49 protein-coding genes are annotated in these 57,014 nt (G+C 70.7%); 28 read left to right on the top strand and 21 right to left on the bottom strand.

Annotated elements, in window-relative coordinates; translation table 11 throughout:
* Positions 1-136: 136 nt before the first annotated feature.
* A complete protein-coding gene (locus tag AB0D34_RS25050; RefSeq protein ID WP_362664936.1) occupies positions 137-1,759 on the top strand; it encodes an ABC-F family ATP-binding cassette domain-containing protein in 1,623 nt (540 codons plus the stop codon).
* Here the strand turns inward: AB0D34_RS25050 and AB0D34_RS25045 are convergent.
* Positions 1,728-2,447, bottom strand: a complete 720-nt coding sequence (locus AB0D34_RS25045) for a MerR family transcriptional regulator (RefSeq protein WP_362664934.1) — start codon at positions 2,445-2,447, stop codon at positions 1,728-1,730. The two genes, AB0D34_RS25050 and AB0D34_RS25045, sit on opposite strands and share 32 nt — an antisense overlap.
* A gap of 50 nt (positions 2,448-2,497) precedes the next feature.
* On the opposite strand from AB0D34_RS25045, the gene AB0D34_RS25040 reads away from it, so the two are divergent.
* From AB0D34_RS25040 to AB0D34_RS25020, 5 genes are all read left to right on the top strand, one after another.
* Positions 2,498-2,932: a DUF6194 family protein gene (locus AB0D34_RS25040; protein WP_362665431.1), complete on the top strand. Its 435-nt coding sequence runs from the start codon at positions 2,498-2,500 to the stop codon at positions 2,930-2,932.
* A 129-nt stretch (positions 2,933-3,061) separates the two neighbouring features.
* Entirely contained in the window at positions 3,062-3,838 is a 777-nt protein-coding gene (ddaH, locus tag AB0D34_RS25035) for a dimethylargininase (RefSeq protein WP_362664932.1), read from the top strand.
* Between the two features lie 204 nt (positions 3,839-4,042).
* Positions 4,043-5,020, top strand: coding sequence for an acyl-ACP desaturase (locus AB0D34_RS25030; RefSeq protein ID WP_362664930.1), 978 nt, complete (start codon positions 4,043-4,045; stop codon positions 5,018-5,020).
* Between the two features lie 538 nt (positions 5,021-5,558).
* On the top strand, positions 5,559-6,320 hold the full coding sequence (locus AB0D34_RS25025; RefSeq protein ID WP_362664928.1) for an IclR family transcriptional regulator: 762 nt from the start codon (positions 5,559-5,561) through the stop codon (positions 6,318-6,320).
* Between the two features lie 199 nt (positions 6,321-6,519).
* Entirely contained in the window at positions 6,520-7,767 is a 1,248-nt protein-coding gene (locus AB0D34_RS25020) for a PP2C family protein-serine/threonine phosphatase (RefSeq protein ID WP_362664926.1), read from the top strand.
* A gap of 41 nt (positions 7,768-7,808) precedes the next feature.
* Here AB0D34_RS25020 and AB0D34_RS25015 read toward each other — a convergent pair whose 3' ends face one another.
* A complete protein-coding gene (locus AB0D34_RS25015) occupies positions 7,809-8,096 on the bottom strand; it encodes a WhiB family transcriptional regulator (RefSeq protein ID WP_362665429.1) in 288 nt (95 codons plus the stop codon).
* A gap of 318 nt (positions 8,097-8,414) precedes the next feature.
* Here AB0D34_RS25015 and AB0D34_RS25010 point away from each other — a divergent pair, with 318 nt between their 5' ends.
* Entirely contained in the window at positions 8,415-9,209 is a 795-nt protein-coding gene (locus tag AB0D34_RS25010) for a VOC family protein (protein WP_362664924.1), read from the top strand.
* A gap of 6 nt (positions 9,210-9,215) precedes the next feature.
* Here the strand turns inward: AB0D34_RS25010 and AB0D34_RS25005 are convergent, their stop codons facing one another.
* From AB0D34_RS25005 to AB0D34_RS24995, 3 genes are all read right to left on the bottom strand, one after another.
* The gene (locus tag AB0D34_RS25005; protein ID WP_362664922.1) at positions 9,216-10,241 is read right to left on the bottom strand and encodes a LacI family DNA-binding transcriptional regulator; all 1,026 of its coding nucleotides are present in this window, start codon (positions 10,239-10,241) and stop codon (positions 9,216-9,218) included.
* A 112-nt stretch (positions 10,242-10,353) separates the two neighbouring features.
* Positions 10,354-11,268, bottom strand: coding sequence for an NAD(P)-binding domain-containing protein (locus tag AB0D34_RS25000; RefSeq protein ID WP_362664920.1), 915 nt, complete (start codon positions 11,266-11,268; stop codon positions 10,354-10,356).
* A 14-nt stretch (positions 11,269-11,282) separates the two neighbouring features.
* Positions 11,283-12,254: a multicopper oxidase domain-containing protein gene (locus tag AB0D34_RS24995; protein WP_362665427.1), complete on the bottom strand. Its 972-nt coding sequence runs from the start codon at positions 12,252-12,254 to the stop codon at positions 11,283-11,285.
* A gap of 198 nt (positions 12,255-12,452) precedes the next feature.
* On the opposite strand from AB0D34_RS24995, the gene AB0D34_RS24990 reads away from it, so the two are divergent.
* Both AB0D34_RS24990 and AB0D34_RS24985 read left to right on the top strand, forming a co-directional pair.
* Positions 12,453-14,942, top strand: coding sequence for a ThuA domain-containing protein (locus tag AB0D34_RS24990; protein ID WP_362664918.1), 2,490 nt, complete (start codon positions 12,453-12,455; stop codon positions 14,940-14,942).
* The gene (locus AB0D34_RS24985; protein WP_362664916.1) at positions 14,942-17,128 is read left to right on the top strand and encodes a family 16 glycoside hydrolase; all 2,187 of its coding nucleotides are present in this window, start codon (positions 14,942-14,944) and stop codon (positions 17,126-17,128) included. Before AB0D34_RS24990 ends, AB0D34_RS24985 begins: the two co-directional genes overlap by 1 nt.
* Here AB0D34_RS24985 and ligD read toward each other — a convergent pair.
* Complete coding sequence (gene ligD / locus AB0D34_RS24980) at positions 17,115-18,140, bottom strand: non-homologous end-joining DNA ligase (RefSeq protein WP_362664914.1); 1,026 nt, start codon at positions 18,138-18,140, stop codon at positions 17,115-17,117. The two genes, AB0D34_RS24985 and ligD, sit on opposite strands and share 14 nt — an antisense overlap.
* Before the next feature lie 65 nt (positions 18,141-18,205).
* On the opposite strand from ligD, the gene AB0D34_RS24975 reads away from it, so the two are divergent.
* Positions 18,206-19,267, top strand: a complete 1,062-nt coding sequence (locus AB0D34_RS24975; RefSeq protein ID WP_362664912.1) for an ATP-dependent DNA ligase — start codon at positions 18,206-18,208, stop codon at positions 19,265-19,267.
* A 10-nt stretch (positions 19,268-19,277) separates the two neighbouring features.
* Here AB0D34_RS24975 and AB0D34_RS24970 read toward each other — a convergent pair whose 3' ends face one another.
* Positions 19,278-20,468, bottom strand: a complete 1,191-nt coding sequence (locus AB0D34_RS24970) for a zinc-dependent alcohol dehydrogenase (protein WP_362664910.1) — start codon at positions 20,466-20,468, stop codon at positions 19,278-19,280.
* A 187-nt stretch (positions 20,469-20,655) separates the two neighbouring features.
* On the opposite strand from AB0D34_RS24970, the gene AB0D34_RS24965 reads away from it, so the two are divergent.
* Complete coding sequence (locus tag AB0D34_RS24965; protein WP_362664908.1) at positions 20,656-21,678, top strand: DUF3048 domain-containing protein; 1,023 nt, start codon at positions 20,656-20,658, stop codon at positions 21,676-21,678.
* Here AB0D34_RS24965 and AB0D34_RS24960 read toward each other — a convergent pair whose 3' ends face one another.
* A complete protein-coding gene (locus AB0D34_RS24960; protein ID WP_362664906.1) occupies positions 21,679-22,143 on the bottom strand; it encodes a MarR family transcriptional regulator in 465 nt (154 codons plus the stop codon).
* A gap of 304 nt (positions 22,144-22,447) precedes the next feature.
* Between AB0D34_RS24960 and pcaH the strand changes: the two genes are divergently transcribed.
* The 5 genes from pcaH to AB0D34_RS24935 are packed head-to-tail and all read left to right on the top strand — an operon-like array spanning position 22,448 to position 27,120.
* Positions 22,448-23,221, top strand: a complete 774-nt coding sequence (pcaH, locus tag AB0D34_RS24955) for a protocatechuate 3,4-dioxygenase subunit beta (RefSeq protein WP_362664904.1) — start codon at positions 22,448-22,450, stop codon at positions 23,219-23,221.
* 6 nt (positions 23,222-23,227) lie between these two features.
* Entirely contained in the window at positions 23,228-23,833 is a 606-nt protein-coding gene (gene pcaG, locus AB0D34_RS24950; RefSeq protein ID WP_362664902.1) for a protocatechuate 3,4-dioxygenase subunit alpha, read from the top strand.
* Positions 23,830-25,161, top strand: a complete 1,332-nt coding sequence (pcaB, locus tag AB0D34_RS24945; protein ID WP_362664900.1) for a 3-carboxy-cis,cis-muconate cycloisomerase — start codon at positions 23,830-23,832, stop codon at positions 25,159-25,161. The genes pcaG and pcaB overlap by 4 nt, the downstream gene beginning before the upstream one ends.
* Positions 25,158-26,279, top strand: a complete 1,122-nt coding sequence (gene pcaD / locus AB0D34_RS24940; RefSeq protein WP_362664898.1) for a 3-oxoadipate enol-lactonase — start codon at positions 25,158-25,160, stop codon at positions 26,277-26,279. The genes pcaB and pcaD overlap by 4 nt, the downstream gene beginning before the upstream one ends.
* Before the next feature lie 49 nt (positions 26,280-26,328).
* Positions 26,329-27,120 carry an SDR family NAD(P)-dependent oxidoreductase gene (locus tag AB0D34_RS24935; protein ID WP_362664896.1) on the top strand — a complete coding sequence of 264 codons (792 nt, stop codon included), beginning with the start codon at positions 26,329-26,331 and terminating at the stop codon, positions 27,118-27,120.
* 85 nt (positions 27,121-27,205) lie between these two features.
* On the opposite strand, the gene AB0D34_RS24930 is transcribed toward AB0D34_RS24935, so the two are convergent.
* Positions 27,206-29,860 carry an AAA family ATPase gene (locus AB0D34_RS24930; RefSeq protein WP_362664894.1) on the bottom strand — a complete coding sequence of 885 codons (2,655 nt, stop codon included), beginning with the start codon at positions 29,858-29,860 and terminating at the stop codon, positions 27,206-27,208.
* A gap of 199 nt (positions 29,861-30,059) precedes the next feature.
* Here AB0D34_RS24930 and AB0D34_RS24925 point away from each other — a divergent pair, with 199 nt between their 5' ends.
* Complete coding sequence (locus AB0D34_RS24925; protein ID WP_362665425.1) at positions 30,060-30,326, top strand: anhydro-N-acetylmuramic acid kinase; 267 nt, start codon at positions 30,060-30,062, stop codon at positions 30,324-30,326.
* A 113-nt stretch (positions 30,327-30,439) separates the two neighbouring features.
* Positions 30,440-31,447, top strand: a complete 1,008-nt coding sequence (locus AB0D34_RS24920; RefSeq protein ID WP_362664892.1) for a DUF2510 domain-containing protein — start codon at positions 30,440-30,442, stop codon at positions 31,445-31,447.
* 147 nt (positions 31,448-31,594) lie between these two features.
* Here AB0D34_RS24920 and AB0D34_RS24915 read toward each other — a convergent pair whose 3' ends face one another.
* Positions 31,595-32,212, bottom strand: a complete 618-nt coding sequence (locus AB0D34_RS24915; RefSeq protein ID WP_362664890.1) for a TetR/AcrR family transcriptional regulator — start codon at positions 32,210-32,212, stop codon at positions 31,595-31,597.
* 195 nt (positions 32,213-32,407) lie between these two features.
* On the opposite strand from AB0D34_RS24915, the gene AB0D34_RS24910 reads away from it, so the two are divergent.
* Both AB0D34_RS24910 and AB0D34_RS24905 read left to right on the top strand, forming a co-directional pair.
* Positions 32,408-33,229, top strand: coding sequence for a phosphatase PAP2 family protein (locus AB0D34_RS24910; protein ID WP_362664888.1), 822 nt, complete (start codon positions 32,408-32,410; stop codon positions 33,227-33,229).
* Entirely contained in the window at positions 33,226-34,143 is a 918-nt protein-coding gene (locus tag AB0D34_RS24905) for a hypothetical protein (protein WP_362664886.1), read from the top strand. Before AB0D34_RS24910 ends, AB0D34_RS24905 begins: the two co-directional genes overlap by 4 nt.
* 15 nt (positions 34,144-34,158) lie before the next feature.
* Here the strand turns inward: AB0D34_RS24905 and AB0D34_RS24900 are convergent, their stop codons facing one another.
* Positions 34,159-34,992, bottom strand: a complete 834-nt coding sequence (locus AB0D34_RS24900) for a phospholipid scramblase-related protein (RefSeq protein ID WP_362664884.1) — start codon at positions 34,990-34,992, stop codon at positions 34,159-34,161.
* Positions 34,993-35,055: 63 nt separating this feature from the next.
* The gene (locus AB0D34_RS24895; protein WP_362664883.1) at positions 35,056-37,110 is read right to left on the bottom strand and encodes a phosphocholine-specific phospholipase C; all 2,055 of its coding nucleotides are present in this window, start codon (positions 37,108-37,110) and stop codon (positions 35,056-35,058) included.
* A gap of 167 nt (positions 37,111-37,277) precedes the next feature.
* On the opposite strand from AB0D34_RS24895, the gene AB0D34_RS24890 reads away from it, so the two are divergent.
* On the top strand, positions 37,278-38,564 hold the full coding sequence (locus tag AB0D34_RS24890) for an MFS transporter (protein WP_362664881.1): 1,287 nt from the start codon (positions 37,278-37,280) through the stop codon (positions 38,562-38,564).
* Here the strand turns inward: AB0D34_RS24890 and AB0D34_RS24885 are convergent.
* Genes AB0D34_RS24885 through AB0D34_RS24850 form a run of 8 tightly spaced genes read right to left on the bottom strand, consistent with a single transcriptional unit; the run spans position 38,553 to position 47,155 of the window.
* The gene (locus AB0D34_RS24885; RefSeq protein ID WP_362664879.1) at positions 38,553-39,482 is read right to left on the bottom strand and encodes a sugar phosphate isomerase/epimerase; all 930 of its coding nucleotides are present in this window, start codon (positions 39,480-39,482) and stop codon (positions 38,553-38,555) included. The two genes, AB0D34_RS24890 and AB0D34_RS24885, sit on opposite strands and share 12 nt — an antisense overlap.
* The gene (locus tag AB0D34_RS24880) at positions 39,479-40,090 is read right to left on the bottom strand and encodes a nucleoside deaminase (RefSeq protein WP_362664877.1); all 612 of its coding nucleotides are present in this window, start codon (positions 40,088-40,090) and stop codon (positions 39,479-39,481) included. Before AB0D34_RS24880 ends, AB0D34_RS24885 begins: the two co-directional genes overlap by 4 nt.
* Before the next feature lie 22 nt (positions 40,091-40,112).
* Positions 40,113-41,621 carry a GMC oxidoreductase gene (locus tag AB0D34_RS24875; protein ID WP_362664875.1) on the bottom strand — a complete coding sequence of 503 codons (1,509 nt, stop codon included), beginning with the start codon at positions 41,619-41,621 and terminating at the stop codon, positions 40,113-40,115.
* 30 nt (positions 41,622-41,651) lie between these two features.
* Positions 41,652-42,797 (bottom strand): ROK family protein, encoded by a 1,146-nt coding sequence (locus tag AB0D34_RS24870; RefSeq protein WP_362664873.1) that lies wholly within the window; start codon positions 42,795-42,797, stop codon positions 41,652-41,654.
* Entirely contained in the window at positions 42,791-44,101 is a 1,311-nt protein-coding gene (locus AB0D34_RS24865; RefSeq protein ID WP_362664871.1) for a carboxylesterase family protein, read from the bottom strand. Before AB0D34_RS24865 ends, AB0D34_RS24870 begins: the two co-directional genes overlap by 7 nt.
* Positions 44,098-44,919: a carbohydrate ABC transporter permease gene (locus tag AB0D34_RS24860; RefSeq protein ID WP_362664869.1), complete on the bottom strand. Its 822-nt coding sequence runs from the start codon at positions 44,917-44,919 to the stop codon at positions 44,098-44,100. Before AB0D34_RS24860 ends, AB0D34_RS24865 begins: the two co-directional genes overlap by 4 nt.
* A complete protein-coding gene (locus tag AB0D34_RS24855; protein ID WP_362664867.1) occupies positions 44,916-45,857 on the bottom strand; it encodes a sugar ABC transporter permease in 942 nt (313 codons plus the stop codon). The genes AB0D34_RS24860 and AB0D34_RS24855 overlap by 4 nt, the downstream gene beginning before the upstream one ends.
* Positions 45,857-47,155 carry an extracellular solute-binding protein gene (locus AB0D34_RS24850; protein WP_362664865.1) on the bottom strand — a complete coding sequence of 433 codons (1,299 nt, stop codon included), beginning with the start codon at positions 47,153-47,155 and terminating at the stop codon, positions 45,857-45,859. Before AB0D34_RS24850 ends, AB0D34_RS24855 begins: the two co-directional genes overlap by 1 nt.
* Before the next feature lie 591 nt (positions 47,156-47,746).
* On the opposite strand from AB0D34_RS24850, the gene AB0D34_RS24845 reads away from it, so the two are divergent.
* The 5 genes from AB0D34_RS24845 (at position 47,747) to AB0D34_RS24825 (ending at position 53,275) form a co-directional block, all read left to right on the top strand.
* Entirely contained in the window at positions 47,747-48,628 is an 882-nt protein-coding gene (locus AB0D34_RS24845) for a ThiF family adenylyltransferase (RefSeq protein WP_362664863.1), read from the top strand.
* On the top strand, positions 48,622-49,569 hold the full coding sequence (locus AB0D34_RS24840) for a hypothetical protein (RefSeq protein ID WP_362664861.1): 948 nt from the start codon (positions 48,622-48,624) through the stop codon (positions 49,567-49,569). The genes AB0D34_RS24845 and AB0D34_RS24840 overlap by 7 nt, the downstream gene beginning before the upstream one ends.
* A gap of 122 nt (positions 49,570-49,691) precedes the next feature.
* A complete protein-coding gene (locus AB0D34_RS24835) occupies positions 49,692-51,113 on the top strand; it encodes an MFS transporter (RefSeq protein ID WP_362664859.1) in 1,422 nt (473 codons plus the stop codon).
* A gap of 204 nt (positions 51,114-51,317) precedes the next feature.
* Positions 51,318-52,028, top strand: a complete 711-nt coding sequence (locus AB0D34_RS24830) for a winged helix-turn-helix domain-containing protein (RefSeq protein ID WP_362664857.1) — start codon at positions 51,318-51,320, stop codon at positions 52,026-52,028.
* A 653-nt stretch (positions 52,029-52,681) separates the two neighbouring features.
* Positions 52,682-53,275 (top strand): CGNR zinc finger domain-containing protein, encoded by a 594-nt coding sequence (locus tag AB0D34_RS24825; RefSeq protein WP_362664855.1) that lies wholly within the window; start codon positions 52,682-52,684, stop codon positions 53,273-53,275.
* Between the two features lie 36 nt (positions 53,276-53,311).
* On the opposite strand, the gene AB0D34_RS24820 is transcribed toward AB0D34_RS24825, so the two are convergent.
* Positions 53,312-54,160 (bottom strand): MBL fold metallo-hydrolase, encoded by an 849-nt coding sequence (locus tag AB0D34_RS24820; protein WP_362664853.1) that lies wholly within the window; start codon positions 54,158-54,160, stop codon positions 53,312-53,314.
* Between the two features lie 220 nt (positions 54,161-54,380).
* Between AB0D34_RS24820 and AB0D34_RS24815 the strand changes: the two genes are divergently transcribed.
* Together AB0D34_RS24815 and AB0D34_RS24810 are read left to right on the top strand one after the other, a co-directional pair.
* Positions 54,381-55,556, top strand: coding sequence for an alpha/beta hydrolase (locus tag AB0D34_RS24815; RefSeq protein WP_362664851.1), 1,176 nt, complete (start codon positions 54,381-54,383; stop codon positions 55,554-55,556).
* A 2-nt stretch (positions 55,557-55,558) separates the two neighbouring features.
* Complete coding sequence (locus tag AB0D34_RS24810) at positions 55,559-56,476, top strand: alpha/beta hydrolase (protein WP_362664849.1); 918 nt, start codon at positions 55,559-55,561, stop codon at positions 56,474-56,476.
* The last annotated feature ends 538 nt before the right edge of the window (positions 56,477-57,014 follow it).

Here is a 57,014-nt window from a genome sequence, read left to right as displayed (position 1 = left end):
GTGCGACCTCGGCATACGAGCCGTTCCCGACGAGCAGGGCCTTTTTCGCGCCCCCGGATCCTCTCGTCTCCCGTCGGTCGCAGGTGTCTCGATACGCGTTTGCCCCTTCTCGCTTCGAGCAACCGCGGAGACTCGTATGTCTACATCCGTCACCTGCACCACCCTCGCCTTCTCCTGGCCCGACGGCACCCCCGTCTTCGAGGGCCTCGACATCGCCTTCGGCCCCGGCCGGACCGGTCTCGTCGGCGTCAACGGGTCAGGAAAGTCAACCCTGTTGAAGCTGATCGCCGGTGAACTCGCCCCGGCCGACGGCACCGTGCGCGTCGCGGGCGAGGTCGGCTACCTCCCGCAGAACGTCACGCTCGACACCGGCCTGAAGGTCGACGAGGCACTCGGCATCTCGGCGCAGCGCGCCGCCCTGCACGCCATCGAGGCGGGCGACGTGGCCGAGGAGCACTTCGAGACGGTCGGCGACGACTGGGACGTGGAGGAGCGGGCCCTGGCCACCCTCGGCGAACTCGGGCTCGGCCACATCGGGTTGGACCGCGGGATCGGCGAGGTCTCGGGCGGCGAGTCGGTGCTGCTGCGCCTCGCCGCGCTGCTGCTGCGCCGACCCGACGTCCTGCTCCTCGACGAGCCGACCAACAACCTGGACCTGTACGCCCGCAGGCGGCTGTACTCGGCCGTCGCGTCCTGGCCGGGGGTCATGGTCGTGGTCAGCCACGACCGCGAACTCCTCGACCTGGTCGACCAGATCGCCGATCTGCGCTCCGGGGAGGTCACCTGGTACGGCGGTAACTTCTCCGCCTACGAGGAGTCCCTCGCCGTGGAACAGGAGGCGGCGGAGCGGATGGTGCGGGTCGCCGAGTCCGACTTCCGCAGGCAGAAGCGCGAACTGGTGGACGCTCAGGTCAAGTTGGCCCATCGCAGGCGTTATGCCCAGAAGATGTACGACTCCAAGCGCGAGCCTCGGGCCGTGATGAAGCTGAAGAGCCGCTCGGCGCAGGTGTCCGCGGGCAAGCACCGGATCATGCACGAGGAGAGGCTCTCCGAGGCGAAGGAACGGCTCGACGAGGCGGTGGAGGCCGTACGGGACGACGACGAGATCCGCGTCGACCTGCCGTACACGGCCGTACCGGCGGGCCGTACGGTCCTGACCCTCATGGACCTCCAACTCGCCTACGGAGCACGGGTGAAGGGCGGCTTCGACCTGCGGGGCCCCGAGCGGGTCGCGCTGATCGGGCGCAACGGCGCGGGCAAGACGACGCTGCTGCGCACGATCGCCGGGGAGCTGGAGCCGGTGTCGGGCGAGGCGACGGCCCATGTGCCGCTCCGCTTCCTGCCCCAGCGCCTCGACGTCCTCGACGACGGGCTGTCGGTCGCCGAGAACGTGGCCCGGTTCGCACCGGGCGCCACCAACAACCGGGTGCGGGCCCGTCTCGCCCGCTTCCTGTTCCGGGGCGCCCGCGCCGACCAGCAGGCCTCGACCCTGTCCGGCGGCGAACGCTTCCGGGCGGCGCTGGCCGCGCTGATGCTGGCGGAGCCCGCACCTCAGTTGCTCATGCTCGACGAACCGACGAACAACCTCGACGTGGCGAGCGTTCGGCAGCTGACGTCAGCCCTGGAGTCGTACGAGGGCGCCCTGGTCGTGGCAAGTCACGACCTGCCGTTCCTTGAGTCGATCGGGATCACACGCTGGCTGATGCTGGACGGGGAGCTGCGCGAGGTCACTCCGGAGACCCTGGAGCTGCCCGCGTAGCGTCCGCGGCGGTGACGACGGCCGCCAGATCGGCGCCCGCCCGGAGCAGCGCCACGCTCCGGGCGGCGATCCGGTCGAGCCGTCCCCGCAGGATCCGCCGGGCGTCCTTCAGGCCGTCGAGGCCGTCCAGGGCGCCCATGACCTCCCGCACGGCCGGGATGCCGTACCCACCGGCGCGCAGGGCCACGACGACGCGCGCCGCCCTGATCGCCGCGGGGCCGTAGCGGCGCGCGCGCAGGGTGGTCACCCGCTCCGGGCGGAGCAGCCCTTCCTCCTCCCAGAACCGCAGGGTCGAGGACCGTACGCCGAGCGCCTCCGCGAGCTGCGTGATGGTCATGAAGTCGTCGTCCCGGCCGTCCTCCTCCTCGGCCCGGATGCCCTGGAGCGCCCGCTGGGCGCGCAGCACCTCCGCGCGCTCCCGCGCGAGCCGGGCGTGGACCTCGTCGACCGCCGAGGCCGCCTCCGTGACCGTCGCCGTCCGCAGCTCGGCGAGCAGCCGCCGGGCCTCGACGGGGCCGACGGCGCCGGCGAGCCCCCGGTAGGCGCGCAGGGCACACACGTGGAGCGGCGTGTAGGAGCGGTAGCCGTTGTCCGACCGTACGGCCGGCGGAATCACGCCCAGCCGTTCCAGGTCGCGCACCTGCTGCGCCGAGTACCCGGACTCCCTGGCGACGTCGGTCGTGCGCATCGTCCGGCCAACCTCACATAGCACTTGAAGGTCACGCTTGAACCATGAGTATGGAGCAGATCATCGCGACCGTGCGCGGCTTCGACGGGGCACTCGTGGTCGTCCCGGAGCCGGGTGGGGACTTTCCCGAGATCGCGTGGGGCGACGCGTTCTTCTACTACGCCCCCGACGGGCAGGCGCCCCGGAACACCCAGCCCTACGGGACGGTCGTCACCAAGGACTACCCCGGCGACACCGCCTCCGAGCTTGACCCGCCGGGCCGCTGGCGGGTCAACGTCCACGTCGGCCGTACGGCACTTCCCGAACTCCTCGGGGAGTGGCACGACCCCGCGGCGGCCGACGTGCTGCTGCCGCATCCGGTCTACGGCACCCTCGGCTGGATCTGCGTCGTGAATCCCGGCGCGAGGACCACCGGGACCGTCGTACGACTGCTGCGCGCGGCCCATGAGGCGGCACGCGCGCGTGCGGCGCGGCGGCGCTCGTGAGCCCTGGAGCGTCTCAGGAGGGCCACAGCCTGACTACGGGGGTTTTGTCGACACCGACCGGCGCTGCATGATGGCTGACCGGCGGCCGTCACGGGCGCCGCCCCCGTCCCGCCGATACGGAGTTCCCTCGTGCCCAGCAAGAAGGCCCTCGTCCGCCGCCCCAGCCCGCGCCTCGCCGAAGGTCTGGTGACGCACGTCGAGCGGGAGAAGGTCGACGTCGATCTCGCGCTCGAACAGTGGGAGGCGTACGTCGAGGCCCTGCGCACGCACGGCTGGGAGACCGTCGAGGTGGACCCGGAGGACGACTGCCCGGACTCGGTGTTCGTCGAGGACACCGTCGTCATGTACAAGAACGTGGCCCTGATCGCCCGCTCCGGCGCCGAGTCCCGGCGCGAGGAGACCATCGGCGTCGAGGAGGCCGTCGCGCGCCTGGGCTGCTCGGTGAACTGGATCTGGGAGCCCGGGACCCTGGACGGCGGTGATGTGCTGAAGGTCGGTGACACGATCTACGTGGGCCGCGGCGGCCGCACCAACGCGGCCGGCGTCCAGCAGCTGCGGGCCGCCTTCGAACCGCTCGGGGCCCAGGTCGTCGCCGTACCGGTGAGCAAGGTGCTGCATCTGAAGTCGGCGGTCACCGCGCTGCCCGACGGGACGGTCATCGGGCACATCCCCAAGGTGGACCGGCCTTCGCTCTTCCCGCGCTTCCTGTCCGTACCGGAGGAGGCGGGCTCCCATGTCGTCCTGCTCGGCGGACCCAAACTGCTCATGGCGGCCAGCGCGCCGAAGACGGCGGAGCTCCTCACCGACCTCGGGTTCGAACCGGTCGTGGTGGACATCAGCGAGTTCGAGAAGCTCGAAGGCTGTGTGACTTGTCTCTCAGTACGGTTGCGTGAGCTGTACGCCTGACCGGGTGATCGAACACTCCAGCGGCCTCGGACCTGCGATTCCGGGGCCGCTTGTCATGACCGCGGAACACCGCTGATCAGGGATCTTTACGGCACGCTTAACCTACGGTCTCGTAACCTACGGTTTCGTAGCCTACGATTCCGTAGGTTCCCGGCGCCGCTCGCCGACCCCCTCCCATCATCTCCGCGTCCCCCTGGAGCACCTATGACGATCACCTCCCCTCACCTCGGCAGCCCGTCCTCCTCCTGGACCGACGCGCGACTGCTGTACGCGTTGGAGGAAGTGGTCGAGACCGAACTCAACCGGCATCTGAAGGTCACCAAGGACTGGATGCCGCACGAGTACGTGCCGTGGAGCGACGGCCGCAACTTCCCCGGCTTCTTCGAGGACGGCGAGGCCTGGGAGAAGGGGCAGTCCAAGGTCACCGAGATCGGCCGGATCGCACTGGTCGTGAACCTGCTCACCGAGGACAACCTCCCCAGCTACCACCACGAGATCGCCTCGCTCTTCGGCCGCGACGGCGCCTGGGGCACCTGGGTACACCGCTGGACGGCCGAGGAGGGCCGCCACGGCATCGTGATGCGGGACTACCTGCTCGCCTCGCGCGCGGTGGACCCGGACAAGCTGGAGCAGTTCCGGATGGCCCACATGAGCGAGGGCTTCGAGTCGGACAACCGCCACTCGATGCTGCACTCGGTGGCCTACGTCTCCTTCCAGGAGCTCGCGACCCGCGTCTCGCACCGCAACACCGGTCACCAGTCCGGGGACCCGGTCTGCGACCGCATGCTGGCGCGCATCGCGACCGACGAGAACCTGCACATGGTCTTCTACCGGAACCTCCTGAAGGCGGCCTTCGAGCTGGCGCCCGACCTGACGATGCAGGCGGTGCGCGACGTGATCGTGAACTTCCGGATGCCCGGCCACGGCATGCCCGGCTTCGAGCGGGCCGCCGCGCAGATGGCGATCGGCGAGATCTACAACATGCGCATCCACCACGACGACGTGCTCCAGCCCGTCCTGCGCTTCCTGAAGGTCATGGAGATCGACGGCCTCGGCCCCGAGGGCCAGAAGGCGCAGGACGAACTCGGCCTGTACATGGGCGGACTGGACGCGGAGGCCCTGAAGTTCGACGAGAAGCTCGCGGCCCGCAAGGCGCGGATGGCGGCTCGCGCGGGGGCCTGACCCCGACCTGGCCGGGCCCGCCGAATATCCGGTGCGGGCCACCGGCCTCCTGCCTGGCCTGATTGATCGACGCCGACGCCGCCGCGCGGGTACGGCGGCGGATCGGCGCGCCGCCCACGCCGCCCTGAAGCTGACCCCGGCCCCCGCCTCCGTGCCGGGGTGGATCCCGGAGGAGTCGGCGCGCCGCCCACGCCGCCCTGAAGCTGACCCCGACCCCCGCCTCCGTGCCAGCGTAAATCCCGGAGGAGTCGGCGCGCCGCCCACGCCGCCCTGAAGCTGACCCCGACCCCCGCCTCCGTGCCAGCGTGGATCCCGGAGGAGGACGACCCGAACTCAACGCGGTCGTGTAGGACACGGTTCGGCCGGCCCGGCGATGCGGCGGGCGGTGCTGCGGGGCGGGCACTCGGGCGTTCTGGTGACCGGTGCGCCTGCCTCTGGGTGCGTTGCTTGGACATGGCGTGCAGCACGTCGGTGCGGCGGCAGGACGAGAAGGGGCGCGCGCCTTGCCTGCGTCGTGTGCTCGGCGCACGCTGGTCGTATGGGTGCTCACGACGGTGGCCCTACGCTCATCACTTCCGTGCAGCGTGCCCTCCGCCTGCTGGAGGCGGTGAGCGCCCACGAGAACGGTGCGCCGGCGAAGAAACTGGCACGTGAGACGGGACTGCCCCTGGCCACCGCCTATCACCTGCTGCGGACGCTGGTCCACGACGGATACGTGCGGAAACTGGACGACGGAGGGTTCGTCCTGGGCGACAAGCTGCAGACGCTGCACACCACGGGCCGCGGGCAGGTGTTGCTCAGCCGTGTCCGCCCCGCGCTCGCCGCTCTGCGGGACGAGCTCGCGACCGCCGCCTACCTGACCTTCTACGAGGAGGGTGAGATTCGGGTGGCCGAGATCGTCGACGGCCCCCAGGCACCCCGTGTCGACCTCTGGGTGGGATTCGAGGACGCGGGTCACGCCACCGCGTTGGGCAAGTCCGTGCTGCGAGAACTGGATGACGCCTCACGCGAGGACTACCTCTCCCGGCATCCCCTCGCCGACCTCACACCACGGACCATCACCAGCCGACCGGAACTGCTCCGGCGACTCGACTCCTCACCCGTGGCCCCCGCCGTCACGGACATGGAGGAGTATGCCCTCGGTACGGTCTGTGTCGCCGTGCCGGTCTACAGCGGGGACACACTCGGCTCGCTCGGCGTCTCACTGCGGGCGGACCGGCTCTCACGACTCGAGGAGATCCTGGCGCGGCTGATCCCGACCGCGAGCCGCGTGACCAGGGGTCTCTCGCTCACTATGTGAAAACCCCCTCCTTGTGACGCCCGGGCCCTACCTCTTTCCTGGATGAAAGAGACATTTCAGCAGCCCCGCACAAGGTGAGGACTACGGACGAAGGATGAGTCAGGTTCGAGACCACGGCGACGACCCATGGCTGATTCGGCCGTTCAGGAACCGAGTGGCCGGTCCCGGGCCGGCGGCCCGGAAACGTGCCGTCGCGCAGTTGGCCGCCAGTACACCCGCACTGCCCGTGCTGATCGTCTCCGTCGTCGTGCTCGTCGACGTCGTGTGCGGCGCAGGGACGATCTGGCTGCCGCTGCTCGCGGCCGGGCCGGCGCTGGCCGCCACCACCGGCGGCCCGCGCGGAGTCCTCTGGATCGGCCTTCTCGCCGCGGTACTGGGCGCGACGCTCGGAACCCGGGACGGCGTTCCGGGACATGAGCTGACCGCGGTACTGTCCGGTCTGGCGGCCGTCACGCTGGCAAGCGGCCTCGCAAGCGCGTTGCGCGGGCGTCGTGAACGGGTTCTCGCTGCCGTCCGCTCGGTCGCGGAGGCCGCCCAGCATGCGCTCCTCAAGCCCGTGCCGGCGACTGTCGGCCCCTTCCAGGTGGCCGTCCGCTACAGCGCCGCGGCGGCGGAGGCCCGTATCGGCGGGGATCTCTACGCGCTGGTGCCCACCCCTTACGGGGTCAGGCTGATCGTCGGCGATGTGCGCGGCAAGGGGCTGCCGGCCGTGGGGACCGCCGCACTCGTACTCGGTGTCTTCCGTGAGGCCGCCTACGACGAGCCCGATCTCCTCGCCGTCGTCGACAGGATCGAGCGGAGCCTGGCGCGCAACCTCGGCGCTGACGACTTCGTCACCGCCGTGGTCGCCGGGTACCCGCAGGCAGGCCATCTGGAGGTGGTCAACTGTGGCCACGCGCCCCCGCTGCTGGTGCGCGAATCCGGCGCCGTCGTGGCGGTGGAGCCCGCCCACCCGGCCCCGCCCCTCGGGCTGCGCGCCCTCACGGACGAGACCCCCAGCCTCCAGGTGCTGGCTTTCGCCGACGGGGATCAACTGCTGCTCTACACCGATGGGGTCACCGAGGCCCGCAACCACAGCCGTGAGTTCTATCCGCTCCCCGAAGGGCTGGCCCGCCACTTGTCCGACGAGCCGGCCGACACCCTCACCGCGCTCCATGACGAGCTGCTGGCGCATGTGGGCGGCCGACTGCACGACGACGCGGCGCTGCTCCTGCTCCGTAAACCGGCCGCTTCCGCAAGCGAAGCCGCCGTTCCCGAAGCGGTGTCGGACGCGGGTCGTCGCGGCAGCGGCTCACGCTCCGTCCCGTCCCGGTCCCGGGCCTCCGCCGCGGGCGCGGGCGCGGTCGACGGAAGCCGGGCTGCCGAGAAGAGCGAAGGAGCGGCGGCGCCGGACATCCCCGTCGTCACTCTCCTTACTGAGAAGAGAAACCCCTGGTCAACGGCGTAGCGCGGTGCGCCCCCGGCAGGATTCGCTCCCGGCCCGTCGGCTCACCGGTTCTCCAGTCGTCGCATTTCCAGCCGCTCCTTCTCGGAGAGGCCGCCCCAGACCCCGAAGCGTTCGTCGTGGGCCAGGGCGTAGTCGAGGCAGGCCGAGCGCATCTCGCACATCCCGCAGATGCGCTTCGCCTCGCGTACCGAGCTGCCCGGCTCAGGGAAGAAGAAGTCCGCCCCGGTCTGCGCGCACAGCGCCTGCGCCTGCCAGGCGAGGTCGGCCGGGGTGATGGTGTCGGTGTGCATGGCCGAAATCGTGCCGGGCAGCGAAAAACGTTCGATCAACGCGGGATCAACGCCGCCGTTCACGGCCTCCGGCCACCTTGATGGTCTACCTCCCGGTGCGGGCGCGCACGGCGGCGCGCGGCGGCCCGCGGAAACGGTTCCTCCGGCTCGTGCCGACGTCCCGGCGGCGGTGATCGCCGCCGTCTCGGCTCGCCCCTCCCCGGTCGTGGGCCCGCATGTCCGCCGCGAGACCGCACCCGCTCACCCACCGCCAGAACGGCCACGGCAGGCCCGCGGCGGCAGTTCTGGCAGCGATTGTCAGTGGTCGGTGCAAGACTCGGCAGAGCAGGCAACGGGACCCTTCAGAGGAGGGCAGAGATGCTCACCACCCGTTATGTCACCGGCGCTCCGAACTGGCTCGACCTCGGCACCCCGGACATCGACGGCGCCACTTCCTTCTACGGCGGTCTGTTCGGCTGGGATTTCCAGCCGGGCCCGCCAGAGGCCGGCGGTTACGGCTTCTTCCAGCTCGCCGGGCGGACCACCGCGGGCGGCATGCAGACCACCGCGGATCAGGGCCCGCCGTCCTGGACCGTGTACTTTCAGACCCCGGACGCGGACGCCACCGCGAAGGCGGCCGAGCAGGCGCACGGCGCGGTGCTGATGCAGCCCATGGACGTGATGGACCAGGGCCGCATGGCGATCCTCGCCGACAAGGCGGGCGTGTCCTTCGGCATCTGGCAGCCGGGGCGGAACAAGGGACTCGACGTCACCCAGGAGCCTGGCTCGCTCTGCTGGGTCGAGCTCTACACCGCCGACCTGCCGATGGCCGCCTATTTCTACCGCGCGGCACTCGGTCTGGAGACCTACGGCGTCGACTTCCCCGGCGGCACCTATACGACCGTGCTGCCGGACGGGCAGAGCGGGGACGCCATGTTCGGCGGCATCGTGCCGCTCGCCGACGACCCGCTGGAGGCGGAGGCGGGGGCGTACTGGATGCCGTACTTCGAGGTCACAGACACGGACGAGACCGTCGCGAAGGCACAGGAGCTGAGCGGCCTCGTCCGGCTGCCCGCAGTCGACGTGCCGGGTGTCGGCCGGATCGCCAAGCTGGCCGACCCCTACGGCGCCCGCTTCGCGGTGATCAAGAGCGTGCCGCAGCAGTCGTCCTAGCGGGGCTCACGCCGAGGCGCGCCGCACCAGCGTGGTGGGCAGTACGACACCGGCCGGTGCGGCTGCTCCGCCCGTGGGGTCGAGGTTCCGCAGCAGCAGGCGGGCCATCAACCGCCCCATCTCCTCGATGTCCTGACGGACTGTCGTGAGCGCCGGATCGGTCTGTTCGGCGACCGGCAGCATGTCGTCGAAGCCGATCACCGCCACGTCCTCGGGCACCCGGCGCCCGCACTCGCGCAGCACCCGCAGGGCGCCGGACGCGGTGAGGTCGTTGGCGGCGAACACCGCGTCCACGTCGGGGGGGTGGTCGAGGAGTTCCCGCATCGCCCGCTCCCCGCCGGCCGGGGTGAAGTCGCCCCGTACGACGAGCTTCGGGTCGGCGGCGCCCATGACGTCCCGGTAGCCCTCGAGACGGTCCGCCGCGGAGGTCTGGTCGAGGGGGCCGGTGATGTGGGCGACGCGGGTGCGTCCGAGGCCGACGAGGTACCGCACGGCCTCGCGGGCGCCGCCCCGGTTGTCGCTGTCGACGTACACGACGTCCGTACCGCCGTCGCTCCATCCCGGCCGGCCGCCGAACACCGTGGGGACACCGGCCCGTTGGATCAGTCCGGGCAGTGGGTCGTCCAGGTGCAGCGAGAACACGAGCGCGCCGTCGACGTGCCCTCCGGCGAGGTAGCGTCCGACGCGGGCATGGTCGTCACGGCCCTCGGTGAGCAGCAGCACGAGTTGGTTGTCGTGGGCCGTCAACTCCTTGCTGATCCCCCGGAGTTGCAGTGCGAAGAAGGGGTCGGCGAAAACCCGGGTCTCCGGCTCGGCGACCACCACGGCGATGGCGTCGTGGCGCCGGGTGACAAGACTGCGGGCCGCCTGGTTGGGCACATAGCCGAGCTCCTCGACGGCCCTGCGCACGCGTTCCACGAGCGGCTCCCTGACCCCGTCCCCGCCGTTCACCACCCGGGACACGGTGGCCCGGGACACACCGGCCCGCGCGGCCACGGCCTCCAGAGTGGGGCGCGGCGCTGTGTCGGTCACTTCGGGGCTCCTCGTCGGCGGGGTGCGGCTCAGGATAGCTCCGCCGGACGAGGTGGTGAGAGCGCTCTCGCCGTCGGCGAAAGAGGCTCGGGGTCGACACGCACGACCGGGCTCACCCCAGCAGATCCACCCGCCGCCCCACCCCCTCCCGCACGGCCCGCCCGTACGCCGTCCACGCCAGCGCGAGGTCCTGCCAGGGCAGCCCGACGGGAGCGTAGACAGTGCGGTCCGTGTCGCTCGTGCGCCCGGGATGCTCGGACCGCACCACCTCACCCAAGATGGCGTCCGCCGACCTCAGCACGCCCACGGCCGCCGCGAGTTCACGGTCGTCGACCACGAGGAGCGCCGCGTCCAGCAGGTCGGACGCCAGCTCCGCCTTCCCCGGCTCGTCCACGCCGAGGCTGGTGAAGTGCTGCCCCGCCCTCGTGTCCGCCAGGCTCAGCAGCGGCTTGCGGGACCAGGTCGCCGACACCACGACGTCGGCGGCCGCGGCGACCTCCGCCGCGGAGGAGAGCACCTGCCCGCCGTGCCGCGCGGCGAACTCCGCGGCGCGGTCGGCGGAGGTGTCGTGAACGAAGAGGGCGCTGCACGGCCGTAGCGTCGCCAATCCCCGTACCGTCAACTCCGCCTGGGCGCCCGCCCCGATCACGCCTACCGCCTCGCCCGGTCCGGCGAGCAGATGTGTCCCCAGTGCCGCCGCCAGCCCCGTCCGCCATGCCGTGACGGTCGCCGAGTCCAGCAGGGCGAGGAGCTCGCCGTCGGTGCCGCTGTGCAGGCAGATCACTCCGCGCAGGGCGGGCCGGGCGGCGGGGAACTTGGCGTTGACCTTCACCGTGTAGGCCGGGATGCCGGGCAGCAGGCCCGGGATCAGGGCGGTCGCCGTGCCGGGGAACGGGAGTTCCGTACGCACCCGCTGTCCCGCGATCGCAACGGACTCCGCGTCCCGGAAGCCGTCCCGCAGCGCGCCGACGCAGGCCTCAGGCTCCAGCAGCGCTTCCAGGTCACCGCGCGAGAGGAGAAGAGTCACGCGTCCATGATCGGTCAGTGCTGGTGCCCGGCCAACCCGTTTCCGTGCTCGTGCGGCTCGTACCCGGGGATCGTCCCGTCCGGCCGCTTCACCAGGAACAGGCCCACCATCCCCATGTCGGAGTGGCTCTGCACATGGCAGTGGTACATCCAGGCGCCCGCCCCCACCCCCTCCCCCGCGACCACCTGGAAGCCGAAGGAGTCCGCGGGGCCCACGATCTTGTTGTCGATGACCTGGCTGGGGTCGTCGGGGCCGGTGAGCATGCCCGTGCGGTTGTCCGCCCAGCGATGACCGTGCATGTGGAAGGTGTGGTAGTACTCGCCGTGCGTGATCATCACGAACTCGACCCGATCGCCCACCGTGGCCTCGAAGTTGGGCCCCGAGTGCGCGGGCTTGTTGTTGATGAGCATGTCGTTGAAGACGATCGTGTGCGTGGCGTCGGGGAGGATGTCGCCCTTGCGGCGGACGATCACCGGGCCGTAGAGGCCCTTGCGGATGCCGGTCGTTCCGTGTTCCGTGCCGACCACGTGGTCGTGGTAGTGCCAGTAGCCCGCGCTGCCCGCCCGCCAGGTGCCGTCGCTGCGGCGGCCCGGCAGATGGGTGCGCCAGGTGTAGGTGCGGGTGCCGCCCGGCTCGACGTCGCTGTGGTTCAACTTCGTGCCGTCGCTGGAGATCTCGTAGTCCAGGCCGTGGACATGCAGGCTCGCCCTGACGTCCATGGTGTTCTCGAACTCGATGTGCAGGGTGTCGCCCTCGTTGAGCTCGATGAGCGGCCCGGGGATGGTCGCCCTGCCCTTCTCGAAGCCGTAGCCCATCTGACCGTCGGCGAGTCTCTCGGCGTACAGCTTGATGTGTCTGACCTCGCCGCCCGGTGGGGCCACCGTCGCCAGTGTGTCGACGCTCATGGCCTCCGGAGCCACCGACAACGATGTCGCGACGGCCGCGCCACCGAGCAGGAGCCGTCGGTTGAACCCGCGTCTGTCCATTGCGCCCATGCGGAACTCCCCACCCTGATACGGATATTGCGGAGACGTACCTGTGATGAACCTGTGAGACGGTACCGGCCCTGAGGCTGTTTATCCACACTCAGGACAAAGTTCGTGCGATCCCGGTCATAGGTATTGGCGTGTGACGCAAAGCCGTCTAGCTTCCTTGGCGCTGTGGCCGTGACCGAGGAGGTGCCCATGCACTTACGAGGGTTGAGCGCGAGAAGCACACGAGCGAGGAGAAGACAGGCCTGGGCAGCCTGCGTTGCCGCCGGGGTCGTCGGCGCCGGGCTGATGTCCGGGCCCGCCGCCAGGGCCGTGTCCGAGCCGGTGCCGACAACGATGTCCGTCAAGTCGCCACCGGGCGGCGGGGATGTGAGAGTGCTGGTCTTCTACGGATCGGCCGCCGCCGGGGACGAGTCGCCGGTCGTCAACGCCGGTATCGCGGCGATCGAGAGCATCGGGCTGTCCGGTCCGGGGAACCAGCGGTTCGAGACCGAGGCCACGGACGACGCCAGGGTCTTCACCGACGAGGAGGCGCTGGGGAGTTACAACGCGGTCGTCTTCCTGACCGGTGGCGGAGACGTCCTCGATCCCGACCAGGAGGCGGGTCTGGAGGCCTACATGGAAGCGGGCGGCGGTTTCGTCGGCATCCATGACGCGGCCCGCGCCGAGCCGTACTCCGACTGGTTCACGGGTCTGGTCGGCGCCCGCCCGGCCACCTCCAGCCCAACGGCCGTACAGCGGGCCACCGTTGAGGTCGGGGACCGGCAGCATCCGGCGACCAAGGATCTGCCGGTGCAGTGGAAGCGCCCCGACCAGTGGCTCAACTGGACGAAGAACCCGTCCGGTGACGTGCACACCGTGGCCCGGGTGCGCGAGTCGACGTACCAGCCCGGCGCGAGCGCCAACGGCTGGGACCACCCGGTGAGTTGGTGCCGGGACTACGACGGCGGCCGGTCCTTCTACACCGGTATGGGCGGCACGGTCTCCTCGTACGACGAGACCGACTTCCGGGCCCATCTGCGCGGCGCGCTGCTGTGGACCTCGCGGCTCGTGCAGGCCGACTGCAAGGCCACCATCAACGGCAACTACAAGGCGGAGCGCCTGACCCAGCCCAACCAGCCGGGGCAGAACGACCAGATCGGCGAGCCGCACGGACTGGTGACCGCGCCCGACGGGCGGGTCCTGTACATCGGCCGGGGCGGCGCCGACTCCTCCCAGCCCGTGATCACCGACTGGAACAACCCCGACATCGGCAAGGGCAAGGGCGAGATCCACGTCTACGACCCGAAGACCAGGAAGGTCACCCTCGCGGGTGCGTTGACTGTGTTCGGCAACAAGGGCGGCGGCGACGAGCTGGTCAAGGTCGAGGAGGGGCTGCTCGGGATCGAGCTCGATCCGCGCTTCGAGGAGAACGGCTGGGTGTATCTGCACTACACCCCGCACTCGCGGCTCAACCGGGACACCCGGATGGCCGAGCGGCGGGTCTCCCGCTTCACGCTGGACCTCGCGACGAACAAGCTGGACCTGAACAGTGAGAAGGTTCTTCTCAAGTGGCCGGTCCAGGTGCACAGTTGCTGCCACGCGGGTGGTGGGATGTCCTGGGACTCGAAGGGCAACCTGTACATCGCCACCGGGGACAACAACTCCAGCGGCTTCAGCGGGGGTTACTCGGGCAACAACCCGCAGCCGAACTTCAAGGGTGTCTCCTTCGCGGACGCGCGCCGCACCGCCGGCAACACCAACAACCTCAACGGCAAGATCCTGCGCATCCACCCGGAGGCCGACGGGACGTACACGCTCCCCGCGGGCAACCTCTTCACCGGCCAGGAGACCGACGAGGGCGGCGGCAAGACGCGCGGCGAGATCTATGTGATGGGGGTCAGGAACCCGGCCCGCATCTTCGTCGACAAGAAGACCGACATCCTCTACGCCGGATGGGTCGGCCCGGACGCGAGCGCGCCCTCGACGACCTGGGGCCCGGCCAAGTACGACACTTTCGCCGTCATCACCAAGGCGAGCAACCGCGGTTGGCCGTACTGCATGGGCAACAAGCAGCCCTACCGGGACCGCAACCTGCCCAACCCCGATCAGCCACTCGGCTGGTACGACTGCGACCACCCCAAGAACGAGTCGCCCAACAACGACGGCCTGGTCAACCTTCCGCCCGTCACCGGCAACAACATCTGGTACTCGCCGCAGGGCGGTGCCCCGGACTACCCGCGGGACGCGAACGGCATCCCGTCCTACAAGCAGGAGGACGCCAAGTACCTGCTGCCGTGGCTCAAGGGCGGCGGCCAGGCCGCGATGAACGGGCCGGTCTACCGCTATGACACGGCCAACGCGAGCGTGACCAAGTGGCCCTCCTACTGGGACGGCAAGTGGTTCGTCGGCGACTTCTACGACGCCGACCAGCCGCGCAACGCGGTCATCACCGATCCGAAGAACCACGGCGAGGGCGGGCTACCGGTCCACTCCGAGTCGCTCAAGAAGATCGTGCCGATCGGCAACGACGGCATCAAGAACCTCATGGACTGGAAGTTCGGCCCGGACGGTGCGCTGTACGTCCTCGACTACGGGCGCGGCTTCTTCACCTCGGACGCCAAGTCGGCGCTGTGGCGGGTCACTTACCGGGGCGGCGGACCCACTCCGGCCGCCGGCCAGCTGGTGCGGGGAGGACAGTGATGCGCAGACTGGCCGTCATGCTGGCAGTCCTGCTGATGGCACTGGGCCTCCAGTCCACAGCCGAGGCCCAGCCCGAACAGACACCGGCAGCCGCCGCCCAGACCCTCACGTGGACCGCCGGCGACGACATCACCAAGTACAACTCCGCGCCGGCGACCGCTGTCGCCGGTACGGCCACGATCGTCTTCGAGAACAGCACGGCCACCGGCAACACCACCGGGATGCCCCACACGCTGACCTTCGTGACCAGCGACCCCGAGTTCAACAACGACGTCGAACTCAATATCCTCGCCAACCCGAACGACGACATGGGCGGCCGTCACACCGCCGAGGTCACCCTCACCCCGGGCCGCTACTTCTACCACTGCACGATCCCGGGCCACGGCCAGATGCAGGGCATCCTCGTGGTGACCGAGGGCAGCGGCGAGGACACCACCGCGCCCTCGACGGCGGCCCAGGTGACCGGCACACAGAACGCGCAGGGCCAGTACGTCGGTTCGGCGAGCGTGGCGGTCACGGCGACCGACGAGGCCGGCGGCTCCGGCGTCGACCGGATCGAGTACGCGCTCGGGGACACGGGCGCCTGGCAGCCGTACACCGCCCCGGTCGTCGTCGACCAGGTCGGCGACCACAAGGTCCGCTACCGGGCCGTCGACAAGGCGGGCAACGTCTCCGCCGAGAAGAGCGCCGACTTCACGGTCGTCCCGCCGCCCTCCGACGACACCGCCCCGCCGGACACCTCGGCGACGGTGAGCGGCGAGCAGAATCCCGACGGGACGTACATCGACATGGCGACGGTGACCGTGTCGGCCTCCGACACCGGATCCGGGGTCAACACCATCGAGTACGCGGTGAACGACGGGAGTTGGCAGCCGTACACCATGCCCGTGATGGTGCATCAGCTCGGCTCCCACACCGTGCGCTACCGGGCGACCGACAAGGCGGGCAATGTGGCCGCCGAGAAGAGCGTCCGGTTCACGGTCGTCGCGGCGACCCCGGAGGACACCACCGCGCCGGTGACCGGGGTGACCGTGGACGGCACGCGGAACTCCGACGGGGCGTACGTGGGCAACGCCAAGGTGACCGTGAGCGCCACGGACGAGGGTGGTTCGGGGGTCGCGGCCGTCGAGTACTCGATCGACGCCGGACCCTATCTGGCGTACACCACCCCGGTGGTCGTCGACCGGGCGGGCACGCACACCCTGGCGTACCGCGCGACAGACAAGGCGGGCAACACCTCGGCCGCGCGCACGGTGACCTTCACGGTGGTCTCCAGTCAGGTCCCCGCGCCCAACTGCCCGGAGCTGGATGAGCGGTTGACGGTGATCGTCGGCTCGGTCGACTCGGGTGTGCCGAACCGGATCACCAACAGCCGGTGCCGGATCAACGAGTTGATCGAGGACGAGAAGCAGTGGACGTCCCACGCCCTCTTCCTCAAGCATGTGAAGACCGTCCTGGACAGGCTCTACCGGGCCGGAGTCGTCGACGAGCGCGAGTACGACGCCATCGACGCGGCGGCCCGTGAGTCCGGGATCGGCAAGCCGGGACAGACCGAGGGCTATCGCACGATCCTCGACGGCAGCGCCGATTCCTTCGCCAAGTGGCAGCAGGTGGGCGGCGGTTCGTTCGCGCCGAACGGCGACGGGTCCATCACGTCCGGCACCACCAAGGCGGGGCTCGGCATGCTCTGGTTCCCCGAGCGCAAGTACGGCGACTTCTCGCTCAAGCTCCAGTGGCGGGACGACGCCCCGGGCACCGGGAACGCCAACTCCGGTGTGTTCGTGCGGTTCCCCTGGGTCCACGACCATCCGGAGGAGTCCCGGCCGGAGTGGGTCGCCATCAAGTACGGCCACGAGGTGCAGGTGCTCGACCGGCCGGACGGCGACATGTACAAGACCGGTTCGGTCTACGGCTTCGACCGGGTGGGGCTCGCCGGTGCCGGCGTCACCCAGAAGGGCACCTGGAACGACTACGAGATCCGTGTGGTCGACCAGCACTACTCGGTCTACCGCAACGGCGTGCTGATCAACGAGTTCGACAACATCGGCGGCCAGGACTTCTACCCGGCCCGCTCGGACGACCCGGGCACGGACGGCCGGCGGTTCGCCTCCGGTTACGTCGGACTCCAGGTGCACGGCACGACGGACGTGGTCTCGTACCGCGACATCAGGATCAAGGAGCTGTAGAACCAGGCTTCCTGGCGCGGCTCGGCTGTACCCGCTTGGGCTCCCCCGGCATCTTCGGATACTCGGGCGGGTACGGCAGATCACCGAGCCCGTGGTCGTGTTCGTCCCTGCGGGCCAGCTCCAGCAGGGCGTCCAGCGAGAACGCGTGATCGTCCATGTCCGCGTGCACATCGCCGAGTTCGGCGAAGCGCGCGGGCATGGTCGCGATGTCGAAGTCCTGCGGGTGCGCCTCGCCGACCTCCTCCCAGCGCAGGGGTGCGGAGACGGGGGCGTGCTGGCGGGGCCGTACCGAATAGGCGGAGGCGATCGTGCGGTCGCGGGCCGTCTGGTTGTAGTCGATGAAGATGCGCTCGCCGCGCTCCTCCTTCCACCACTTGATGGTCACGTGCTCCGGCATCCGGCGTTCCATCTCACGCCCGACGGCGATCGCGGCCCGGCGCACCTGGGTGAAGGTCCAGCGCGGCTCGATGGGCACGAAGACATGCAGGCCGCGTCCGCCCGAGGTCTTGGGCCAGCCCCGCAGTCCGCCGAACTCCTCAAGCACCGACCGCAGTTCATGCGCCGCGCGCACGGCGCCGTCGTAGTCCGTGCCGGGCTGCGGGTCCAGGTCGATGCGGAGTTCGTCGGGGTGGTCGACGTCGTCGCGGCGGACCGGCCAGGGGTGGAAGGTGAGCGTGCCGAACTGGGCGGCCCACAGGACGGCGGCCTCCTCGGTCGGGCACATCTCGTCGGCGCTGCGGCCGCTCGGGAAGGTGATGTGGGCGGTCGGGATCCAGTCGGGCATGTTCTTGGGCGCCCGTTTCTGGAAGAAGTTCTCGCCGGTCACGCCGTCCGGGTAGCGCTCCAGGGTGGTGGGGCGGTTGCGCAGGGCGCGCAGGATGCCGGGAGCGACGGCCCGGTAGTACTGCGCGAGGTCCAGCTTGGTGAAGCCGCGCTCCGGGAAGAAGATCTTGTCCGGGCTGGACAGCCGTACGGTCCGGCCGCCCGCCTCCAGTTCCACCGCGTCACCCATGCGAGCCACGGTAGGCGAGCCTCGCATATCAGGCATTTCGGGGCACATAAGCGCAGAATCGGACCATGGATCTGCCGGTTATGCCTCCCGTGAAGCCCATGCTCGCCAAGTCCGTGGCGAATATCCCGCCGGCCATGCACTACGAGGCGAAGTGGGACGGGTTCCGGGCGATCGCCTTTCGGGACAAGACCGAGGTCGAGCTGGGCAGCCGTACCGGAAAGACGCTGACCAGGTACTTTCCCGAGCTGGTCGAGGCGCTGCGCGAGCGGTTGCCCGAGCGGTGTGTGATGGACGGGGAGATCGTGATCGCGCGGGACGGGCGGCTGGACTTCGACGCGCTGACCGAGCGGATCCATCCGGCGGCCTCCCGGGTACGGACGCTGGCCGAGCGGACCCCCTCCTCCTTCGTCGCCTTCGACCTGCTGGCGCTCCAGGACGAGTCACTGCTGGACGCCCCGCTGACCGACCGCAGGAAACTGCTGGTGGCGGCCCTGTCCGGGGTCACGGCCCCCGTCCACCTCGCGCCGGCGACGACCGACATCGACGTGGCCCGCCAGTGGTTCGAGCAGTACGAGGGCGCCGGTCTCGACGGCGTCATCGCCAAGCCGCTCACCGGGCGCTATCTCCAGGACGAGCGCGCCATGTTCAAGATCAAGCACGAGCGCACGGCAGATGTGGTGGTCGCGGGCTACCGCCTGCACAAGAGCGGCCCCGTCGTCGGCTCCCTGCTCCTCGGGCTCTATGACGATCAGGGCGCCCTTCAGCACGTGGGCGTGTCGGCCGCCTTCCCCATGAAGCGGCGCGCCGAGCTGATCGAGGAGCTGGAGCCACTTCGCCTCAAGGGCACCGAGGGGCACCCGTGGGCCGCCTGGGCCGACGAGGCCGCGCACGAGAGCGCCCGGCTGCCCGGGGCGCCGAGCCGCTGGTCGGGCAAGAAGGACCTGTCCTGGGTTCCGCTGAGGCCGGAGCGGGTGGCGGAGGTGGCGTACGACCACATGGAGAACGGCGTACGGTTCCGCCACACCGCCCGCTTCCGCCGCTGGCGGCCCGACCGGACCGCCGAGAGCTGCACGTACGCGCAGTTGGAGGAGCCGGTGCGCTATGACCTCGACGAGATCCTGGGCTGAGTTCGGCGCCTTACGGCCGCATCAGCACCTTCACCGTGCCGTCCTGCTTCTTCTGGAACGTCTCGTACGCGTGCGGTGCGTCCGACAGCGGGACGTGATGGGTCGCGAAGTCGTCGACGCCGAGCGGGTCCTCGTCCGTCAGGTACGGCATGATCTCGTCGGTCCACCGGCGCACGTTGGCCTGACCCATCCGGACCTGGATCTGCTTGTCGAACATGGTGAGCATGGGCAGCGGGTCGGCCATACCGCCGTAGACACCGGTGAGGGAGAGCGTGCCGCCGCGGCGCACCAGTTCGATGGCGGTGTGCAGGGCGGCGAGGCGGTCGATGCTGAAGCGTTCGGCGAACGGACCGCTGAGCTTCCTGGGCAGCACGGCGGTGGCGTTCTGGGCGAGCCGGGCCGTCGCGCTCCCGTGCGCCTCGGTGCCGACCGCGTCGATCACGGCGTCCGGACCCCGGCCGTCGGTCTCGTCGCGGATCGCCTGGACCAGCTCCTTCTCGCTGTCGAAGTTCCTGAGGTCGTACGTCTCCACGCCACGCGCGCGTGCCCGGCGCAGCCGGTCGCTCACCAGGTCCACGCCGAAGACGCGCCCGGCGCCGCGCACCTGTGCGACCCGGCAGGCCATGTCGCCGATGGGCCCGAGACCGAGCACGGCGACACTGCCGCCCTCGGGCACGTCCGCGTAGGAGACCGCCTGCCAGGCGGTGGGCAGCACGTCGGAGAGGTAGACGAAACGGTCGTCCGGCGGGCCCTCCGGGACCTTGATGGGCCCGAACTGCGCCTGCGGGACCCGCAGGTACTCGGCCTGCGCGCCCGGTACGGCGCCGTAGAGACGGGTGTAGCCGAACAGCGCCGCGCCCATGCCCTCGCTGGTGACCTGGGTGGTCTCGCACTGGGTCGGCAGCCCGGTCATGCACATCCAGCAGTTGCCGCAGGCGATCTGGAAGGGCACCACGACCCGGTCGCCCACCGCGAGGTCCGGCACCCCGGCGCCGACCTCCTCGACGATGCCCATGGGTTCATGGCCGAGGATGTCGCCCGGCGTCATGAACGGTGTGAGCACCTCGTAGAGATGCAGGTCGGAGCCGCACAGCCCGCTCGAGGTGATCCGGATGACGGCGTCCGTGGGTTCCTCGATCCGCGGATCGGGCACCTCCTCCACCCGTACGTCCCGCTTGCCCTGCCAGGTCACAGCCTTCATCTCCCGGCACTCCCTCCGTCACGTCGCGTGTCGGTCCTGGGGTCAGGGGCCCCGGGTACCCGGGGCGACCTCCACGGAACCGCGATCCAGGGCCGATCGGCCTACCGGACGCGACCGATCAGAACCGGACGGGTATGGCCATCAATGAACTTATAAGCGCACAATCAAGGACACGAGACGGGTGGTCATGGCGGACATGATGGGTACGGGACGCGGGGCGCGCACACGACGCGCCCGTACGGTGGCGGCAGTGCTCGCCGCCACGGGCCTCTTCGGCCTCTTCACCGCGGGCTGCACCGGACAGGGCACGCCCCGTGTCCCGGCCGACGACGGCCGCGGTGAGCTGCACACCTCGCCGCCGAGCGCGTCGGAGCCGGGCCGGAAGCCGGACCGCCCCTCCGTGCTCGCCGTGAAGATCGACAACGTGCGGGCGGCGCGGCCGCAGACCGGCATCGACTCCGCGGACATCGTCTACGCCGAGCAGGTCGAGGGCGGGCTCAGCCGCCTCATGGCGGTCTTCGCGACGAAGCTGCCGAAGGCCGTCGGCCCGGTGCGCAGCGCCCGCGAGTCCGATCTGGAGCTGTTGCGGCAGTTCGACAAGCCGACGCTCGCCTTCTCCGGCGCGCAGGGCAAGCTGATGCCCCTGATCAACGGGGCCCCGCTGGACGCCCAGACCCCGAAGAAGACCTCGGACGCCTACTTCCGCGGTACCGACAAGGTCTCCCCGCACAACCTCTATCTGCGCCCGAAGCGCCTGATGCCCACCACACCGGGCGCGGCCGCGCTGACCACCGGCTTCCGCTACGGCCCCGCGCCCGCCGGCGGTACGAAGGACACCTCGGAGACGGTCCGCTACCCGGCCGCCCGCTTCACCTTCACCTGGTCCGCGACCCGGGAGCGCTGGCTGGTCTCGATGGACGGCAAACCGGACACGACGACCGACGGGAAGCGGCTGGCCCCGGCGACGGTGGTCGTGCAGTACGTGCAGGTGCGCAAGTCCGCCTTCCACGACTTCCTCGGCAACAACACGCCGTACACGGTGACGATCGGCTCGGGCAGCGCGAAGGTGCTGCGCGACGGCCGGGCCTACGACGTGAACTGGAAGCGGGCGAAGGCCACGGAGGGCACGGAGTTCACCACGAAGGACGGCGAGCCGGTGAACTTCGCGAAGGGCCAGGTGTGGGTCGTCTTCGCGAAGGCCTCCTCCTGATCAGCCCTGGCTGACAAGGGGTTCCGCCGGGTTGCGGAGCCCCTCCGCCGCGTCGGAGACCCGGCGGATCAGCTCGAAGAACAGGTTCTGCTCATCGGCGGAGAGCGGGGCCAGGAAGACCTGGTTCATCCGGGCCGTGCGCACGGTCAGCTTGCGGTGGGTGCGCGTCCCGTCGTCGGTCAGGCGCAGCAGGAAGCGCCGGCCGTCCTGGGGGTCGCGGACCTTGTCGAGCAGTCCGCGCCGGCCGAGCCTGCTGATGACCTCGGCGATGGTGGACCGGTCGAGCCCGACCCGCTCCCCCACCGTGCGCTGGTCGAGTCCCGGCTCGGCGACGAGCGCGTTCAGGACCGCGAACTGCGGCGAGGTGATCTCCTCGGAGACCATCGTGTTCCACAGCAGGTAGTGCGCCTGCTGGAGCCGCCGGGCGAGGTGCCCGGGGTGGGTGGTGAGGTCCACCGCGGCCATGTGCGCTCCCGAGTCAGATGGGCTGGTGCATTTTGGTTGGTGCACTGAAGAGTAGTGAGCCTTGACGCCAGGCTGCCACAGTGGCAGCTTAAGAGAAACCTCGCTTAAATACTCAGTGCACTGAGTAAATGGAGATGGGGTTTCGAGGATGGACAAGGTGGTCGCCACAGTGGCCCGAGTGCGATCCGGCGATCCTTTTGGCCACCGCAACCCCAACCGTCGCTGGTCGCGCCCGCGCGGCGGAGCCGCATATCGATACAGCCCCGCTTTCGACGAGAACTTCAGGAACCTCCAGGAAGTCCCCATGACCCTCACCCAGCACGACATCGACCAGGAAATCGCCGCCGAGCACGCCGCCTACGAGAAGCGGCTCGCCGACGGCGGCCCTGTCGAGCATCAGCCGCGCCGCGACTACGCGCCCTACCGCTCCTCGGTGCTCCGGCACCCGAAGCAGCCACCGATCGGCATCGACGTGTCCAAGGACCCGGAGCTGGTGGAGCTGCACTCCCCCGCGTTCGGGGAGCGGGACATCACCGAGATCGACAACGACCTGACCCGGCAGCACAACGGGGAGCCGATCGGCGAGCGGATCACCGTCGAGGGCAGGCTTCTCGACCGGAACGGCCGTCCGCTGCGCGGGCAGCTGGTCGAGATCTGGCAGGCCAACTCGGCCGGGCGGTACGCCCACCAGCGCGAGCAGCACGACGCCCCGCTGGACCCGAACTTCACCGGCGTCGGCCGCACCCTGACCGACGACAGCGGCTTCTACCGCTTCACGACCGTCCAGCCGGGTCCCTACCCCTGGCGCCAGCACGTCAACGCCTGGCGGCCGGCCCACATCCACTTCTCGATCTTCGGCACGGCGTTCACCCAGCGCCTCGTGACGCAGATGTACTTCCCGAGCGACCCGCTGTTCCCCTACGACCCGATCATCCAGTCGGTGACGGACGACTCGGCCCGTCAGCGGCTGGTCGCCACCTACGACCACGGTCTGTCCGTGCCGGAGTTCTCGATGGGCTACCACTGGGACATCGTGCTCGACGGACCGCAGGCCACCTGGCTCGAAGAAGGGCGCTGACCAGCCATGACGAAGATCGACACCAGCCGTCCGGAGACCGTGCTGCCGACCCCGTCGCACACGGTCGGCCCCTTCTACGGCCACGCCCTGCCCTTCCCCGGCGGCGGTGACATCGCACCCGTCGGCCACCCGGACACGATCGTCCTCCAGGGCTACATCACCGACGGCGAGGGCAACCCGCTGCCCGACGCGTTCGTGGAGCTGTGGAGCGCCGATCCCGAGGGCAACATCCCGCGGGCCGACGGCTCGATCCGGCGCGACCCGGCCAGCGGTGGCTATCTGGGGCGCAACGGCGTGGAGTTCACCGGCTGGGGCCGCATCCAGACCGACGCCAACGGCCACTGGACCGCCCGCACCCTGCGGCCCGGCGCACGCGGGCAGAGCGCGCCGTACATCAGCGTGTGCGTCTTCGCGCGCGGTCTGCTGGTGCACCTGTACACCCGGATCTACCTGCCGGGCGACGAGGGCGCCCTCGCCGCCGACCCGCTGCTGGCCCGGGTGCCGGCCGAGCGACGCGACACGCTGATCGCGCGGGAGCAGGGCGACGGCACATACCGTTTCGACATCCGCCTTCAGGGCGAAGGCGAAACGGTCTTCCTGGAGTTCCAGTGACTTCTCCCGATCCGGACACCGGCCTGCTCGCCCCCGGGTGGGCAGGCTCCCCCGCCGCCTCCGCGACCGCCGACGGCGCCTACCTCCAGGCGCTGCTGGACGCGGAGGCGGCACTGGCCCGGGCACAGGCCCGCCTGGGTCTCGCCCCGGACGCGGCGGCCGACGCGGCGACCGAGGCGGCCCGGGCGGACCGCTTCGACGTACGGTCCCTCGCCGAGCGTGCGCGCGCCGGCGGCAACCCCGTCATCCCGCTGGTCGCCGACCTCACGAAGGCGGTCGGCGAGGAGTACGGCCCGTACGTCCACCGGGGCGCCACCAGCCAGGACATCCTGGACACGGCGACGATGCTGGTGGCCACCCGGACCCTCGATCTCGTACTGGCGGACCTGAACCGCGTCCAGTCGGCACTGGCCCGGCTGGCCTCCGAACACCGGGACACCGCGATGCCGGGACGGACCCTGACCCAGCACGCCGTGCCGACGACGTTCGGGCTGAAGGCGGCGGGGTGGCGTTCGCTGGTACTGGACGCGCGGGACCGGGTCGCGGTCGTACGGGACTCGCTGCCCGCCCAACTGGGCGGTGCCGCGGGGACTTTGGCGGCCTTCACGGTGTACGGCGCCGAGGACACCAGGGCCCTCACCGAAGCCTTCGCAGGCGAACTCGGCCTCCAGAAGCCGCCCCTCCCCTGGCACACGCTGCGGACCCCGATCGCCGACCTCGCCGGCTGCCTGGCCTTCACCGCCGGAGCCCTGGGCAGGATCGCCGCGGACGTGCTGGTGCTCGGCCGTACCGAGATCGCCGAGGTGGCCGAGGGCAGCGGGGGCGGCTCGTCGGCCATGCCGCACAAGGCGAATCCCGTACGGTCCACGCTGATCGCGTCCGCCGCCAGGCGCGCGCCACAGCTCGCGGCCACCCTGTACGGGTCGATGGCCGCCGAGGACGAGCGGCCGGCCGGGGCCTGGCATGCCGAGTGGGAGCCGCTCAGGGACCTGCTGCGAGTGGTCGGCGGAGCGGCCCGGGACGCCGTCGAACTGACCGAGGGACTGAGGGTGCACGCCGACGTGATGCGGGAACACCTCGACCTCACCCACGGGTTGATCGTCTCCGAGCGGCTCTCCGCCGAGCTGGCGTCCGTGCTGGGCCGGGCCCGCGCCAAGGCGCTGCTCACGGACCTCGCCAAGCGGACGTACACCGAGGGGCTCTCGCTGATCGAACTCCTCTCCCAGGAACCCGAGTTGAAGGACGTCGACCTCGGCGAACTCACCGACCCGGCCCGCTACACCGGCTCCGCCGGAGCCCTCACCGACCGTTCTCTGGAGCGACGTTGACCGAGAAACTCCTCAACCACCGTGCCGAGGGCCCCGCTTCCGCTCCCCCGCTGCTGCTCGGGCCCTCGCTCGGGACGTCGTACGCCCTGTGGGACAAGGTGGCGCCCGAGCTGTCCATCACCCACCGGGTGATCCGCTGGGACCTGCCAGGACACGGCGGTTCGGCGGCCGGCCTGATCGCCCCCGGGGCCACCGTCGCCGACCTCGCAGACCTGGTGCTGGCGCTGGCCGACTCCCTCGGCATCGAGCGGTTCTCGTACGCCGGGGTGTCGCTGGGCGGTGCCGTCGGTCTGCACCTGGCCGTGCACCACCCCGAGCGCGTCGAGTCGCTGGCCGTGATCTGCTCCTCGGCCCACTTCAACGGCCGGGGGCCGTGGGAGGAGCGGGCCGAACGGGTCCGGCGAGAGGGGCTTGAGTGGCTGCTGGAGAGCGCGAACTCCCGTTGGTTCGCGGGTGACTTCACTGTGCCGGAGCTGATCCGGGACCACGCCGAGGCCGACCCGTCGGCGTACGCCGCCTGCTGTGACGCGCTGGCCGCCTTCGACCTGCGCGACCGCCTGTCCGAGATCTCCGCGCGCACCCTGCTGGTCGCCGGCCGCCAGGACCCGGCGACCCCGCCTCCGCACCTGAGGGAGATCGCCGACGCGGTGCCCGGCGCCACGCTCGTCGAGCTGCCCGGGGCCTCGCACCTGGCACCCGCGCAGTGCCCGGAGGCCGTCCTCACGACCCTCCGAGCACACCTCGACGGAGGCGCCAGGCGGGGCATGGAGGTGCGGCGCGAAGTGCTCGGCGACGCGCACGTGGACCGGGCGCAGGCCCGCCAGACGCCCTTCACCGCCCGCTTCCAGGACTTCATCTCGCGCTACGCGTGGGGCGAGATCTGGACCGACCCGACGCTCAGCCGCCGCGAACGCAGCATGATCACACTGACCGCGCTGGTGGCCCACGGCCACTACGACGAGCTGGCCATGCATGTGCGGGCGGCCCGGCGCAACGGGCTCACGCCGGAGGAGATCGGGGCCGTACTGCTGCAGACGGCCGTGTACTGCGGGGTTCCGGCGGCGAACTCGGCCTTCGCGACGGCCCAGCGGGTGCTGGCGGAGGAGACGGAAGGGTAACCCCGGCAGTGGCAGGCACGGGGTACCACGATGTGCCTACGGTGGAGGCATGTCGACCATCCTGATCACCGGTGCCACCTCGGGTCTCGGCCGCTACGTCGCCTTCGAGCTGGTCCGTTCCGGCCACCACGTCCTCGCCCACGGCCGCGACCCGGGCCGTACCGAGAGCCTTGTGGCGGAGCTGCGGTCGGAGGGCGAGGCGGAGGCGCTCGTCGCCGACCTCTCCTCTCTGGCCCAGGTGCGCGACCTGGGCGCGAGGGTGGCCGAGGCCCACCCCGAAGTGGACGTCCTGATCAACAACGCCGGTGTGGGCGCGGGTTCACCGGGTTCGGGCCGCGAACTGAGCGCCGACGGCCACGAACTCCGCCTGGCAGTGAACTACTTGGCGCCGGTGGTGCTGAGCCGGGCCCTGCTGCCTGTATTGCGCGCGAACACACCCGCGCGGATCGTCAACGTCGGCTCAGTGGGGCAGGAACCCCTCGACTTCGACGACCCGGAGTTCACCCACGGCTACACCGGCTTCGCCGCGTACTGCCGAGCCAAGTTCGCCCTGGCGGCCCACACCTTCACGCTGGCCGAGGAGTTGGCGGACACGGGGGTGTCGGTGAACGTCCTGCACCCGGCGACCTTCATGGACACGGCGATGGTCCGGGAGGGCGGGGTGGCTCCCTGGTCGACGGTGGCGGACGGCGCCCCGGGCGTGCTGGCGCTGGCCACCCAGGACCTGGGCACGGGTGGCTATTTCGACGGCACGAGTCCGGCGCGAGCACACGAGGACACGTACGACAGCCACGTACAGAAGCGCTTGGCAACGCTCACAGACCAACTGCTGGCGCTGTAGATGCTTTTAGGGGGGCGGGGCTGTGTCACTATGCGGCTCCGCCGCGCGGGCGCGACCAGCCCCCACCGGCCCGCAGCCGAACACCTCACCCCGCCTCCAGCATCCCCTTGGCCCGCGCCACCAGCCCATCCGCCCCACACGACTCCGCAAGCGCCAGCCCACGACTGAGCTCAGCCACCGACCGAGTGAGAATCCCGTACTCCACCCGAGCCGCCGCATGCTCGTACTGACACGGTGACGCCTCCAGATACGTGACGGCATGCCCGGCAAGCCGGACCGCCCGCTGCCCCGTCTCCAACGCGGCAGCACACCGCAACGCCTCGCCGATCGCCGTGTCCGTCCCGAGCCGCTCCGCATGCCGACGCACATCGGTCGCCAACTGCGCCGCACGCACCGGGTCCTCGACGGCCAGCGCGCGGGCGAGATCAACGGCCCACGGCACCAGCACCGGATTGTGGTGGCCCCGGACCTCGGCCGCCTTCTCCGCGGCGTCCAGTTCGTTGATGCCTTCCTTCGTCCGCCCCACGGCCAGCAGCAGCCGCCCCCGCACGGACCGCGGATCCGGCAGCACGATCGTGGACGGGTACGGCGGCGCGAACCCGTACTGCTCGGCGATGGACCACGCCTCCTCGACCTGCCCGCGCGCGAGCAGCGTGTCGACGAGGTTGCAGGTCGCCGACCAGTGCAGCGGCAGCCCCCGCCCCACCCGCTCGGCGATCCGCAGCGACTCGCGCAGGGAGGTCTCGGCCTCCTTGAGGCGTCCGCGGCGACGGTGGCCGATGCCGACGTAGGCGTGGGCCAGGGCGAGATGCCCGCCGCTCCAGCCGGCCGACTCGTACGTGCGCAGGGCCTCGTTGAACAGCGCCTCCGCGCGGTCGAGGCGGTCGGTGTAGGCGTACGCGCTGGCCAGCATCAGGGGCAGTTCGAGGCCCCACTCGGTGTCGGTCCAGCCGAGCCCGGGCGCCAGTCGGCCGTTGACCAGTGAGCGGTCGCACAGCTCGGCGACCTCCTCGGCGCTCTCACCGCGCGCCATGGCGTCGAAGCCGCGCAGCATGAGCAGGGCCCGCTCGGAGTTGTCCCGGCCGGTACAGGTGGCGGCGAGTGCGGCCAGGCGCCGGGAGCGGCCCGCCGCGCCGGCCTCGCTCGCGTAGAGGCCCTCCCACATGTACTGCACGGCCTGCAGACGGAGCCTGGCGGGGCCCTCCTCGTGCCGGGCGGCCTCCGCCTCGACGGTGCGGACGGCCTCCTCCAGCTGGTTGTTGTGCAGGAGGGCCTGGGACAGCCGGAAGACGGCGTCGACCCGCTCGGTGCCTTCGAGGCCGGGCATGGCGAGCGCGGTCTGGAGGTGGGCGATGGTCTTGGCGGGGGCGGTCAGGAGGGTGGCGCAGCCGAGTTCGAAGAGCACGCGCGCGTGGACCTCGGGTGCCGGGGGTTCCAGCAGGGCGCGCTCCAGGCAGCGGCGGGCCGCGTCGGGGGCGCCGACGGCGACGTGCTCACGGGCGGCCTCGCGCAGCTGCTCGACGAGTTCCTCGTCGTCGTCCGGGTGGACCTGGAGAAGGTGCCGGGAGGCGGCCGCGGCGCCGAGCCCCGAGTCGGTGACGACCTGGGCGGCGACGCCGTGCCAGGCGCGGCGCAGGGCGTCGGGGATGGAGTTGTAGACGGCGGAGGCGATCAGCGGGTGGACGAACTCCAACTCGCCGTCCTCGGTCCGTTCGGTGAGGATACGGGCGTCCTGGAGGAGGACCGCGCAGGCGGCCGCTTCCTCCGGCTTCAGGGTGGAGAGCTTGGCCACCAGGGAGACGGTGATGCCGCTGCCGAGGATGGCGGCGGCCCAGGCGAACTTGGTGGCGTCGACGCCGAGTTCCTCCAGGCGGGCGACCAGGCCGCCGCCGCGGGCCGAGCGGTTCAGTTCGCGCAGTTCGCTCGCCGAGCCCTCGCTCGGTTCCATCTCGCTCTCCTGCACCTTCGCGAGGAGTTCGACGGTCTCGTAGGGGTTGCCGCCGGTGACGGCCCACACCTCGCGGCAGAAGGGGGCGTCGGCGTGCTCGCCGAGGGTGGCGCGGGTGAGGCCGGACGTGGCCTCCGGGCTGAGGGCGCTCAGGTTGGTGAGGGGGCCGCCGGCGGTCGAGGCCACCGCCTCCAGGAGGCGGGCCCGTTCGCCGGAGGCCTCTCCGGGGCGGCGGGCCACCACGACCAGGACGGACAGGTCGTCGAGGCGCTCGGCGAAGGCGGCGAGCCAGCGCAGGGTCTCCTGGTCGGCCCAGTGGGCGTCGTCGACCAGCAGCACGAGTGGCCAGTCCCGGCGGGCCAGCCGGCGTACCGCCGCGACCAGGCCGTCGCACACGCCCTGCGGGTCGGCCTGCCGTTCCCCGGGGTCCGCGATGCCGAGGGCGGGGCCCGCGATGTCGTACCAGTCGCCGAGGTACTCGCGGGCCTCCTCGGGCATCAGTGACAGAAGGGCGGGCTGCAGGAGTTGTCGTACGACGTTGAAGGGGACGGACCTGAGGGTCTCGCCGCCCCGCGCCGACCAGACCGTGCAGCCGCGGGCCTCGGCGATACGGCGGGTCTCGGCCAGCAGGGCGGTCTTGCCGAAGCCCGCCTCGCCCCGGATGACCAGTACGCTGCCGGAGGACGCGCGGCCCGCGCACAGGGAGTCCACCGCCCGCTCGACGGCGGTGACTTCCTCTTCGCGCTCCCACAGCGAGGCCGGGGCGGCCGCAGTGGGCCGTACCTCCGTCATCCCGCTACCTCCCCAAGTCGCCTGAACGACGTACAGATCTCGAGCGTAGCCGTCCTGGTGCGGAAGCGGAGGCCGCTCGGGGTAGCTGTTGCCTCGACGGGTGACCTCGGGTACGCGCAGGCGACGCGCCCTGCCCCCGACCAGGCGTCGGCAAACCTGACCATCAGTCAGTTGTCGGGCGTACGACGCCAAGGGCGCCCTGTCCGCCGAGGACGTCGTGGCCGCCCTGACCTTCCTGACGGCCCGTACGGTCGCTGACGCGGTGCGGGCGGCCGATACCACGGAGGAGATCGCCTCCGGCGGCGGGACCCGCGACCCGGTGCTGATGGGGACGCTGGGCGAGCTGCTGCCGGGGATCGCGCCGCGCGCCTCCGACGCGCTCGGGTCGCCGTCCTGCCCGGGCGGGGGCGGGACATGGCTGCCGCCGCCGGCGCGGGAACGGCGCGTGCGGCTCGTACTGGTGTGATCTCCACAAGTCCTGCCGGATCGCCGTCGCGGACGGGCGTGTGTGTCGAAGTCGTCGTGATCGGCCGACGCCCCTCTCATCCCTCTTTCACCGAGGACTCATACGGTGGGGGCATGACGCAGGAGACTCCCCCCGGGTGGTACCCCGATCCCGGGCAGACAAGTGACGGTCCCGCCACCGAGCGCTGGTGGGACGGCAAGGTGTGGACGGAGCAGACCAGGCCCGTCGGATCGGCCGCCGCCTGGGGTCCCCCGGAACAGGTCGCGAGCCCCGGGCAGTTCCCGGCCTATCCGGCGTATCCCGCGCACCCGCCGACCGGATCACGACGCGGTCGTACGGGCATAGCCGTGGCCGTCGCGGTCGTGGTCCTCGCGAGCATAGGCGTGGGCGTGTACGCCCTGGCCGACAGCGGCAACGGAAACGGCGACACCAGCTCGCAGGGTCCCGGCGGCCAGAACGGTCAGGGCGGCACCGGCGGGCAGAACGGCCAGGGCGGCCCCTTCGGCGGCAACGGCGGTTCCGGAGGCTCGGGCGGTTCCGGTGGTTCCGGCGGCGCCTCGCCCTCCCCCGAGGGTTCCGAGGCGCCGAAGATCGAGAGCGGTTCGGTGACCGACTCCATCTCCGGGATCAGCCTGCCCATCCCGGACGGCTGGTACGGCCAGGAGATCTCCGCCGGCGCGTCCGTGACCTCGAACGACTCCTACGCCTGCCCCGGCGACACCTCCGCGAAGTGCACGAAGGGCGGCGCCTACTCGGCGCCCGCGCTGGCCCTCCGCACCTCCGGCAGCACGGCCGAGCAGGTCGCCAAGGCCGACATCTCGGCGAACGCGGAGCAGTCCTACGGCGGCAAGACCTACGGCTCGATCACCTCGCACGACGTGCTCGCCTCCAAGGCAGTGACCGTGGCCGGGCAGAAGGGCTACCTGGTCCGCTGGAAGGCGGTGACCAGCAAGGGCTCCGACGGCTATGTCGAGTCGCTCGCCTTCCCCTCCCCGGCGAACGCGCAGCAGATCGTCGTGGTGCGCTTCGGGGTGGATGTCGACGAGGGCCAGTCCGTGATCGACGACATCACGAAGGGGATCAAGGTGTCGACGGGCGGCGGCAGCGGCACGGACGTCTGACCCCGGCCCCGGACACCGGTCGGCCGGGTGGGGCGCCTCTCCGCTCTGGAGGAACCCCACCCGGCCGGGGGGTGCGCGCCGCCCCCGTCCCCACGGTGCGGCGCGATCAGGTCGCCGTCCAGTCATCCCATGGACGACGGCCCGGTCTCAGGTCAGGCCGAGGGCCGGCAGTACGGCGGCCTCCACGAAGCGGACCAGGTAGTCCGGGTCGGCGTACTCCCCGTCCACCACGCGGCGGGCGCGGACGACGCCGAACAACTGGACCGGGACGTACTCGAGGGCCGGGTGTCCGCTGGCGATCTCGCCCCGGTCGGCGCCACGCTGGAGAATGTGCCTCAGTGCGGCGATCTCCGGGTCGACCAGCGCCTCACGCAGGGCCTGCGCGAGTTCCGCGTCCTGGGTGACGGCATGGCCGAGCGCCTGGATCATCTTGGTTTCCTGCATCGACCACCGGCCCGCGGCACGAGCGACCTCGCGCAGGTCCTCGGCGAGCGATCCGGTGTCGATGCCGTCGAACTTCGACGAGCTGCACGAGCGCAGGGCGGCCACCACGAACTGGGGCTTGGTCTTCCACTGCCGGTAGAGGGTGGACTTGCTGCAGCGGGTGCTGGCGGCGACACCCTCCATGGTCACGGCTTCGTATCCGCATTCGCGGAGCTGCTCGAGCACGGCGTCGAAGAACTCCTGCTCACGCTCGGGCGTGATCTTGGAGCGGCGCGAGGCGGTGACCGTCTCCGGTCCGTCCGCGGCCTGCAGCGACGTCATCTGCCGTGCCTCCCATTCATTCCCGGATTCCAGTGTGTCCTATGTCTATCGATACGCCAGTGTACCGGTACCCGAACGTATCGGTACACTGCCGTATCGGTACGATCCCGTATCGATGAGTTTCGGGGACCGGGCGAGTCATAAGCCCGTCCAGTTCTCAGCACCTGCACCACCGTCAGCGAAAGGGCCGGGGGAATGAATGCCCGCACCGAGCCTTCAGAAGCGGAGCCGGGCGCGACAGCGCGGCCGCCGCTCGTCCGTGAGCTCCTGCTCGTCGTAGGACTCTTCCTCGTCTACAAGTTCGGCAGGCAGCTGGTCACCGGCCACACGGCCGAGGCCTACCGGAACGCCGACCGCCTCTGGGACTGGGAACGGGCCCTGCACCTGCCGGGCGAGGGCTCGGTGCAGTCGCTGCTGCTCCACGGCGACACCCTCGCGCACATCGCCAACACCTACTACGCGACCGTCCACTTCCCGGCCACGATCGCCTTCCTGGTGTGGCTCTACCTGAAGCGCCCCGCGCACTACGTCTGGGCCCGACGCGTCCTCGCGTCCCTGACCGGTGCCGCTCTGGTGGTGCACCTCGTCTTCCCGCTGGCCCCGCCGCGGATGCTCGCGGTGGCCGGTCTGGTCGACACCGCGAAGGTCTACGGCCCCTCCGTGTACGGACCGCCGCAGACCGACACCCTCTCCAACCAGTTCGCCGCGATGCCCTCGCTGCACTTCGGCTGGGCCCTGATGGTGGCGATCGGCCTGATCGTGGCGACCCGCTCCCGGTGGCGCTGGTTGTGGCTGCTGCACCCGCTCCTGACCCTGCTGGTGATCGTCGGGACCGCGAACCACTACTGGATGGACGCCGTCGTGGCGACGGCCCTGCTCGGCATCACGCTCGGGGTCGTCCACCTGCCGCACCGCACGGCGACCACCGCGGGCCGGGCACCGGAGAAGCTCGCACCGGCCGAGCCCTCCGAGCCCGCCGAGTCCAAGAAGAACGTCCTGGTCGGAGCGGGCCGATGAACGCCACCCTGCTCGCCCTCGCCCTGTCCCTGCTCTCCTCCGTCGCCTACGCGGCCGCCGCGGTCGCCCAGGAGCGCCTCGCCTCCCGCAACCCCGGCTCCGGTGTGCTGCGGATGCTGGGCTCGGGCGCCTGGTGGGGATCCGTCGGCCTCAACGCGGCGGCCGCACTGCTGCACGTCGTGGCCCTCAAGTACGGCCCCCTGACCGTGGTCCAGCCGCTCGGCGCGCTCACCCTCGTCGCCGCCGTGCCGCTGGGCGCGCGGATCGCGGGGCGCCGGGTCAGCGCGACGGAGTGGCGGGGCACGGTCTACACGCTGGCGGGCCTCGCGGCGATCCTCGTCGTGGCGTCGGGTTCGGCGCCCGGGCAGGTCCTGAGCACGTCGGAGGCGCTGACGGTGGCGGCGGTGACGGCGGCCCTCATCGGGCTGCTGGCGCGCCCCGGTGCCCGGCCCGGCCTGCGGCACGCGTCGGGGTCCGGCATCGCCTCCGGGGTGGCCTCCGCCCTCACCCAGACCGTCACGGTGGCCGCGACGGACCGTTCCGAGTCGCTCCTCAGCGTCCAGGTGATCGGCGTGGCACTGCTCGTCGCGGCCTTCGCGGCGGGCGGCCTGCTCCTGTCACAGACGGCGTACCGGCACGGCCTCGGCGCCCCGCTCGCGGTGGTGACCCTGGCCAACCCGGTGGCCGCCGCGGTGATCGGCCTCTCCCTGCTGGGCGAGGGCCTGCGGGGCGGCGCGGCGGGCGTACTGCTGGCACTGGCGGGAGCGGGCCTGGCGTCCTGGGGGGTGGTCCTGCTCAGCAGAGTTCCTTCCAAGGACCACCCGGTGGCAGCGGTCCTGGCACTGGAACCGTCACTGGCAGACGTGAAGGTGCCCCGGCCTGCTGAGCCAGGGCACCTGACAGCGCCCCTCTAGGGGCGCGGGGCGGTATCAGCCGAACCCGCGAGCGTCCTGCTTCAAAGCCGTGTCCACAGTCAACGCGGTAGCGACGACCAGGCTCAACAGTGGCTCGGGCAGCTGGTAGTGGATCTGCAGCACATAGTTGTCCGCGGTCGTGAACATCGTCTTGGCGAGCCCCTCCCACGTCTTCGTGATCCGGGCGACCTCGTTGTCCGTGTGGTCGACGATCGCGAAGTTCCAGGCCCGCCAGTTCTCCGCCTTGATCGCCCCGACCTGCTGGCCGTTCACGTTCATCGCGAAGTTGATCTTCCCGATCATGTTCTGCTGGACGATCTCACCGACCTGGGACCCGTCCGGCCGCTCCACGATCACCCGTGACTTGAAGACCTTGGCCGGCCGCGTCAGCAGCAGCACCGGCTGACCGTAGGCGTCCCGGATCTCCAGCTTGTGGGTCATGTACTGGTCGAGGCTGGAGACGACGCGCAGGACCTTCTTCAGCGCGCTCTGCCCGACCTGGGTGACGGAGCCGAGCTGGTTGCCGTTCTGATCCATGACCTTGTACTCGTTGGTCACCTCGATCAGCTTGGCCTTCTGGTTCACCACCAGCACCGGCTCGGTGAACAGGGTGCCGCCACCCGCACCGCCCGCGTTGACCCCGGCCTGCTGCTGCACCTGACGCTGCACGCGCGGGTCGGGCCCGGCCGCCTGCTGCGGCATCTGGGGAACCTGGGGTGCCTGAGCGGCCGCCTGCTGCTGGCTGTTGGTGTGCTGGGTCCACTGCGCCCCGTCCCAGTAACGGAGTGTCTGGGGCGCTCCGTGCGGATCGGGGTACCAGCCTGCAGGTGTGTTCGAATGCGTGGTCACCGGGGCACAGTACCCCGGGACCAGCGCGATCCGGCCACCTACCGGGTGGCTCCCCCAGCGGCTTTACCTGGTGATTACGGCCGGGTCGCTCACCCCGGGACGCCCGTTCTCGACATGTCCGGCGAACCGCCGCAGAAACGCCGCGTCGGTCTCGCAGGTGACCGTCAGGTCGTACCAGCGCCTGCCGGCCGCCAGGTCGAAGGTGTGCCGGACGGTGGTCCCGGCCCGCACCGTGAAGGTCCTCGGCCGGTCGCCGTAGCCGCTGACGACCTTCAGACGGACCGTGCCGGAGCCCTTGTTGGTGAAGGTCAGCTCGACGTCGTCGCCGCGGTGACGGGCGGTGACCTCGGGTCCCGCGGTCGTGTTCGCCCCCTTGAAGGCGCGCAGGAAGCCGCCCGGGCCGTGCACGGTCAGGTCGTACGACCCCTTCGAGTACGCCGAGTTCCAGGCGTCCGAGACGGTCTTGCCGGCCTCGGTGGTGTAACTCCAGGGCCCGTCGGTGCGGTTGCCGGAGGTCACCAGGAACGCGCCGCCCGCCTTGGCACCGGAGGCGAAGGTGAGCGTGAACTTCCCGTTCGCCGCGTCCACCGAACCGTCCACGTGCGGGGCGTACTTGAGCGGGCGGGTCAGGCGCAGCCCGCGCTCCTGCTTCGGCAGGGCGCCGACGGCGGGCGGGACCGGCACGTAGTCGGGGTGGCGCTCGCGGTCCGGCGGCTCGTAGCCGTCGGTGTCCGGGAGGGCGACCGGCTCGGTGTCCTTGCGGGAGAAGTCGAAGGCCGAGGTCAGGTCGCCGCACACGGCCCGCCGCCAGGGCGAGATGTTGGGCTCGTGGACGCCGAAGCGCCTCTCCAGGAAGCGGATGATGGAGGTGTGGTCGAGGGTCTCGGAGCAGACGTAACCGCCCTTGCTCCAGGGCGAGACGACGAGCATGGGGACGCGCTGGCCGAGGCCGTAGGGGCCTGCCGGGTGACTGCTGTCGCCCTTGAACAGGTCGAGGCCGGGGTCGACCGTGGACTTGCCCTGGGCGGCGGAACCCGCGGGGTAGGCCGGGACCATGTGGTCGAAGAAGCCGTCGTTCTCGTCGTACGTGATGAACACGGCCGTCTTCGCCCAGACCTCGGGGTCGGAGGTGAGCGCGTCGAGGACCTGGGCGATGTACCAGGCGCCGTAGTTCGCGGGCCAGTTGGGGTGCTCGGTGAAGGCCTCGGGGGCGACGATCCAGGAGACCTGCGGGAGCTTTCCGGCCTTGACGTCGGCCTTGAGCTGGTCGAAGTAGCCCTCGCCCTTGGTGTAGTCGGTGCCGGTGCGGGCCTTGTCGTACAGCGGGTCGCCGGGCCCCGCGTTCCTGTACTGGTTGAAGTAGAGCAGCGAGTTGTCGCCGTAGTTGCCCCGGTAGGCGTCCTGGATCCAGCCCCAGGAGCCGTTCGCGTCGAGGCCGTCGCCGATGTCCTGGTAGATCTTCCAGGAGACGCCGGCCTTCTCCAGGCGCTCGGGGTAGGTCGTCCAGCCGTAGCCGACCTCGTCGTTGCCGAGGACCGGGCCGCCGCCCTGGCCGTCGTTGCCCGTGTAGCCCGTCCACATGTAGTAGCGGTTCGGGTCGGTCGAGCCGATGAACGAGCAGTGGTAGGCGTCGCAGATGGTGAAGGAGTCGGCGAGGGCGTAGTGGAAGGGGATGTCCTCGCGGGTCAGGTACGCCATGGTCGTGGAGCCCTTGTTCGGGACCCATTTGTCGTACTTGCCCCCGTTGAAGGCGGCATGTCCGTCGTTCCAGCCGTGCGGCAGGTCCTGGATGAACTGCATGCCCAGGTCGTTCGCCTCGGGACGGAAGGGCAGGATGTCCTTGCCGTTCTTGTCCGCCTGGTGCCACACGGACTTGCCGTTCTCCAGCGTGACCGGACGCGGGTCGCCGAAGCCCCGGACGCCCCTGAGCGAGCCGAAGTAGTGGTCGAAGGACCGGTTCTCCTGCATCAGGACGACGACGTGCTCGACGTCCTCGATCGTCCCCGTGCGGTGGTGGGCCGGGAGTGCGGCGGCGCGCTGAATGCTGTTCGACAGGGCGGTGAAGGCCGTGGTGGCGCCCGCGACCTGGAGGAATCTGCGCCGGTTGACGTCGGTCATGCGTGAGGGACCTCTCATCCTGCGCATCGATGGCCGGAACGTGACGGAAGGTGCGCGCAGCGAGTTTTCCAAGGGCAACGAACGTCAGGGAAGGGTCCGGTGGCGCTGATGTGAAAGTCGCGGGTACGTGAGGTGTGGCGGAACTCGATCGGGGGATGGTCGCGGTCATGACAGAGACGACACCCACGGACGCACCGCCCACGAAACGGCCCGTACGCCAGCTGCTCGCCGCCTCCGTGGGCAATGCCGTGGAGTGGTACGACTGGTACGCCTACACGTTCCTGGCCACGTACATCGCCGCCGCCGTCTTTCCCAAGGGTGCGGACAACTCGCTGGTGCCGCTCCTTTCGACGTTCGCGGTGTTCGCGGTGGGGTTCTTCATGCGGCCCGTCGGCGGGCTGCTGATGGGCGCGATCGCGGACCGGCACGGGCGGCGGGCCGCGCTGACGGTCACGATTCTGCTGATGGGCGGCAGCAGTCTGCTGGTCGGGCTGACGCCCACGTACGCCGCTGTCGGCATCCTGTCTCCCGTCGTGCTGGTGCTCGCACGGCTGCTCCAAGGGCTGTCCGTGGGTGGCGAGTTCGCGGCCTCCACGACCTTCCTCGTGGAGTCGGCGGGGCCCGGCCGACGCGGGCTGTTCTCCAGCTTCCAGTACGTCTCGACGACCGCGGGGCAGCTCGTCGCGTCCGGGATCGCCACGGTCCTGGTGGACACCTTGAGCGAGGGGCGGATGGACGGCTGGGGATGGCGGGTGCCGTTCGTGCTCGGGGCCGTGCTGTCGCTGGTCGGGTTCTGGATCCGGCAGGGCGCGCAGGAGACGCGCAGCGAGGAGCAGCGGCGGGCGCCGCGTCCCGGGCTCCTTGAGGGGTTGCGGCGCCATCCGCGCGAGTCCCTGCTGATCTGCGGGATCACGATGGGCGGCACCATCGCGTACTACACGTGGACGTCGTATCTGCCCACCTACGCCGAGCTCAACGCCGGTGTCGACAAGTCGGACGCGCTGCTCGCGGGGACGATCTCGCTGGCCTTCTTCGGCCTGCTCCAGCCGCTCGGCGGGTTGTTGTCGGACCGGCTCGGGCGCCGGCCGTTGCTGCTCTTCTTCGGCGTGGGTTTCGCCCTGCTGAGCGTGCCGTTGCTGCACGCTCTGCGGGACTCGTTCGTGGTGCTCCTGCTGGTGCAGTGCGCGGGCATGGTGTTGCTGACCGGGTTCACGTCGATCAGTGCGGCGGTGAACGCGGAGCTGTTTCCGCCGAGGGTGCGGGCGGCCGGGATCGGGTTCCCCTACTCCCTGACGGTCGCGCTGTTCGGCGGGACGGCGCCGTATGTGGGCACGCTGTTCAAGGAGTTGGGGCACGCCGGGATCTTTCCCTGGTATGTGGCGGTGCTGTGTCTCGGGTCCTCGCTGGTGTATCTGCGGTTGCCGGAGACCGCTCATGGGGAACTACGCCGCTAGGGCTCGCCTCGCCACCGCCGTTCCCGCTCTCAACGCCGAGACCGGGTCCGCGGCCTCGTCCAGTTCGATCAGGACCGTGTCCGCGCCGGGTGTGCGGGACATCGCGTCGGCCCAGCCCTGCCAGTCGACCATGCCGGTGCCCAACTCGGCCATGTAGGGCTGCTGTTGGGCGTACACCGTGTCGTCGACGGTGAGATGGACGTCGATCGGGGCGACCGCGTCCTTCCAGTGCGCCAGGGCTATCCGGGGGGCGTGGCGGCGGGCCACCGAGACCGGGTCGCCGCCGCCCAGGGCGATGTGGCAGGAGTCCGGGCACAGCCAGACGTAGCGGGGGTCGGTGAGGGTCATGAAGAGGTCGATGTCCCGCTCGTACCAGAGCGTGCTGTTCGACTCCGTGTGGAAGGCCAGCTTCACGCCGTACCGGGACACCGCCTCGCCGACCGCGTGGGCGATGTCCGCCATGCGGGTCATATAGGCGGCGTCGACGAAGAAAGGCGGCCTCGTGCCGTACGTCGTGCGCATCGGCAGTCCCGTGACGAGGAGTTCGCCGCCCGCTTCCGCGAGGAAGGCCGCGCGGCGCTCCGCGTCGGCGACGATCTCGGGGAGGTTGTCGCCGCGGCGCCAGTCGGGGGCGTCGCTGTCGGCGATGAAGGCGCTGACCACCTCCAGGCCCCGGGCGGCCAGTTCGTGACGGAACGCCCCCGCGCCGCCGAAGGCCCGAAGAGCCGAGTCGACGTCTCCTGGTGCGAACGTCAGCTCTATGCCGGTGACTTCGGTCGCTGCCAGGGTGTCCATCACCCGCTCCCAGAAGCCCCGCGCGTCGAGCAGGGCTCGCTCGCGGACCTCCTCCGCGGACTCCACGGCCCAGAATCCCGGGTGGTAGAAGGTGATCACGTCCGTCGCGAAGCGGGGGTTCACTCCGCTCCTCCGCGCGCGTTGTAGACGACGACTCCGTCGGACTCGTCGACCGCCTTGCGGTAGCCCCGGAACACCGCCAGCGCCTCGTCCCTCAGGACGTCTCCGACGACCTCGATGCCACGCGCCTCGAACTGCTCGGCCCAGTCGGAGCGGACCGGGCCCTCGTCGAACGTGGTGATCTCCTCCAGTTCGGGGCCCTCCCCCGCGACCACCAGACCGCGTACCCCGGACCACAGGGTGGCACCGTAACACTGCACGCAAGGACGCCAGTTGACGACCAGTTCGTGTGCAGGGAGGCCGTCGCCGCCGAGGTCCCAGCTGCCGGTCGCGGTCTGGGCCAGGCCGAGTGCGACGACCTCGGCGTGGGCGCTGGAAATGCCGGTCGACAGGACGACGTTCACGCCGACGGACACGATCCGGCCTGACTCGCGCTCGGCGACGAGCGCCGCGAACGGACCGCCGTTGCCCTCACGCCAGTTGCGGTCGGCGAGACGGTGCACGAGACGCATCCGGTCCTCGCGGGTGGGGAGCACCGCGGCCACGTCGGCGAGTTCGTCGTCGATCCACGCGGGCAGGGCCACACGGTATTCCTTGGCGATCTCGATCACTGTTCGGTTCCTCTCGGGTGGTTCAGATGCGCGCGGTGACGGCACGGGCGGTCCGTACCGCGGTGACCGCGCCGGTCAGGGTGACGTTGGCGGCCATCGCCGTGGGAACGACTCCGTTGCCCGCCAGGTACAGGTTGTCGAAGCCCCACACCCTCCCGTCCGGGTCGCACACGCTGGTGCCGTCGTCGGTGACGCCTGCCCTGACCGTGCCGGTGAGATGCAGCGACGAGCCGGGCGGCAGCACGGTCGACTCGGTCACGGGGTCGAAGGGGCCGAACTCCTCGGCGACGGACCGGACTTCGTCCAGCGCTCGGCGGATCAGTGCGCGGTCGGCGTCCGAGTAGTCGAACTCGACGCGGATACGGGGCATCCCGGCGAGGTCTGTCTCGGTCGCCGAGAACACCAGCCGGTTCTCCGGGCGGGACTCGACGGGGACGTAGAGCGACAGCCCCACGGAGTGCGCGAGCGGGCGGCCGTCCTCGTCGACGTAGGTGCGGTCCATGATCTGGCCGTGGAAGGGCTGCGCGGGTCCGTTGCACGGCAGCCAGAGCGAGTCCGTGCTGAACTCGCCGGGGCGCGGAAGGGGCAGGGCGTCGAGGTCGAGGCCGAACCGGTCGAGGTCGAGCAGGACCCGGGCGGTGACGAAGGCGTGCTCGTTGAGCCGGCGGCCGAGCGCCTCGGGGCGGATGCCCGAGGCGAACAGGAGTTGCGGGGTTCGCAGGGCGTCGGCGCACACCACCACGGTGTCGGCGCGGAGTTCGGACTCGGTGCCGTCGGCGACGCGGCGCAGCCGGGCGCCGGTGACCCGGCCGGCGTCCCGGACGAGGGCGGTCACGAGCGTGCCGGTGAGCAGGGTGAAGGACGGATCGCCGCCCGCCGCGAGCGCGGGAAAAATCGAACCGGGTGCCGTGCGGGGCATGGGGCCCGACGGTGTGGGGGTGACGGCCATGGGCATGGGCTGCGGCAGCCGGTCGGCGGGGCCGATACCGCCGTAGCGTCGGCGCAGGACGTCGAGGACGAGTTCGCCGACCTTGGTCGGGCCGATCGGGGCCGGGGTGACGGCGAGCAGTCTGCGCGCGGTGTCGAGATCGACCGCCCAGGCGTCGGGGTCGCCGAAGTCGAAGACCTCCTCCCGGGCGGGCCAGGGGGTGGCGGCGGTCCAGTGGACGCCCATGCCGCCCGCGTTCCAGGCCAGCGCGGCCTGGGGCATGGCCTCGGCGTCCTGGCCGAAGGCGAGCGCGTGGAACATGCCGGGGGTGAGACCGGTGAGGCTGTCCGCGACCTCGCGGACCACCTCGGCGCCGGTGTACATGCCCTGGATGCCGGTGGCGACCTTCTCGTTGTAGCGGGACCACAGGTCGGGGTCGTCGAGGTCGTGCAGGTGCAGGCCGGGCGTGCCGCCGATCGGGGCGCCGCCGTCGGCCATGGTGATGTGCAGCGCGGGGTCGCTCTCGCGCAGGAGGCGGGCCACGAGGGCTCCCATGATGCCGCTGCCCACGACGAGGACGTCGGTGCGGGGGATGTGGGTCAAGTGGAGCTCCGTGTACCTGGGTTGTGGGGGTCAGTCGACCGGGACGAGCGGGCCGAACAGCTCGATGTCCATGCGGTCCAGGGCGAGTTTCACCGCGCCGACGAGGGGGGCGTCGTGGCCGAGCGCGGTCGCGCGCAGTTCGACCGCGGGGGTACGGGCGTCCCGGAGCGCGGTCCGTACCCGGGGCAACAGCATGTCGGCCGCGTCCTCCAGGCCGCCGCCGAGGACGATCAGCGAGGGGGCGACCGTCCAGGACAGGGTGGTGAGGATCGACGCGATGTTCTCCACCAACTCGTCGACCTCGGCCAGAGCGGCCGCGTCCCCGGCCCGGGCCGCCTCGAACCGGGCGAGCGCCAGGGCGCGTTGGGCGGGCAGCGGTGAGGTGAGTCCGGCGACCGGGCGGTCCTCGACCGAGTCGACCGACAGCGACGGCGCCTCGACGATCTCGCCCGCGGCCCCGTCGAGGCCGCGGTGCACGGCTCCTCGGATGAGGATGCCGAGGCCGGCCCGGTTCCCCAGCACCGCCCATACGACGTTGTCGTGGTCACCGGCCACGCCTCGCCAACTCTCCGCCAGCGCACCGAGGTTGGTGTCGTTGTCCGCGAACCACGGCACCGGTATCCGCCGGCCGAGTTCGTCGGGCAGGTGCACGCCCTCCCAGCGCGTGGTGTGCACCAGGCGCCGTACGACCCCTTCGTCGTCGATGGCACCGCCGGCCGCGATCGCGCCGGCCCGGAGCCGGTCCACCGAGCCGCCGGCGTCGTCGAGGGCCTCAAGGACCAGGTCGGCTGCGTCGTCGAGCGTGGTGGGCGGGTCCTTGTAGGCCCGCAGCGGTCGGTGGGCCCGGCCCAGGACGCGGCCGCGTACGTCGGCGACGACCGCGGAGGCGTCCACGGTGGTGATGCGTACGGCGGCCAACAGGGCGCGTTCGGCGCGCAGTTCGTAGCGCCGGGCCGGGCGTCCGGCCGAGCCGCTGATCGGCACCCGGTCCAGTTCCGCGACCCAGCCCGCCTCGACGAGCGATTCCAGGATCAGCTCGATGGTGCGACGGGACAGGCCGGTCTGCCCGGCGAGTTCGGTGAGTTTGCGCGGTCCGGCCGACACCGCCAACACCCGCAGGATCACCGAGGTGTTGACCCGGCGTACGGCGCTCTGGTTCATCCCCGCCGTCAGCATGCCGTCGCTCCCGTCACCGGGTCGTAGACGCCCCGGGTGTCGGCGGCGAGCGGTCGGCCGTACTCACGGGCCGGATCGCCGAGCCGCCCGATCGCCCGCTCCCAGGCCGGTGCCTCCCCGTGGACGAAGGCGACCAGGTCCGCGTGCATCCGGGTGGCCAGGTCCGCGGGCGGGTTCGGGCCGAGCGCCTCGGGGACGCCCGGTGCGTCGAGAAGGTCGAAGAAGAAGGGGAGGTCGACGCAGTGGACGGCGCCGCCGAGGGTCGGGGAGGGCCATTCGAAGGAGTACAGCCAGGTACCGGCGGGGGCGTTGCGCCGGGCGGCCGCGACACGGGGGCAGGCGGAGCGGAACAGGGTGTCCGTGATCCGGGTGCCGCCGGCTCGCTTCTCCGGCTCGCCTTCGCCGTCGAACTCGTCGCCCGTCGTGCCGAGTAGCAGTGGCACGTCCTGCGCGTGCGCGGCCAGCCCCTCGGCGAGCGGCACCGGCAGGATGTCGTCGCCGATCACCGGGCCGAGTACGAGTGCGTCGTCGTCGCTCCTCAGGTCGAGCACACCTTGCTGGACCGACTCCGGGTCGCAGACGGCGAATCCGACCCGTGTGGGCGGCACGCCCAGTCGCTCGCCGAGCCGTGCGAGGAAGCCGCGCACCGCGGACGTGTCCACCTCGAAGAGACCGCCGGACAGACTGACCGCCCGCTGGAACCGCCCCCGCCCCACCGGCGACGACAGCAGCGCGAGCACCGCAGCTCCCCCGGCCGACTGTCCGGCGACGGTGACGCGGTCCGGGTCGCCTCCGAACGCGGCGATGTTCTCCCGCACCCAGTCGAGGGCCAGCAACACATCCCGCAGCCCGAGATTCGTGGGGACGTCGTCCAGTACGGCGAATCCGTCGACGCCGAGCCGGTGGCCGACGGTGACGGTGACCACGCCGTCGCGCGCGAAGGCTCGGCCGTCGTACCAGGGGCTGGCCGGGCTCCCGGCGAGGAACCCGCCGCCGTGGATCCACACGAGCACCGGGCAGCCGTCCGCCTCGGGGGCCGTGACGGAGAGGTTCAGCACGTCGTCGCCGGGTACCGACGGCTCCGGGATCGTGGTCGTGGCGAACAGCGGGACGCGCTGCGCGGTGGCGCCGGGGCGGGTGGCGTCGTACGGCTGTGTGAAGCGCCCGCGTGGGACCGGCGCCGCGAACCTCCGTGGGCCGGTGGGTGCTTCGGCGTACGGGATGCCCAAGAACCGTTGTACGCCCTGGTGTTGACGCCCGACGACTGTGCCCGCCGGGGTCCGGACCGTGACCGTCGTACTCATCGCAGCCCCGTCCCCGCGATGCCCTGCACGAAGTACCGCTGCAGGAAGAGGAAGAGCACGAGCACCGGCAGCATCACGACGATCGCTCCGGCGAGCAGCAGGCCGTAGTCGGTGACGTGGGCGGCGGCCTGGCTGGTGGCGGCGAGGCCGACCGGGAGGGTGTAGGTGGACATGCTCTGGGCGACGACCAGCGGCCAGATGAAGTTGTTCCAGGAGTTGAGGAACGACATGATCGTGATGGTGGCGACGGCGGGTCCGGCCAGCGGCAGGAAGACCCTGAAGAAGATCCGGAACTCGCCCGCGCCGTCGATGCGGGCCGCTTCGAGGAGTTCGTCGGGGACCGACAGGGCGTACTGGCGCATGATGAACACCGACAGCGGAAGTGCCGCACTGGGCAGGGCGATTCCGGCGAGGGTGTCCGCGAGGCCGAGGTCGACGGTGATCACGAACTGGGTGACGAACACCGCGGTGAACGGCACCATCATCGCCGCCATGACCGCACCGAAGGCGAACTTCCGGCCCGCGAAGTCGAGTTTGGCGAGGGCGTATCCGGCCGCCGAGGCCGCCACGATGTTCCCGGCCACCACGATCAGCGCGACGACGACGCTGTTGACCATGAACCGCCCGAAGCCCTGGGTCTCGAACAGCCGCGTGAAATTGCCGAAGGTGAGGTGGTGCGGGAGCAGGGCGCCGGGGTCGGAGCGGATCTCGTCGAGGCTGCGCAGCGAGCCACTCACGCCCCAGGCGAAGGGCAGCGTCGTGAGCAGGGCGCACAGCAGCAGGGCGGCGTACAGCAGGGGGCGGGAGACTCGGCTCATGTGCGGGACCTCAGCAGCCGGAACTGGACGACGCTCACCAGGGTCACCAGCGCGAGCGTCACGAAGGAAGCCGCCGAGGACATCCCGAACTCGCCCGCCCCGAACTGCCGGTAGGTGTACAGGGCGACCGACTCGGTGGAGCCGAGCGGGCCGCCGCCGGTGAGGAGGTAGGGCTCGTCGAAGACCTGGAGGTAGAAGACGGTCAGAAGGACGGAGACCATCAGCGTGGTGGGCAGCAGCAACGGCAGTGTGATGTGCCGGAGTTGGCGCCAGCGGCCGGCCCCGTCGAGGGCGGCGGCCTCGTACACGTCCTGCGGGACAGCCTGGAGTCCGGCGAGGAACAGCACCATCGCGATGCCGAAGTTGCGCCAGACGCCGAGCAGGATGACGACCGGCATGGCCAGGTTCGGGTCGTCCAGCCAGTTCGGTCCGGCGAAACCGACCGCGCCGAGCAGCTTGTTGACGGTGCCGTCGATGTGGAAGGCGTACTGCCAGATCAGTGCGACGGCCACGACGTTGGTGACGACGGGTGCGAAGAAGACGGTCCGCAGGACCCCGCGCAGCCGACGGACGCCGGAGTTCAGCGCGAGGGCGAGCGTGAAGCCGACGCCCGTGGTCAGCGGTACGCCGACGGCCACGAAGAGGGCGGTGTTCAGGATGTCCCGTACGAAGGTGTCGTCCTGGAACAGCCGGAGGTAGTTGTCGACGCCGGTGAAGTCGACGGCGAACGGGGTGCGCAGGTCGGCGCCGCGGATGTCGGTGAGGCTCAGGGCGAGCGCGGAGACGGTGGGGATGGCCGTGTAGACCAGGAAGACGAGGGCGAAGGGGGTGAGGAAGAGCCAGGCGACGGCCGTACGCCGGGCCCGGGACCTCCTGGGCGAGGCCGCTTTCGGGGCCGCCGCGGTCTCCCGCGGCGGCCTGACGAGAGTCGTGGCCATCACTTCGTACCGGTGCCGACGCTCTCGGCGTACGCCTGGATGTTCGCGGCCGCCTTCGCCGCGGTCTGCTTGCCCTTGGCGACGGCCTCCATCTCCTTGCCCAGCCGGGTCGCGACCTGCTGCCAGGTGCTGACCTGCGGGAACGCACGGGTGTTCGTCAGCTGGGTGAAGAAGGCGTCCAGGAGCGGCTGGCCCTTGATGGCCGGGTCGTCCCAGGCGGAGATGACGGCGGGCAGCGAGCTGTACGCCTTGTACTGCGCGACCTGGGTGCTCGGTTTGGCCAGATACCGCACGAGCTTCCAGGCGGCGTCCGTGTTGCCGCTGCCGGCGAGGACGCCCCAGGTGCCGCCCGCGGAGAAGGAGACGCTGCTAGATGCTCCGGCGGGCAGCGGGGCGGTGGCGACATGGGAGGCCGTCCAGCCGGTCTTCTTGGCGGCGGTGTCGAGCTGGCCGATCACCCAGGGTCCGGTGATCATGCTCGCCGTCTTGCCGGAGACGAAGTAAGGCTGTGCGTCGAGGAAGGTCGGCCCGGCGGTGTCGGCGGTCCCGGCGGTGAAGAAGGCCGCGTTGTACTTGAGGGCGTCGACCATCTGGGGCGTGTTCAGGTTCCACTTGCCGTCGTCGCCGACGAGCGAGCCGCCGGCCTGCCAGGCGTACATGGCGACGTCCTGGCCGTTGAAGATGTCCCACCCGATGTCGGCGCCGAGTCCGCGGGCCGCGCCGGCGCCCTGGAGCGCCTTGAGGAAGGGCTCCATGTCGGACCAGGCGGCCGGTGCCTCGACGCCCGCCTTCTTGGCCAGATCCGATCGGTAGACGAGCGCGTATGTGTACGCGTACCAGGGGACGGTGTACGCCACGTCGTCCACCACCCCGGCGGCCCACAGGCTCTTGAAGAAGCTGTCCGGATCGACCAGTCCGTCCGGCACCGGCTGCAGGGTCGACGAGTCGAGGAACTGTGCCTGCGACTCGGGGAAGAACTGGGCGACGTCCGGTCCCTTGCCCGCAGCGATGGCCGCCTGGAGCTTGGTGTAGTACTCGGCGTTCGGGATCAGCGTGGTCTTGACGACCAGGTCGGGGTTGGCGGCCTTGAACGGCTTGACGACCGTGCCGAGCACGTCGGCGTCGCCCTGGGCGGCCCAGACGTTCACGGTGCCGGTGGCGGGGGACGCGTCGACCTTCTTGACACCGGAAGCGGCGGCCGCGTCGTCCTGGCGCCCGCAGCCGGCCAGGGGCAGGGCGGCGCCGAGTGCCAGCGCGGCGGTCAGCCGCAGGGCGGTGCGGCGGGAGGGATCGGGCACGGGGGACTCCTGTCACACGAGGTGCCTCACGGGGGGTGGGCGGGGGCGGTGGCTTGGTGTGGGGGCCGTGCCGCTGACGCTATGAACCGCGTGTTTCGGCCAGGTGGCGGTCCTCGCCCTGAATAATTTCGGAACTTGTAGCGAAATCGGGCCGGGCCCGTTTCGTCACGGTGAGCCGAGCGCGGAGATCCTTGACCGGTCCGGTGCTCCGAGGCAGCGGCCGTCGGGCGCGGGCAGGTGTCACAGGGGCCGGGGCGGTGGCGATGAGGTGGCCGGCGAGCGGCGGCCGGCCGGCGGCGAGTGGCCCGAACGTGCGCAGGTCGGAGGCCGGGCGAGAACCCCTTCTTCGTCTCCGTACGCGGCGACGACGCAAGATCGGCGCCCTGGAGCAGAAGGTGCCGGAAGGCTCGACGGTGGTGCGCCCCTGGAGGCCGCGCCGTGGGCCCCGCTGTACGGCTGGCTCACCACCACACACCCATGACACTTCGGGCCGTGCCGAAGCCGCTGACTCCTAGCGTGGAAAACGTGCACGGGGCACGCACCTTGCCGTGAGGTGCCGCCCCGACGTCCACAACGAACCAGGAGGATGTCATGGCGGACCGTCAGCGTCTGGTCGCCGAACGGACCGACGAGAACTACTACTGGGAACGGGTCAAACGGAACCTCGGCTGGCTCGGCGACACCGAGGAGGAGCAGCGTGAGCGTCAACTCAGGCTGCGCGACGCGACGATCGGGGTGGCCGGCGTGGGCGGTATCGGAGGTGCCACCGCCGAACGGCTCGTCCGCATGGGCGTACGGAACCTGAAGGTGGCGGACCCGGACACCTTCGAAGTGTCCAACATCAACCGGCAGTTCGGCGCGACCATCGGCAACGTCGGCCGCAACAAGGCCGAGGCGGTCGCCGAACTCGTCTACGACACCACGCGCGACGTGAACATCGACGTCTTCCCCGAGGGCATTCACGAGAAGACCGTCGACGAGTTCTTCGAGGGCTGCGACTACGTGCTCGACAAGATCGAGCTGTACGAGATCGACGCCCGCTACACCCTCCACCAGGCGTTCCGGCGCTCCGAACAGTGCCGGTTCATGATGCTGACGCCGGTCTTCGGCCACCGTACGTTCTTCTTCAAGTGGACGAAGGACTCGATGACGGCCGAGGAGTACTTCGGCGTACCGCAGAACGAGCCGATGAACGAGAAGAACGCGCGTCAACTCATCAGCCGTTTCATACCGGAGATGCCCGACTACCCGAGTCGGGAGATGCTCGACGAGTGGTTCGTCCACAAGCAGGAATGCCCGATCTTCGCCGGCACCCCGCCGCTCGCCCAGGGCATGCTCGCCTCCCGGCTCGGCCAGGCGATCACCGGCCTCGACCAACTGCCGGGGACCGTCCCGCTGCCGGTCACCCCGGGGTACTCCATGATCGACACCCAGAAGTGGACCATGAAGACGGTGGAGGGCGAGTGGTGGTGAAGACGCTGACCTCGCCCCCGCGGCACGCGGCCAGTCTGGCCGAGTGGACGGAGGCCGACTACGAGACCCTCTTCGACCGTGCGACCTGGCTGGAGTCACAACCCCGGGACGTCGTCTCGCGGATGGCGCCCGGGCTCCTCGTGGGCACCGCGTTCTACCAGAACAGCACCCGCACCCGGCTCAGTTTCGAGGCCGCAGCGCACCGGATCGGCGGCGCCGCCATCGGCTTCGCCGACGTCACGACCACCCGCGCCGGGGACTTCTACCGGGAGTCGTTGGACGACACCGTACGAGTGCTCGGCTCCTACGTCGACGTACTGGTCCTGCGGCACACCGACGACTCGGCGGCCGAACAGGCTCTCCAGGTCAGTCCGGTGCCGGTGATCAGCGCAGGCACCGGCGACCGGGAGCACCCCACCCAGGTGATGCTCGATCTGTGGACCATCCAGCGGGAGTTGGGGACACTCCGTGGCGTGACCTTCGGCTACCTCGGTGATCCGGGCTGCCGGGTGGCCCGCTCACTGGTGTACGCGCTGAGCGCCCTAGGCGCCGCGGGGCTGGTGTTCCTCACCCCCGACGGGGCGACGCTGCCCCAGGACGTGGCGGAGCTCATCGACGAGAGCGGGCTGTCCCGCCGTCACGTGGAGACCAGCGAGGAGCTGCTGCGACTCGCCGACGCGGTGTGCGCGATCCCGTTCGAGCTGTCCGACTTCCATCAGGGCGCGGTACGCGACCACGGCCGCGGTACGGCACTCGACGAACGGTTCGTCCTCAGTTCCCGGCTGCTGCGCACCGTGGGGGCGGACGTACCGGTCACGCACACGGGACCCCGCGGCCCCGAACTCCCTCCGGAGACAGACGAGTTGTCGAACACGCACTACTTCGACGGAGTCGGACGAGGGGTGACGCTGCGCGCCGCCCTGCTGTCCGGAATGGCCTGACGCGATCACCACGCGGCCCGGGACGCGGCACCCTCCGCGTCCCGGGCCGCAGTGCCTGCCCGCCCCGGCGCGCGGGCACGCTTCGCTGCGCACCGAAACACATCGGAGTAACGATGGAGACCATGAAGACAACGTCCTCCGCACCTGACCAGGGACATCTGAGCCGCTCCCGGGCGACCGAGGGCGTGCGGCGCACCATGGTGCTGCTCGTGATGTGCGTCGGCATGTTCCTCGTGCAACTCGACGTGACCGTCGTCAACGTGGCTCTGCCGAGCATCGGCCACGACCTGGGCGGCGGGCTGTCCGGGCTCCAGTGGGTGGTCGACGCCTACAGCGTGACGCTCGCCGCGTTCCTGCTGGCCGGCGGCGCCCTCGGGGACCGCTGGGGACACCGGCGGGTGGTCGTCGCCGGGCTCGGGCTGTTCGGGCTGGCCTCCATGCTCTGCGCCCTGTCCCCCGCCGCCGGCGCTCTGATCGGCGCTCGCGCGCTCCAGGGCGTCGGCGCGGCACTGCTGCTGCCCGGCACCCTCGCCGTCGTCCAGCGCACCTTCCCGGAACGCGCGGAACAGGCCCGCGCGCTGGGCATCTGGGCCGGGGTGTCGGCTCTCGCGCTGCCGGCCGGGCCGTTGCTCGGCGGGTTCCTGGTGACCGCCGCCGGCTGGCGGTCGGTCTTCTGGCTGAACGTCCCGCTGGTGGCGGTGGCCGCCCTGGTCACCCTGCGGCTCGTGCCGGGCGGTGACGGCAGGCCGGAGCACCGGATGGACCTGCCCGGGGCCGCGCTCGCCGCCGCGGCTCTCGGCGGCATCGTGTACTGCGCGGTCGCGGCGGGCGGCGACGTCTCCACCACGGCCGTCGTGGTGGCGGCAACGCTCTCGGTCGCCCTGCTGGCGGGATTCGTCTGGCGGGAACGGGTCGCGACGGCCCCGATGGTGCCGCTGGAGCTGTTCCGCCGCCGCGCGTTCTCCGGCGCCAACGCCGTGGCCGCGGCGATGAACTTCACCGGTATCGGCACGGTGTTCGTGGTGACCCTGTACCTCCAGGGGGTCCAGGGACACGGCGCCTTCCAGGCCGGTCTCATGATGCTGCCGCTGTTCGTGCCGCTCGCGGCCGGCGCGCCCCTCACCGGGCGCCTGGTGGCCCGCTTCGGGCCGCGTCCGCCGATGCTCGCGGGACTGCTGCTCGGCGTGGCGGGCGCACTCTGCCTGCTTGCGGTGTCCCCCGACAGCGGCTACCTGGCCCTGGTTCCGGTTCTCGTGGGCCTGGGCGCCGGAATGGGACTGCTCACCGCGGCGGTCGTGGCGGCGGCGCTGCGTGCCGGTCCCGACGACCGGCCGGGTCTGTCCTCCGGGGTCAACAACACCGCCCGGCAGGCCGCCGGGGCCCTGGGGATCGCGGTGCTCGGCTCACTCGTCGGCGACCCGGCCGCGCACGGAAGCTTCCTCACCGGTCTCCACCGGGTGGGGCTGCTCTGCGCACTGCTGTGGGCGGCGGCCGCGCTGCTGACGGTGCTGACCGTCCCCCGCCAGGACGCTGCGGCAAGCTGATTCGGAGGGTATCGAGGGAGCAAAGGGCCGCAAACGCCGCCCCAAGTCCTCCTCAAGAATCGGAAACCGCTTCCAGCTTCTGCGTGGCCCCACCACACGGTGGTAACCGGTCTCAGACCGAGTAACACCTTGAAGTACGAGCGGTTTCCGGGCGGTTACCTGTCCCGTTCAGCCGCTCACGGCAGAGACCGAGGAGTGGAGCGCGTGCGTGATTTCGCCGGCGACGCCAACTTCGTGGATCCGGCCGCCCTGATGGCTGATCCGACGAGAGCCCGGATCCTGCTGTCCCTCCTGGACCGGCGGTCCTTGGCGATGTCGGAGCTGGCGGCCGAGGCCGGGGTCGCCCAGTCCACGACGAGCGCCCATCTCGCCCGGCTCGTCGACGGGGACCTGCTCACCGTCCGCAGTGAAGGACGCCATCGCTACTACAGCCTCGCCTCCGCCGACGTGGCCACCGCGCTGGAGTGCCTGGCCCGGCTGTCGCCGCCGTTCCGGCCGAACTCGCTGCGTTCCCACCGCCGTTCCTGTTCCTTGAAGGCCGCCCGCACGTGCTACGACCACGCGGCGGGCGACCTGGGCGTCACGGTCATGGAGGGGTTACTCGACCGAGGCGCGATCACCCGGACGGGCAGAGGCCCCACGGCGTACCGGGTCACCCTGACCGGTCACGAGATGCTCGGCGCCCTGGAGATCCACGACATCGAAGGATCGTCGGCCGCGGTCCGCCACTGCGTGGACTGGACGAGCGACAAGCACCACCTCGCGGGCCGGGTCGGGGCGGCCATCCTGTCCGCGTTCCTGGCCGAGGGCTGGGTGACCCGGAAGCCCGACAGCCGGATCCTGGTGGTCGGACACGAGGGCAGGCAGGGCATCGCCCGCTGGTTGGGCATGGCACCGGAACACCTGTCCTGCTGATGAGCACGGGACAGGGCACGTGCCGGTCCCTGTGCCCACCGCTGCGGACACCGGCTCGAGCCCGACCGTGAGCACCGGTGGTCGGCCCGCCCGGCCGGGAGCGAGGCACCGCGGCAGCTCTGCGCCCACTGGAAGTCCCGAGAGCAGGGTAGGAACGAGAGAGCCGTACGCAGGGACCGCAGCTCGCCGCTCTGCGCCTCTCGCGCACGACAGCGAGACCTCGGCCCCACGGCGATGCAGCCGGCCACGACTGCGATGCCGCCACCCCGGCGGGCGAGTACGTGGGCCGCACGACCGATGACGCACCCTCCGGACGCGCGAAGCGCGGCGAAGGCTTCGCTCAGCGTCGTTGGCACGGCTGCGGGGCGGCGAACGCCGTGCGGGCGGCGATGCCGGCGAGAGGTTCGCCGTCGACCCGGACGATCTCCCGGTCGAAGGTGCCGTCCGTCCAGGCTCGGGCGGCCAGGCGATACGGCTGCGCGCCACGAACGCGTCCTGCTCCTCATGTGAGATCCAGGCAGGCACAGTTCTGGCTCACCGCGCGGTGCCGCACACTCTCCGGCGCGTCCAACGAACGGCATCGCCGTTAGGGTCTTTCCGGCGGTGATCCCGTTCTCCTCGCCAATGAGGACTGGAGCTAATAAGCTATGCCTATGTCTGAACTCGCGAGCGAACGCTACACCGACCGCATCGCCACCGGACCGCTCGTCCTCGTCCAGGACGTCCTGAACACCCGCGCCGCCGGCAAGCCCGCGCTCGAGGATCTGCTCTCGACGCCGGATTCCGCGACGTCGTGGCTCTCCGGCGCGCTGGAGGAATGGAGCCGGCGTACCGGGGCGGCGGCGCCGGCGATCGAGGTCGACGAACCGGGGCTGGTGCGGCTACAGCAGCTACGCGCATCGCTGCAGATGACGGTGTCGGGGGCGGTGCGCGACGCTCCGGTCCGATCCGCGTCGAAGGGAGTGAGCGGCGCGCTCGAGGTGCGGATCGACGCCGATGGCGTCTTCTCGGTGGCGCCGCGCGGCAAGGACGCCGGGTGGGTCGTCGCGGCCGTGCTCAACGAGATCACGAACGCCCAACTGACCGGTACCTGGCGTCGTCTGAAAATGTGCCGCAACCGGGTCTGCTCGGTTGCGTTCTACGACGGCACCAACCCCAACAACGGCGTCTGGCATGACGTGCGCATCTGCGGTAACGCCGTGAACCTGCGGGCCTCGCGGCAGCGCCGGGCGGCCGCGCGCGCGTAACGCACCGCGGGCCGCCCGACCGACGCGGCCGCCTGCTCAGCCCTTCGCTGCCCGGCAGGAGCCCCACAGCGCACCGGGATTGATGCGCGACGGGTGACGCTCCAGCATGTACTCGTAGAGTTCGAGGGTGCTGCCGCTGCTGCGCACCCCGCTGTTGAAATCAAGGATGTACCGGCGGGTCTCCTCGATGTGACGGGGATCGTCATCGGCAGTCGGGTCCTTGTGCCCCGCGACGATCGCGGTCGGCGCCAACGCCTCGGCCGTGTCGAGAGCCCTCAACCACTCGGCCCGCCCGTCCGCGTCCGATGCCGCGAGCATGAGGTGCACGTTGTTGTAGATCACGTCGCCCGCGACGACCAGCCCCAGATCGGGAACGTGCAGGCAGGTGGTGTTGTCGCTGTCGGTGTGTCCCAGGCGGACCGGGCGGACCTCCGCCCCGCCCACGGTCAGGACCTCGTCCTCCAGCGGTTCGGCGAGTACGAGTCGCTCAGGGATCTGCTCGGGGAACCAGGCGCGCCAGACCGCCTTGAGGACCTCGGGCGAGGACTGGTAGGCCATGTCCTCGACGACCTCGGGCAGCGCGACGGCCCGTGCACCGGGGTACTGCTGCAGAACGGCTCCGAGACCGAACCAGTGGTCGCCGTGGCCGTGCGTGACGTACACGCTCGTCACCGGGGCGTCACGCTCGCCGAGCCACCGCAGCAGGCCCTCCGACTGGGCGATCGTGAAGAGCGGATCCACCAGCAGCGCCTCTTGCTCGTTCGAGATGAGGATGCTCGACGTCGGCGACCATGCACGCTCGGTCTGATCGGGCGGGACGTCGGCGTTGGTGGTCGGCATGCCGTCCGCGATGTGCACGGCGTAGGTCAAGGCGTTCGACGTCATTGGTGGACTCCTCGGATTTTCGGGCGGTCGCTTCCACTCCGGCCGGAACGTGGAGGGAGCCGGAAGGCCCGGTCCTCGTTCCGTCGCTCACGGAGCGATGACATTGACGCAAGCATAGACCCTATGCTTACGTCATAGAGCTCGCGTCGGCCAGGAATCTCGAGAGCCACTGGCTCCGATTCGTCGCCGCAAGAGAGCGATCCGTCAAAGGAGACACGAGATGAACAGCCCAGCGACGCAGGCGCCGACCGCGGTGCTCGTCCACGGATACCTGGACGACGGCGCCATCTGGAACAGCGTCCGCACCGTCCTCGACGAGCGGTCGATCCCCTCGATCGCGTTCGAACTCGCCGGCATGGGTGCGCGCGCCTCAGATCAGGGGCCGTTCACGCTCGTCCGCTGGGCCGACGACCTCGAGACCGTCGTGCGCAAGACGGAGGGCCCTGTCGTGCTCGTCGGCCACAGCATGGGAAGCCAGATCGCCGAGCTCGTCGCCGCCCGCCTGGCCGACCAGGTGCGCTCGCTCGTCCTGGTCAATCCGATCCCGCTCGCGGGCACTCACCTGCCCCCGGAGCAGATCGCCCCCTTCCAGGCACCGGATCTCGGACTCGACGCGCAGCGTGCCTTCCGCGGCGCTCTCGCCACCGCGTTCCCGGCCGAGGAGAATGACCGGCTCGCCCAAGTGACGCTGCACGTCGACCCGTCGACGATCTCCGACACGGCGACGGCATGGAACAACGGCCACCCGGACGGACAGCAGCCCAGCAAGTTCCACGGAAGCGTCACCGTCCTGCGCGGCGAGAACGACCCCTTCGTCACGGAAGGGGTCGTCTCCGCGTATGTCACGCCCCGCTTCCCCGGCGCCGCCTCGCAGACGATCGCCGGCGTGGGTCACTGGGCGCACGTCGAGAACCCGGCAGCCGTCGCCGCCGTCATCACGGCGGTCGTCGAGGGAACCGCGTCGGACTCCGCCGACGGCCGCCCGGCCAAGGCCTGGACGAGTGCGTTCGAGCAGCGCACCCAGGACTCCTTCGCGGCCGCCCTCTCGCCGAACGTGCGGATGGAGGCCAGCGCGCTCGCCAAGCCCCTGGAGCGCAAGGAGCAGGTCGAGGCCCTCATGGCCGGGGTGAGCTCCGTGTACGAACGGCTCGAGTTCGTCCGGAAGGTGCAGGACGGGCCGCGCACGTATCTGGAGTGGGAGGCCACCGCGTTCGGCGGCTTCGAGATGAAGGGGATCACGATCCTCACGCGTGATGACGAAGGGCTCATCACGGAGATCGCCATCCACCACCGCCCCCTCGGCGCCGTGGTGCAGATCAACGCGAAGGTCGGGGCAGCCCTGACCGCGGCCGGCCTCATCCCCGCCGAGTACTTCAACTTCACGGAAGGCGAATGATCATGACAGAACGCATCGACGTAGAGTTCACGGCGGACGGGGGCGTGACTCTGCGCGGCTGGCTCTACCTGCCGGACGCAGAGGGTGAACGCCCCGCGATCACGATGGCGCACGGATTCGGCGCCAACCGGGAGATGGGCCTCGACCCGTACGCGCGCAAGTTCGCCGACGCCGGGTTCGTGGTGCTCGTCCACGATCACCGCACGTTCGGCGCGAGCGACGGCGAGCCCCGCAACGACGTCGACCCGTGGCGTCAGATCGCGGACTGGCGCCGTGCGATCAGCTTCCTGGAGGCCCGGCCGGAGGTCGACGCGGACCGCATCGGGGTGTGGGGCTCGAGCTTCTCGGGCGGTCATGCGATCGTGCTCGGGGCGACCGACGTCCGGATCAAGAGCGTGGTGTCGCAGGTGCCCACCATCAGCGGATTCGAGCAGTGGCAGCGCAAGGTCCCGCCGGAGCGCATCGCCGCCTTCGAGCTCGCCCAGGCCGACCACGAACGCGCCCTGGCCGCCGGCGGCGAACTGCAGTACCAGACCTCCATCGGCGACGATCCGGCCGACCCCGCCCTGTACAACAGCCCGGACGCCGTGCGCTTCTACCACGACCTGGTTCCCCCGGGCCGCGAGAACAACACGGTGACGCTGCGCTCCAGCCGGGCCGCGCGGCTGTACGAGCCGGGCGTATGGATCGCCCGGGTCTCGCCCAAGCCGCTCATGATGATCGTCGAGACGGGTGAGACGGTGGTCCCGGCCGACATCCAGCTGGCCGCCTTCGAGCGGGCGTTGGCCCCGAAGGAGCTGGTGCTGCTGCCCGGCGGGCACTTCGACGCCTACAAGGTGCACTTCGAGGAATCCAGCGGCGCGGCGCTGTCGTGGTTCCGAACTCACCTCGACCCGGTCCCGGCCTCAACCGGCTCGTGAGTCGGAGGCGGTTCCGGCCACTCCTGGAACCGCCGCCTCTCCCTGGCGGAGCGCTTCCGGAACGTGGCTGCCACGGTCACGCGCCACCTGGCACGGTCGGCCCCATTCCATGGGCCTCGTCGAGGGCCGTACCGACCCGCTCAGCGCCGCCGTGTGTGTACCGGCGCGGACATGCAGAAGACCCGTCGCAGGCGGCGGCTGCAGCGCTTGGGGCGGTGCAGGTTGGAGTGCTCGCGCCGGCATCTGAGGCGCGCCCGCGGCGATCGCGGTCGGCGAGTGTCCGCTGGACAGCCGGTTGGCGAGCGGAGAGTGCCTCGGAGACGGCCTGCTTCTCCAGGCTCTGACGCATCGCCGACACTCCACGGCTGAACCGGCACGACCCGTCGTGCGCGAACGACCTGTGCACCGACCGCCACGCCACCGACGATGGCGTCCCGCCAAGTGCAACGCCGTTGCCTTAGCAGTTCGGGCTGGGTGTCAAGTACCTGGTCATGGGGCGGGACCTCGAGTAGTTCCTGTGGTGTCGAGCCCAGGAACG

This window comes from Streptomyces sp. NPDC048420 (assembly GCF_040651535.1).
GTDB lineage: Bacteria > Actinomycetota > Actinomycetes > Streptomycetales > Streptomycetaceae > Streptomyces.
The sequence above is the reverse complement of the archived record's forward strand: the minus strand, read 5'-3'. Positions and strand labels throughout refer to the sequence as shown.

Bases quoted from the DNA above. Each gene is read 5' to 3' on its own strand.
- AB0D34_RS25050 (WP_362664936.1), top strand. From the start codon at position 137: ATGTCTACATCCGTCACCTGCACCACCCTCGCCTTCTCCTGGCCCGAC.
- AB0D34_RS25045 (WP_362664934.1), bottom strand. From the start codon at position 2,447: ATGCGCACGACCGACGTCGCCAGGGAGTCCGGGTACTCGGCGCAGCAG.
- AB0D34_RS25040 (WP_362665431.1), top strand. From the start codon at position 2,498: ATGGAGCAGATCATCGCGACCGTGCGCGGCTTCGACGGGGCACTCGTG.
- AB0D34_RS25030 (WP_362664930.1), top strand. From the start codon at position 4,043: ATGACGATCACCTCCCCTCACCTCGGCAGCCCGTCCTCCTCCTGGACC.
- AB0D34_RS25025 (WP_362664928.1), top strand. From the start codon at position 5,559: ATGGGTGCTCACGACGGTGGCCCTACGCTCATCACTTCCGTGCAGCGT.
- AB0D34_RS25010 (WP_362664924.1), top strand. From the start codon at position 8,415: ATGCTCACCACCCGTTATGTCACCGGCGCTCCGAACTGGCTCGACCTC.
- AB0D34_RS24995 (WP_362665427.1), bottom strand. From the start codon at position 12,254: ATGGACAGACGCGGGTTCAACCGACGGCTCCTGCTCGGTGGCGCGGCC.
- AB0D34_RS24990 (WP_362664918.1), top strand. From the start codon at position 12,453: ATGCACTTACGAGGGTTGAGCGCGAGAAGCACACGAGCGAGGAGAAGA.
- AB0D34_RS24985 (WP_362664916.1), top strand. From the start codon at position 14,942: ATGCGCAGACTGGCCGTCATGCTGGCAGTCCTGCTGATGGCACTGGGC.
- ligD (WP_362664914.1), bottom strand. From the start codon at position 18,140: ATGGGTGACGCGGTGGAACTGGAGGCGGGCGGCCGGACCGTACGGCTG.
- AB0D34_RS24975 (WP_362664912.1), top strand. From the start codon at position 18,206: ATGGATCTGCCGGTTATGCCTCCCGTGAAGCCCATGCTCGCCAAGTCC.
- AB0D34_RS24970 (WP_362664910.1), bottom strand. From the start codon at position 20,468: ATGAAGGCTGTGACCTGGCAGGGCAAGCGGGACGTACGGGTGGAGGAG.
- AB0D34_RS24965 (WP_362664908.1), top strand. From the start codon at position 20,656: ATGGCGGACATGATGGGTACGGGACGCGGGGCGCGCACACGACGCGCC.
- AB0D34_RS24960 (WP_362664906.1), bottom strand. From the start codon at position 22,143: ATGGCCGCGGTGGACCTCACCACCCACCCCGGGCACCTCGCCCGGCGG.
- pcaH (WP_362664904.1), top strand. From the start codon at position 22,448: ATGACCCTCACCCAGCACGACATCGACCAGGAAATCGCCGCCGAGCAC.
- pcaG (WP_362664902.1), top strand. From the start codon at position 23,228: ATGACGAAGATCGACACCAGCCGTCCGGAGACCGTGCTGCCGACCCCG.
- AB0D34_RS24935 (WP_362664896.1), top strand. From the start codon at position 26,329: ATGTCGACCATCCTGATCACCGGTGCCACCTCGGGTCTCGGCCGCTAC.
- AB0D34_RS24930 (WP_362664894.1), bottom strand. From the start codon at position 29,860: ATGACGGAGGTACGGCCCACTGCGGCCGCCCCGGCCTCGCTGTGGGAG.
- AB0D34_RS24920 (WP_362664892.1), top strand. From the start codon at position 30,440: ATGACGCAGGAGACTCCCCCCGGGTGGTACCCCGATCCCGGGCAGACA.
- AB0D34_RS24915 (WP_362664890.1), bottom strand. From the start codon at position 32,212: ATGACGTCGCTGCAGGCCGCGGACGGACCGGAGACGGTCACCGCCTCG.
- AB0D34_RS24910 (WP_362664888.1), top strand. From the start codon at position 32,408: ATGAATGCCCGCACCGAGCCTTCAGAAGCGGAGCCGGGCGCGACAGCG.
- AB0D34_RS24905 (WP_362664886.1), top strand. From the start codon at position 33,226: ATGAACGCCACCCTGCTCGCCCTCGCCCTGTCCCTGCTCTCCTCCGTC.
- AB0D34_RS24895 (WP_362664883.1), bottom strand. From the start codon at position 37,110: ATGACCGACGTCAACCGGCGCAGATTCCTCCAGGTCGCGGGCGCCACC.
- AB0D34_RS24890 (WP_362664881.1), top strand. From the start codon at position 37,278: ATGACAGAGACGACACCCACGGACGCACCGCCCACGAAACGGCCCGTA.
- AB0D34_RS24870 (WP_362664873.1), bottom strand. From the start codon at position 42,797: ATGCTGACGGCGGGGATGAACCAGAGCGCCGTACGCCGGGTCAACACC.
- AB0D34_RS24865 (WP_362664871.1), bottom strand. From the start codon at position 44,101: ATGAGTACGACGGTCACGGTCCGGACCCCGGCGGGCACAGTCGTCGGG.
- AB0D34_RS24860 (WP_362664869.1), bottom strand. From the start codon at position 44,919: ATGAGCCGAGTCTCCCGCCCCCTGCTGTACGCCGCCCTGCTGCTGTGC.
- AB0D34_RS24855 (WP_362664867.1), bottom strand. From the start codon at position 45,857: ATGGCCACGACTCTCGTCAGGCCGCCGCGGGAGACCGCGGCGGCCCCG.
- AB0D34_RS24845 (WP_362664863.1), top strand. From the start codon at position 47,747: ATGGCGGACCGTCAGCGTCTGGTCGCCGAACGGACCGACGAGAACTAC.
- AB0D34_RS24835 (WP_362664859.1), top strand. From the start codon at position 49,692: ATGAAGACAACGTCCTCCGCACCTGACCAGGGACATCTGAGCCGCTCC.
- AB0D34_RS24825 (WP_362664855.1), top strand. From the start codon at position 52,682: ATGTCTGAACTCGCGAGCGAACGCTACACCGACCGCATCGCCACCGGA.
- AB0D34_RS24820 (WP_362664853.1), bottom strand. From the start codon at position 54,160: ATGACGTCGAACGCCTTGACCTACGCCGTGCACATCGCGGACGGCATG.
- AB0D34_RS24815 (WP_362664851.1), top strand. From the start codon at position 54,381: ATGAACAGCCCAGCGACGCAGGCGCCGACCGCGGTGCTCGTCCACGGA.
- AB0D34_RS24810 (WP_362664849.1), top strand. From the start codon at position 55,559: ATGACAGAACGCATCGACGTAGAGTTCACGGCGGACGGGGGCGTGACT.